General features: G+C 58.4%; 50 protein-coding genes and 3 pseudogenes (2 of these 53 only partly in view). 23 read left to right on the top strand and 30 right to left on the bottom strand.

The features are described 5' to 3' along the window. The 3 genes from CES87_RS10260 to CES87_RS10250 form a co-directional block, all read right to left on the bottom strand. Window positions 1-1776: the 5' portion of a type I restriction endonuclease subunit R gene (locus CES87_RS10260; RefSeq protein WP_128606107.1), read on the bottom strand. 1356 nt of this gene lie to the left of the window's left edge; the window shows 1776 of its 3132 coding nt (coding positions 1-1776); the start codon lies at window positions 1774-1776; its stop codon lies beyond the left edge, outside the window. A 131-nt stretch (window positions 1777-1907) separates the two neighbouring features. Next, on the bottom strand, window positions 1908-3257 hold the full coding sequence (locus CES87_RS10255) for a restriction endonuclease subunit S (protein WP_128606045.1): 1350 nt from the start codon (window positions 3255-3257) through the stop codon (window positions 1908-1910). Next, window positions 3247-4980 (bottom strand): class I SAM-dependent DNA methyltransferase, encoded by a 1734-nt coding sequence (locus CES87_RS10250; RefSeq protein WP_128606044.1) that lies wholly within the window; start codon window positions 4978-4980, stop codon window positions 3247-3249. Before CES87_RS10250 ends, CES87_RS10255 begins: the two co-directional genes overlap by 11 nt. A 203-nt stretch (window positions 4981-5183) precedes the next feature. Between CES87_RS10250 and CES87_RS10245 the strand changes: the two genes are divergently transcribed. Then, window positions 5184-6755, top strand: a complete 1572-nt coding sequence (locus tag CES87_RS10245) for an anti-phage dCTP deaminase (protein WP_128606043.1) — start codon at window positions 5184-5186, stop codon at window positions 6753-6755. Window positions 6756-7283: 528 nt separating this feature from the next. Here the strand turns inward: CES87_RS10245 and CES87_RS10240 are convergent. The 12 genes and pseudogenes from CES87_RS10240 to CES87_RS10185 all read right to left on the bottom strand — a co-directional run bounded on the left by CES87_RS10240 (window position 7284) and on the right by CES87_RS10185 (window position 19916). Next, window positions 7284-8078 carry an SIR2 family protein gene (locus CES87_RS10240; protein WP_128606042.1) on the bottom strand — a complete coding sequence of 265 codons (795 nt, stop codon included), beginning with the start codon at window positions 8076-8078 and terminating at the stop codon, window positions 7284-7286. Continuing rightward, window positions 8075-8635 carry a non-canonical purine NTP pyrophosphatase gene (locus tag CES87_RS10235; RefSeq protein ID WP_128606041.1) on the bottom strand — a complete coding sequence of 187 codons (561 nt, stop codon included), beginning with the start codon at window positions 8633-8635 and terminating at the stop codon, window positions 8075-8077. The genes CES87_RS10240 and CES87_RS10235 overlap by 4 nt, the downstream gene beginning before the upstream one ends. Next, window positions 8632-9603 (bottom strand): adenosine deaminase, encoded by a 972-nt coding sequence (locus CES87_RS10230; protein WP_256590856.1) that lies wholly within the window; start codon window positions 9601-9603, stop codon window positions 8632-8634. Before CES87_RS10230 ends, CES87_RS10235 begins: the two co-directional genes overlap by 4 nt. 779 nt (window positions 9604-10382) lie before the next feature. Continuing rightward, window positions 10383-11129: a S24 family peptidase gene (locus CES87_RS10225; protein ID WP_128606039.1), complete on the bottom strand. Its 747-nt coding sequence runs from the start codon at window positions 11127-11129 to the stop codon at window positions 10383-10385. Window positions 11130-11359: 230 nt separating this feature from the next. Then, window positions 11360-11887, bottom strand: a complete 528-nt coding sequence (gene ppa / locus CES87_RS10220; RefSeq protein ID WP_007990564.1) for an inorganic diphosphatase — start codon at window positions 11885-11887, stop codon at window positions 11360-11362. Window positions 11888-12000: 113 nt separating this feature from the next. After that, a complete protein-coding gene (locus tag CES87_RS10215; protein WP_128606038.1) occupies window positions 12001-12813 on the bottom strand; it encodes a zinc-dependent peptidase in 813 nt (270 codons plus the stop codon). 6 nt (window positions 12814-12819) lie between these two features. Further along, window positions 12820-13476: a DedA family protein gene (locus tag CES87_RS10210; protein WP_128606037.1), complete on the bottom strand. Its 657-nt coding sequence runs from the start codon at window positions 13474-13476 to the stop codon at window positions 12820-12822. A 312-nt stretch (window positions 13477-13788) separates the two neighbouring features. Continuing rightward, window positions 13789-14250, bottom strand: a complete 462-nt coding sequence (locus CES87_RS10205; protein ID WP_128606036.1) for an N-acetyltransferase — start codon at window positions 14248-14250, stop codon at window positions 13789-13791. 113 nt (window positions 14251-14363) lie between these two features. Continuing rightward, window positions 14364-15188, bottom strand: coding sequence for an ethanolamine ammonia-lyase subunit EutC (gene eutC, locus CES87_RS10200; protein ID WP_128606035.1), 825 nt, complete (start codon window positions 15186-15188; stop codon window positions 14364-14366). A gap of 8 nt (window positions 15189-15196) precedes the next feature. Next, window positions 15197-16591, bottom strand: a complete 1395-nt coding sequence (locus CES87_RS10195; protein WP_128606034.1) for an ethanolamine ammonia-lyase subunit EutB — start codon at window positions 16589-16591, stop codon at window positions 15197-15199. A gap of 202 nt (window positions 16592-16793) precedes the next feature. Next, complete coding sequence (gene eat / locus CES87_RS10190; RefSeq protein ID WP_128606033.1) at window positions 16794-18164, bottom strand: ethanolamine permease; 1371 nt, start codon at window positions 18162-18164, stop codon at window positions 16794-16796. 232 nt (window positions 18165-18396) lie between these two features. Beyond that, window positions 18397-19916, bottom strand: a pseudogene (locus CES87_RS10185) (aldehyde dehydrogenase family protein). Between the two features lie 423 nt (window positions 19917-20339). Between CES87_RS10185 and CES87_RS10180 the strand changes: the two are divergent. The 4 genes from CES87_RS10180 to CES87_RS10165 all read left to right on the top strand — a co-directional run bounded on the left by CES87_RS10180 (window position 20340) and on the right by CES87_RS10165 (window position 24683). Continuing rightward, a complete protein-coding gene (locus CES87_RS10180) occupies window positions 20340-22259 on the top strand; it encodes a sigma-54-dependent Fis family transcriptional regulator (protein ID WP_128606032.1) in 1920 nt (639 codons plus the stop codon). 168 nt (window positions 22260-22427) lie between these two features. Next, the gene (gene mpl, locus CES87_RS10175) at window positions 22428-23777 is read left to right on the top strand and encodes a UDP-N-acetylmuramate:L-alanyl-gamma-D-glutamyl-meso-diaminopimelate ligase (protein WP_128606031.1); all 1350 of its coding nucleotides are present in this window, start codon (window positions 22428-22430) and stop codon (window positions 23775-23777) included. Continuing rightward, window positions 23774-24406: a flavin prenyltransferase UbiX gene (gene ubiX / locus CES87_RS10170; protein ID WP_128606030.1), complete on the top strand. Its 633-nt coding sequence runs from the start codon at window positions 23774-23776 to the stop codon at window positions 24404-24406. Before mpl ends, ubiX begins: the two co-directional genes overlap by 4 nt. Next, window positions 24399-24683: a YceK/YidQ family lipoprotein gene (locus CES87_RS10165; RefSeq protein ID WP_128606029.1), complete on the top strand. Its 285-nt coding sequence runs from the start codon at window positions 24399-24401 to the stop codon at window positions 24681-24683. Before ubiX ends, CES87_RS10165 begins: the two co-directional genes overlap by 8 nt. A gap of 81 nt (window positions 24684-24764) precedes the next feature. Here CES87_RS10165 and CES87_RS10160 read toward each other — a convergent pair whose 3' ends face one another. From CES87_RS10160 to CES87_RS10150, 3 genes are all read right to left on the bottom strand, one after another. Then, window positions 24765-25406 (bottom strand): oxidoreductase, encoded by a 642-nt coding sequence (locus CES87_RS10160; RefSeq protein ID WP_128606028.1) that lies wholly within the window; start codon window positions 25404-25406, stop codon window positions 24765-24767. Window positions 25407-25433: 27 nt separating this feature from the next. After that, window positions 25434-27152: a C13 family peptidase gene (locus CES87_RS10155; protein ID WP_128606027.1), complete on the bottom strand. Its 1719-nt coding sequence runs from the start codon at window positions 27150-27152 to the stop codon at window positions 25434-25436. A gap of 113 nt (window positions 27153-27265) precedes the next feature. Next, on the bottom strand, window positions 27266-27721 hold the full coding sequence (locus CES87_RS10150; protein WP_128606026.1) for a MaoC family dehydratase: 456 nt from the start codon (window positions 27719-27721) through the stop codon (window positions 27266-27268). 197 nt (window positions 27722-27918) lie between these two features. Here CES87_RS10150 and CES87_RS10145 point away from each other — a divergent pair, with 197 nt between their 5' ends. From CES87_RS10145 to CES87_RS10135, 3 genes are read left to right on the top strand one after another with little or no spacing between them, the layout of a single operon-like run. Then, complete coding sequence (locus CES87_RS10145) at window positions 27919-28284, top strand: CidA/LrgA family protein (protein ID WP_128606025.1); 366 nt, start codon at window positions 27919-27921, stop codon at window positions 28282-28284. Next, window positions 28281-28997, top strand: a complete 717-nt coding sequence (locus CES87_RS10140; protein ID WP_128606024.1) for an LrgB family protein — start codon at window positions 28281-28283, stop codon at window positions 28995-28997. Before CES87_RS10145 ends, CES87_RS10140 begins: the two co-directional genes overlap by 4 nt. A 10-nt stretch (window positions 28998-29007) precedes the next feature. After that, window positions 29008-29598, top strand: a complete 591-nt coding sequence (locus tag CES87_RS10135; RefSeq protein ID WP_128606023.1) for an LON peptidase substrate-binding domain-containing protein — start codon at window positions 29008-29010, stop codon at window positions 29596-29598. Between the two features lie 90 nt (window positions 29599-29688). On the opposite strand, the gene CES87_RS10130 is transcribed toward CES87_RS10135, so the two are convergent. Further along, on the bottom strand, window positions 29689-31005 hold the full coding sequence (locus tag CES87_RS10130; protein ID WP_128606022.1) for a bifunctional DedA family/phosphatase PAP2 family protein: 1317 nt from the start codon (window positions 31003-31005) through the stop codon (window positions 29689-29691). 193 nt (window positions 31006-31198) lie between these two features. Next, a complete protein-coding gene (locus tag CES87_RS10125) occupies window positions 31199-31897 on the bottom strand; it encodes a DNA-3-methyladenine glycosylase (RefSeq protein ID WP_128606021.1) in 699 nt (232 codons plus the stop codon). A 189-nt stretch (window positions 31898-32086) separates the two neighbouring features. Between CES87_RS10125 and CES87_RS10120 the strand changes: the two are divergent. The 13 genes and pseudogenes from CES87_RS10120 (at window position 32087) to CES87_RS10060 (ending at window position 44663) form a co-directional block, all read left to right on the top strand. Next, window positions 32087-33356: pseudogene (locus tag CES87_RS10120) on the top strand (glutamate-5-semialdehyde dehydrogenase). Window positions 33357-33374: 18 nt separating this feature from the next. After that, the gene (gene nadD, locus CES87_RS10115; protein ID WP_128606020.1) at window positions 33375-34046 is read left to right on the top strand and encodes a nicotinate-nucleotide adenylyltransferase; all 672 of its coding nucleotides are present in this window, start codon (window positions 33375-33377) and stop codon (window positions 34044-34046) included. Between the two features lie 73 nt (window positions 34047-34119). Beyond that, window positions 34120-34614, top strand: a complete 495-nt coding sequence (gene rsfS / locus CES87_RS10110; protein WP_128606019.1) for a ribosome silencing factor — start codon at window positions 34120-34122, stop codon at window positions 34612-34614. Between the two features lie 9 nt (window positions 34615-34623). Beyond that, window positions 34624-35091 (top strand): 23S rRNA (pseudouridine(1915)-N(3))-methyltransferase RlmH, encoded by a 468-nt coding sequence (rlmH, locus tag CES87_RS10105; RefSeq protein ID WP_007937439.1) that lies wholly within the window; start codon window positions 34624-34626, stop codon window positions 35089-35091. A gap of 10 nt (window positions 35092-35101) precedes the next feature. Beyond that, window positions 35102-36997 carry a penicillin-binding protein 2 gene (gene mrdA, locus CES87_RS10100; protein ID WP_128606018.1) on the top strand — a complete coding sequence of 632 codons (1896 nt, stop codon included), beginning with the start codon at window positions 35102-35104 and terminating at the stop codon, window positions 36995-36997. Next, window positions 36933-38130, top strand: a pseudogene (gene rodA / locus CES87_RS10095) (rod shape-determining protein RodA). The gene mrdA and the pseudogene rodA overlap by 65 nt, the downstream one beginning before the upstream one ends. Before the next feature lie 17 nt (window positions 38131-38147). Continuing rightward, window positions 38148-39158 (top strand): lytic murein transglycosylase B, encoded by a 1011-nt coding sequence (mltB, locus tag CES87_RS10090; RefSeq protein ID WP_128606017.1) that lies wholly within the window; start codon window positions 38148-38150, stop codon window positions 39156-39158. After that, window positions 39158-40165, top strand: coding sequence for a septal ring lytic transglycosylase RlpA family protein (locus CES87_RS10085; RefSeq protein ID WP_128606016.1), 1008 nt, complete (start codon window positions 39158-39160; stop codon window positions 40163-40165). Before mltB ends, CES87_RS10085 begins: the two co-directional genes overlap by 1 nt. 184 nt (window positions 40166-40349) lie before the next feature. Beyond that, window positions 40350-41507 carry a D-alanyl-D-alanine carboxypeptidase family protein gene (locus CES87_RS10080; RefSeq protein WP_128606015.1) on the top strand — a complete coding sequence of 386 codons (1158 nt, stop codon included), beginning with the start codon at window positions 40350-40352 and terminating at the stop codon, window positions 41505-41507. Window positions 41508-41591: 84 nt separating this feature from the next. Continuing rightward, window positions 41592-41867 carry a DUF493 domain-containing protein gene (locus tag CES87_RS10075; RefSeq protein ID WP_003215438.1) on the top strand — a complete coding sequence of 92 codons (276 nt, stop codon included), beginning with the start codon at window positions 41592-41594 and terminating at the stop codon, window positions 41865-41867. Further along, window positions 41867-42514, top strand: coding sequence for a lipoyl(octanoyl) transferase LipB (gene lipB, locus CES87_RS10070; protein ID WP_128606014.1), 648 nt, complete (start codon window positions 41867-41869; stop codon window positions 42512-42514). Before CES87_RS10075 ends, lipB begins: the two co-directional genes overlap by 1 nt. 1 nt (window position 42515) lies before the next feature. Further along, entirely contained in the window at window positions 42516-43538 is a 1023-nt protein-coding gene (lipA, locus tag CES87_RS10065; RefSeq protein WP_090325473.1) for a lipoyl synthase, read from the top strand. Window positions 43539-43712: 174 nt separating this feature from the next. Continuing rightward, complete coding sequence (locus CES87_RS10060) at window positions 43713-44663, top strand: LD-carboxypeptidase (protein WP_128606013.1); 951 nt, start codon at window positions 43713-43715, stop codon at window positions 44661-44663. A gap of 91 nt (window positions 44664-44754) precedes the next feature. Here CES87_RS10060 and CES87_RS10055 read toward each other — a convergent pair whose 3' ends face one another. From CES87_RS10055 to leuS, 5 genes are all read right to left on the bottom strand, one after another. Next, window positions 44755-46077 carry a lytic murein transglycosylase gene (locus CES87_RS10055; protein WP_128606012.1) on the bottom strand — a complete coding sequence of 441 codons (1323 nt, stop codon included), beginning with the start codon at window positions 46075-46077 and terminating at the stop codon, window positions 44755-44757. 62 nt (window positions 46078-46139) lie between these two features. After that, window positions 46140-46304 carry an alternative ribosome rescue factor ArfA gene (gene arfA, locus CES87_RS10050; RefSeq protein WP_003176285.1) on the bottom strand — a complete coding sequence of 55 codons (165 nt, stop codon included), beginning with the start codon at window positions 46302-46304 and terminating at the stop codon, window positions 46140-46142. 151 nt (window positions 46305-46455) lie between these two features. Beyond that, complete coding sequence (holA, locus tag CES87_RS10045; protein ID WP_128606011.1) at window positions 46456-47493, bottom strand: DNA polymerase III subunit delta; 1038 nt, start codon at window positions 47491-47493, stop codon at window positions 46456-46458. 39 nt (window positions 47494-47532) lie between these two features. Next, complete coding sequence (lptE, locus tag CES87_RS10040) at window positions 47533-48138, bottom strand: LPS assembly lipoprotein LptE (protein WP_128606010.1); 606 nt, start codon at window positions 48136-48138, stop codon at window positions 47533-47535. An 88-nt stretch (window positions 48139-48226) separates the two neighbouring features. Then, window positions 48227-50833: a leucine--tRNA ligase gene (gene leuS, locus CES87_RS10035; RefSeq protein ID WP_128606009.1), complete on the bottom strand. Its 2607-nt coding sequence runs from the start codon at window positions 50831-50833 to the stop codon at window positions 48227-48229. A 280-nt stretch (window positions 50834-51113) separates the two neighbouring features. On the opposite strand from leuS, the gene CES87_RS10030 reads away from it, so the two are divergent. Then, a complete protein-coding gene (locus CES87_RS10030; protein WP_128606008.1) occupies window positions 51114-51434 on the top strand; it encodes a hypothetical protein in 321 nt (106 codons plus the stop codon). Window positions 51435-51540: 106 nt separating this feature from the next. Next, on the top strand, window positions 51541-52302 hold the full coding sequence (locus tag CES87_RS10025; RefSeq protein WP_128606007.1) for a YdcF family protein: 762 nt from the start codon (window positions 51541-51543) through the stop codon (window positions 52300-52302). A gap of 127 nt (window positions 52303-52429) precedes the next feature. Here the strand turns inward: CES87_RS10025 and lnt are convergent, their stop codons facing one another. From lnt to miaB, 5 genes are all read right to left on the bottom strand, one after another. Then, complete coding sequence (lnt, locus tag CES87_RS10020; protein WP_128606006.1) at window positions 52430-53953, bottom strand: apolipoprotein N-acyltransferase; 1524 nt, start codon at window positions 53951-53953, stop codon at window positions 52430-52432. 16 nt (window positions 53954-53969) lie between these two features. Further along, window positions 53970-54809, bottom strand: a complete 840-nt coding sequence (locus tag CES87_RS10015; protein ID WP_128606005.1) for an HlyC/CorC family transporter — start codon at window positions 54807-54809, stop codon at window positions 53970-53972. Window positions 54810-54814: 5 nt separating this feature from the next. Continuing rightward, window positions 54815-55309 carry an rRNA maturation RNase YbeY gene (gene ybeY, locus CES87_RS10010; RefSeq protein ID WP_128606004.1) on the bottom strand — a complete coding sequence of 165 codons (495 nt, stop codon included), beginning with the start codon at window positions 55307-55309 and terminating at the stop codon, window positions 54815-54817. Then, the gene (locus tag CES87_RS10005) at window positions 55302-56306 is read right to left on the bottom strand and encodes a PhoH family protein (protein WP_128606003.1); all 1005 of its coding nucleotides are present in this window, start codon (window positions 56304-56306) and stop codon (window positions 55302-55304) included. The genes ybeY and CES87_RS10005 overlap by 8 nt, the downstream gene beginning before the upstream one ends. A gap of 187 nt (window positions 56307-56493) precedes the next feature. Continuing rightward, on the bottom strand, window positions 56494-57671 hold the 3' portion of the coding sequence (gene miaB, locus CES87_RS09995; RefSeq protein WP_128606002.1) for a tRNA (N6-isopentenyl adenosine(37)-C2)-methylthiotransferase MiaB. It continues 148 nt past the right edge of the window; 1178 of the gene's 1326 nt are visible here — the last part of the coding sequence; its start codon lies off the right edge, out of view; it ends in the stop codon at window positions 56494-56496.

Here is a 57671-nt window from a genome sequence, read left to right as displayed (position 1 = left end):
GCGTAAGGCGATGATTTCGTTGTACAGGTGCACACAAATCTCACGACTCATGGCCACCACCATAGCTTTGCCGGGCATCTGCCCCATGCTCACAAGACCCTGATTACGCTCCTCAAAGTGTTTGACCAGGTCGGCCGCCACGTTTTGAATCCGCGGCTCTGCCCCGACCACCTTTTCCAGTGCGGCCCAACGGCTCTTCAGTCGTGACTGCTGGTCGTCCTCTTCATCTTCGGCTAGTTCATCAACCTGATCATCGATCGCGGGGAGCTCGCTGTCTTTCAAGTACAACTTGGCTAGCCGCGATTCGTAATAAATAGCGACGGTCGCACCGTCTTCGGTGGCCTGTTGCATGTCGTAGATGTGAATGTATTCACCGAACACTGAACGGGTGTCACGGTCTTCGCTAGACACCGGGGTGCCAGTGAAGGCAACGAAAGTGGCGTTTGGCAGGGCATCACGCAAGTGTTGAGCATAGCCAACCTGGTAACGGGTTTGGCTCTTGCTGGGCTGTGTCTTGTCAGAGGTTTTCAGCTCGGCACCAAAGCCATACTGGGTTCTATGTGCTTCGTCTGCGATGACCACAATGTTCGCGCGCTCGGACAGCACTGGGAAGGTGTCTTCGTCCACACCCGGCATGAACTTCTGGATCGTGGCGAAGACGATGCCACCACTCGGCCGGTTGGCCAGTTTGCTGCGCAAGTCACCCCGTGACTCTACTTGGACGGGTTGTTCACGTAACAAATCCTGGGACAGCGAGAACACCCCGAACAACTGTCCATCCAGGTCGTTGCGATCGGTGATGACCACAATAGTCGGGTTTTCCATCGCTGCGTCCTGCATTACCCGGGCAGCAAAGCAGGTCATGGTGATGCTCTTGCCCGAGCCTTGTGTGTGCCAGACCACTCCGCCCTTATGGCTGCCGCCGGGGCGTGAAGCGCTGATCACCTGCTCAATGGCGGCTCGCACGGCGTGAAATTGGTGATAGCCGGCTATCTTCTTTAGCAGCCGGCCGTCATCCTCAAACAATACGAAGTATCGCAAGTAATCGAGAAGCATTTTCGGCGTCAAGGCACCGCGCACCAGGGTCTCCAATTCGTTGAATTGACCGAGTGGGTCGAGATCCCGGCCGTCGATAGTGCGCCAACTCATGAAGCGTTCGTTATTGGCCGACAGCGAACCCATGCGGGCTTCGCTGCCATCGGAAATCACCAGAACTTCGTTGTACTGGAATAGGTCCGGGATCTGTTCTTTGTAGGTCTGAATCTGATCGAACGCTTTGCCCAGGTCGGCCTTCACATCCGCCGGGTTCTTCAGTTCCAACAACACCAACGGCAGGCCATTAACGAACAGGATGATGTCCGGACGCCGGGTGTGTTTCGGCCCCTTGATGCTGAACTGATTGATTGCCAACCAATCGTTGGCTTTCACCTCAACCCAGTCGATCAGGCGGACGAAGTCGCCGCGGGTTTCGCCATCTTTTTGGTACTGCACTGGTACGCCGCTGACCAACAGGCGATGGAACAGGCGGTTGGCCGACAGCTGTACGGGTAGGCCCAGCTCGAGCACCTGCTTGAGCGCATCTTCGCGTGCGGCTAGTGGCACCTTAGGATTGAGCTTGGCCATGGTACTGCGCAGTCGCTCGACCAAGACCACCTGACGGTAATTATCACGCTCAGGGCTTTCGCCGTCATAGGCTAGAGTCGGGCCGTACAGGTGCGTGTAACCCACCTCTACCAGCCAACCGAGAGCTTCCTGTTCCAATTGGTCTTCGGTCATTACGGCATCAATCCCTTTTAAAGCCTCGAATTTGGACAGCGGTTTGCTGCTCAATTAGGTACTCCACCCGCCTCACAGGTCGGGACGCCTACTTGTTTACTTGCTTGCTCGGACTACGGACGACAGTCATCTCAGGCAGGCTCCGACAACATATTTTCGACGGAAGCATCCGCTTCTGGGAGTAGCATTTGACCAGAGATCAGGCGCGGCAGGAGGGTATCGCGGAGTTGGATGAGGGTCTTGAATATTTTGCGATTTTCAATCCACCCTGAAAAAATTGTAGAAACTATTTCGTCAAATGCTTTAAGAACTACGCTGTTTCCCGGAAGAACTAACTTTACGCCTTCAATCCCTGTGGTACTTATATTTGCTTGAGCACTACCACTCGCCGCATTTATTATTTGATCCGCCATAAATGAATTTTGAAAAGCAGTATAAATTAACCAGTTATTGTTTTGACCAAATGGCGTGGGTTCAAATTTGGCTACGCGCTGATTTAAAAGCGGGGCTTCGCCCTTGCTGGTAACAACAATTCCGCTTTTTCCAATTGTGGCTCCCGTCATAGCCATCAACACATCACCATCTTGCAAAGCAAATCTTTGAGATTTGAGCGCTTGCCCATGATTAACGTACTGCAAGTTGGTTAGATCAATGGTTCCATCGCCGACAATATTTTTGATTTTTACTACGGGGACACCAGATTCACAAAAATCCTCACTTTTGAACGCAAATCCACCTCTAACGCTCGCAAGATCACCAACAGAACCAATCTTCCATCCCTTTGGTACCAAACCCAGCTCCGACTCTTCAAAGCTATCAGGAAACAATGCAGCGGTGGCTGCATCCAAACCCGTTGGCCGGAGCCCTTCGACCTTGGCACGCACCGGTTCGAAATCAACGAACCAAGATTTGAAGAGTGCTTGGGCGATGGCCTCCAGAGTGGAGTTCGTTTCGTTTAACAACTCGATTCTACTTTCGAGTGCCTCAAGTAAGATCACCAACGAGGCTTCAGCCTCAGTTGGTTGCGGAACGGGAAAGCTCAAAAAATCCTCACGAGCTAGCCCCAACGTGGTGGTGCCAGTCCCGTGGGCTCGGCAATACTCTCGATACTGTGGAGTTCGCAACAACCAATAAATGTAGGTCGTAGAAATTGGCTCCCCATCAAAAACCAGCTTTACCGTATCTTGGGTTAGTCGACCTCTTTGAATATCTTTAGGTACTCGCGCAGCGGAACCTAACAAATCACCCGACTGCGTCACATCTTTTAGTGAGACATAAATTTCACCAGGGGTCAGTGTTATTTTTTCTGGGGAGTCACCGCCATACGTCTTGAACGATCCCCTGCGAAAACCTCCATTGGGTTGAATCGAAGCTAAACCAAGAAGCACCGCCCCAGGCAAACCGAGTAGATCACCTTTATAGGTTGTACCGCGTTGCAAGCTGACAAAGTCCCCCAGCGTCCATCTGCAATCAGAACTCATAGCCAAGCCCTCCCAGCCTCACCCGGATTAACTGATCGAGCTCCGCCCCCTTGGCCAATTGCTCCCCTAACAGAGCGGTGAGGTTCTGCATCTTGTCGGCGAGAGCTTCGCCGTCGTCCTCGACGGCCTCGGTGCCGACATAGCGGCCCGGGGTTAGCACATGAGCATGGTCGCCGATTTCGGCGAGGGTCACGCTGCGGCAGAAGCCGGGAATATCGGTGTACTCCGCGATCTCACCTCCGAGATCCAACGGTTCGCCGCGCCAATTGGCCACAGTTTTTGCAATGCGTTCGATGTCGCTGTCGAGCAGTTCGATCTGCACCCGGCTGACGTTGCTACCGAGCTTGCGAGCATCGATAAAAAGCACCTCACCAGGGCGAGCGGTCTTCTGTTTGGCGAGGAACCACAGACAGGCCGGGATCTGAGTGTTGAAAAACAGCTGACCGGGTAGGGCGACCATCACCTCCACCACGTCAGCCGCGATCATGGCGGCACGAATATCACCTTCGCCATTTTGGCTGGAGCTCATCGAACCGTTGGCCAAGACGATGCCGGCGCGCCCGCTGGCCTTGAGGTGAAACAGCATATGTTGCAACCAGGCATAGTTGGCATTGCCTTGCGGTGGCGTGCCATACACCCAGCGCGGGTCTCCCTCTAGGCTACCGTGCCACCAGTCACTAATATTGAATGGCGGGTTGGCCAGGACGAAGTCGGCGCGCAGGTCTGAGTGCTGGTTTCGGATAAAAGTATCGGCCGGCTCACGGCCGAGGTTGAAATCGATACCGCGAATTGCCAGGTTCATCGCGGCCAGCCGCCAGGTGGTCGGATTGGACTCCTGGCCGTAGATCGACACGTCACCGAGTTTTCCGCCATGGGCTTCGATGAATTTTTCCGACTGGACGAACATACCGCCGGAGCCGCAGCAGGGGTCGTAGACCTTACCGTGGTGTGGGTTAAGCACCGCGACCAGGGTTTTAACGATGCTGCCCGGAGTGTAGAACTGCCCTCCTTTCTTGCCCTCGGCGCTGGCGAATTGACCTAGGAAGTATTCATAAACTTGGCCGAGCAGATCTCGGGCCTGGTTGGCGTCGCCCCCGAAACCGATGGTCGAGACCAGATCGACCAGCTCGCCAAGCTTGCCATCGGGCAACTGGGCACGGGCATAGCGCTTGTCGAGGATGTTTTTCAGTGGTGGGTTTTCTGCTTCGATCGCCGCGAGGGCATCGTCAATGCGTTTGCCAATGTCCACCTGCTTGGCGGCGGCGCGCAGCGACTCCCAGCGGGCCACTCCCGGTACCCAGAACACATTCACTTCTTTGTAGTAGTCGCGCTCTTCCAGCTCGCTGGCTAGGAGTTCGGCAACCTCACCGCCCAGGTAGTAGTCGTCGCTGGCATCGGCAAAACGACGTTCCAGCTCGGCGCGGCGGCCGGCGAAGCTGTCGGAGATGTACTTGAGGAAGATCAGGCCGAGGACGATATGCTTGTACTCGGCGGCGTCCATGTTGGCGCGCATTTTGTCAGCGGTAGCCCACAGGGTTTTCTGCAGGTCCTGCAAGGTGTTACTGGTGGAGCTGATAGCGGCTTTACGCCCCGGCTTTTTCTTCAGGGGCTCCGGATCTGAGCTGGCGGTGGTCTCGCTTAGCGTATAACGAGCGCGGGCCTGGTTGAGCGCCTGTTCAGCGAGACTACTGGCGATCTGTTCGGCGCCTTTTTGATCCGTCATGGACTATTACCTAACTTCGACGCAGAAAAATCGCGTGAGACAAAAATGAAAACCTAGCCACCGAGGGCCGGGCGAAGATGAGCGGCATGATAACGGCTTGATGCCTTTTCGTCTGACTTCCTCGGAAAGATCGACTTCTCAAAACATATCTAGTCTGAACGACTAGACTGCCATCATTCCCACCAAGCCACTTGGACGTTTACATGGCAGTTCCGAATGTAGCTCTGATCGCCAGCTCCGAAGGCCCCGTGAGCGGTGACCTCTTCGATGATAAAAAAGCTTTTTCAAAGTCACTGACTTCTGAAATCGTCATTGCCCTCTGCGGCCCGATGGGTACTCCACTCCACGAAGTTGCACAAACCTTTCAAAAGCTTTTGTTGAGTAATGATTTTGGCTATGAGGAAGTCGCAATCCTGAGGCTGAGCGATGAAATTCGACGCATCAAGGGGCTACAGAATGAGAAATCTATTGAGAAGTTAATCGAAGCTGGGAATGAGCTGCGTCAAGAGCACGGGAATGCGGTGTTAGCCAGGCTGGCCATTCAAGACATCCTGCTCTCACGAACAAAGCATCAAGACGAAGCAGATAACAAGCTAAGGGCAGAGAATCCTGAAGCCGATCCTACGCTCACCATGCCCCGGGCTCCACGTCGATGCTGTCACATTATCGACTCCGTAAAACATATTGATGAGCTCCAGCTTCTACGGTCGGTGTACGGCGATATGTTGCATGTTGTAGGCGTTTATTCACCAATCGACATGCGTATCGAGCGCTTGGAGAAGCGTAAGGGCCCTGACGACCAAATACATAGGCTAATTGATCGGGACTCGGGTGAAGAGGTCGATTACGGTCAAAGTGTGGAAGAGACGTTTCCGCTCTCTGACTTCTTTCTTAGGGTCGACTCCGCGACAGATTCGCAGCGTAACACTCGAGTTCGAAGATTCTTGGAGCTGATGCTGGGTACCAACATCATCACGCCGACGATCAATGAGCGTGCAATGTATGCCGCATTTTCTGCCGCTCGAAATTCTGCGTGTCTCTCTCGCCAGGTGGGGGCTGCGATCACTAATGAAGAAGGGGAGATCCTCGCAACCGGGTGGAACGACGTTCCCAGGGCGTTTGGCGGTCTCTACCAAACCGTTGATCAGAACTCATCTAGGGACGACGATCGCCGCTGCTGGAACATGGACGGGGGCCACTGCTACAACGATGAAGAAAAAACTCTTATCGCCAATGCAATGGTGGATCGGTTAATTGAAAACGGGTTGGTGGCTGAAGACAGCAGATCTAAGGCCTTTACCATGATCAGAAAGGACTCGCAGCTAAAGAGCCTCATCGAATTTTCGAGAGCCGTTCACGCGGAAATGCATGCGCTGCTGACGGCCGGGGAGACAAAAGGATCGCAGATTCGTCGGGGCAAGCTGTTCGTAACTACCTACCCGTGTCATTCTTGCGCCCGCCATTTGGTAGCGGCAGGTATAAAAGAAGTTTTTTTCCTTGAACCGTACAGGAAAAGCCTAGCCACCAAGCTACACTCCGACTCAATCACTGAACGGGAAAGCGATGAAGCGAAGGTGCGTTTGATGCCATTTGATGGGGTCGCACCATCCAGATTCTTAAAATTTTTCTCGTCCCACCCGAGTGGAAGGAAGGACGGTAATGGGAAGATGCATGTCCGCGAGGCATCTCCTGTAACGTCCATAACGCTTGAGGCAATTCACACGCTTGAAGCGTTCGCGCTTCGGGCACTACAATCTCGCGGCTTGAACAAGTAGTGGCTCGAAATGTCTGACGATACTCATAAATTGATGGTGAAACAGATGGATGGCAACCAGCTCTCCTTCGTTTTTGACTTGGAAACCCTGAGTCCTGCACCAGAAGGGTCCAATCTGGTGAGTGTCGCTCCCATTGAGCCTTGCTTGATGCGACCGGAGCTTCGCGTAAAAATGATGACCAGCGCGAAAGTGCTGCGATTCTCGCCTCCTGGTACCTCCACTGCATCATCGCGAACCTCAGTTTTAGTCGACCGTATCGTCAATAGCATACGGCTATATAACTAACCGAGACTTGGCGTTTGTGAGCCTTGCCTTATGCCTTGCCTCCCAAGTTACGCGAATGGTATGCCCTCGGCAGCTGGGTAATCTCACAGGGTTGCATGTTTTTTGACCAGTCATTTGTACTGGATTTGACCAGCATGTCACGTCCGATTGCCCTGCAAAGAATGACTCAAAGCCGCCATTCGCGAGCCCGGCACCGCCATTGGGATGAGTGTTAACCCCTAAAATCAGTACCGAGCGAGTTTCTTAGCTCACTAATTCCTGAAGAAAATCCGTGAGCGCCTTCTTTGGGTCGTCCTCTTCCGAAACGATCATCTCGATTCCCCACTGACCAAGCACCTCCTGTGCGACTGGGTTCGGTCGATTTGTGAAAACGTAGGACTTTGGTCTGGCAGATGGCAGCACCGATCGCCCCCACATCTCCGTCAGTCGATAAAACAAGAGTCGAATGTTGATGTCCGAAATGCTGTATCCGATGAAGAGAACAGAGTTTCCCAGGACATCGTTGCTGAGCTTGATGTCCAGCGGAGAGTCATAATTCAATCGCTGAAAGTAACTGGTTTCGTCGAGAACGATTGATGTCTCGTCATCGAAGTCCCCATGAAATTTCACGATCTGACGCCGGCCCTCAGTGGCAGATACTAGGTCGGCAACGCTTGCGATCTTGTCGTATGGCACCTCGAACTTGTCGTGGGCCATTTCCAGCCATCGATCGTAGTTGGTGGTGTAGATACGTGAAAATCGTCCAAGGGTAATCAGTCGATGGATTTCGGAAGCGGAGATATTTGTATTGGGTTTGTGCCATTCGCGATCCATCCAGCTCCGAAGCGGCCCAAGAGTACCTTTCTTCCTCTTGTAATACTCCGCAAGTGCAAGAGGGGTTCCGTAAGTGGAGAAGATCTTCGGGTCGTAGCCCAGGTCCTGAGCGATGCGTGCGATAAGCTCACCCCAAGTAGGCAGGCTTAGATTGGCAGACACCCCAGCGCCTACAAAGAGCATCAGCTTGCCGGTGCGGTGCGCACGTAGCAACTCAGCGTTCATCTTACGCCCTCACAAGTTTTGAGATATTCGGCGAACTGGTCGAGAGCTTTGCGGCGCATGGAAATAGCGTCCTTGGCCGGTCCCATCTCAGCGAAAGTTTGGGTGTGCCCGTTCGGGACGAAAACGCAGTCCCATTGAAAGTCAGTTGGACCGGCCGGTACAAGAGGCACAGTTCCCTCGATGGAACCTTCAAACAAGTGAATCTGGCGCCCATCACAATAGCCGAGCACCGTTTTTGCGGTCACTGCAGCATCTTCGAGACCCGCTACAAGCTTAACGAATCGATCTGCCTCCAGCTTGTCCCAGAATATCTGGGTCAAACCTGCAGGAAGCCCATTGAGACCGCTCAGGTAGAGCCCTGTATGCTCGACGAAGAGCGGGCGACCTATTGACTCAAATGCCTTAGTTAACTTGTCCCGCACCAAGCGGTGGACATCCTCGGTCTGCAGTTCTTCAATTTTCCGCGACACCGACACGACTTCCACTCCGACCGGGGCAAGAATTCGCTGCACCTCGTTGACCTTGTGCTGATTTCCGGACATGAATCGGATTTTCAATTTAGACCCTCTATGAATGAGTACCGCTTGGCGACGGCAAACTGTTCGGAAATATCACTGGCGGAGAGTCCCTCGGTCATCGCCGTCGAATGATCATCTGCTAGGCCTCGCTGATGAATCGCTGGGTTGTCCGAGCAAATTACGAAAGGGACCTGGTGACGCCGAAATTCCAACAGAGGATGGGCCTCGTCGACAGGAACAGCCCCGGTGAGCCTGTTGCTGATTGGGCATACTTCGATGCAGATATCCTGCTTTGCCAAGAGATCCAGCAGGTGAGGGTCCTTGCTAGCAGCCGTTCCATGGCCAATACGATCTGCGCCAAACAATTCCACGGCTGCCCGAACGTTTTCCACTCGACCAGTTTCGCCCGCATGGATGGTGATTCCGAGTCCGAATCGATCCTTCGCCTTCCGAAATAGCGACGGTAATTCGGATGGATAGGCAATTTCCTCATCGCCCGCCAGATCAAGCCCCACCACATCACCCGGTTCACCAAGATCTTTGTAGGCCTGTAGAAGTGTGGACAAGCCAACCGAGCTGTAATCGCCGCGTGTCACCGTGAGGACCAGTCCGAGACGCATACCGAAGCGATCAGATGCAGCTCTAGTCGATTCTAAAAGGCGCTCCAGGGCTTGAGCGGGGGAGCAATTTTGCAGAGTAGCAAGGTACAAAACGCTGCTTCGGAGTTCTACGAAGCGCACGTTGTTCTGTGCGAGGCTCGTAACGACTGCCAAGGATAGACGATCCAGGTTCTCGCGTTTTTTGGGGAAGAGCCGCAACACCTGCCAAGGGGTCAGATATGACGCCAACGACTGACACGGTGTGTGTCGTAATATGTCCCGCTCAACCAGGAAACCAGACGGCAGCTCCGTTAATTCATCCGCAAAGATGTCTTGAATAGTCGTAACCGGGATGGCTCCGTTTATGTGTACATGAAGTTCTGCGCGATCCCGCTCGCTGAGTTCCACCGCCAAGCTCTTGTGCACAATCTCATGCCCGTTGGCCCCATTCGGTGTCTTTCCTAGGTCAGTCTGGCATTGATTCAATCGCTATCCTTAGTCGCTAGTCGTGAGTCTCGTCTTCAAGCCTCATGACTGCCTACCTGTTTACGATAATCTCAAAAAGCCATCCTATGTATCAGTTGGTCAGGTAGTTCGTCTAGGGTTGCTGACTCAGCATTGCTTCACAGCCTTCTTGACAGTGGTCAGCACAGCGGCGCTCAGGCTCACCGGAAGGTAGCTATTGGTCGAGCGCGGCCGCCCGTTGCCAAAGAAATCGAGGCGATAGAATGGAGGCTAACCAGCGTCTGGGTGTGGGTCAAAGTGTGGGTCGAAAACGGTGTTTTGTGCCAAGCCCTTATTCTGCGTGGCTTTCAGGCATTAAAAAGCCGGCTTGTGGCCGGCTTCTCGGGGACTGGCTTGGTTCATTTTTGGTAAACCGCGCCAGCCTTCAAAACGTACACCCGGATCTTGCGTCCGGCTGTGGGACTCGGCGAGAAAATCATCTGCTTTGTCGGTGCGATCAGGGCCGCGTGGCGGGGCGATGCGCAAATGTGGGGCGCAGCATACTGATTTTTTTTGGGAATTCCCAGTCTGGTGTGGGGGTTAGAGCATTCGGGCGCTCAGGCTGAGGAAAGGGTTGGAGTTTTCGGGGAATGTTCTATCGCATTCGCGGGCAAGCCACGTTCCTACAGGATTGTGCAATACCTGTGGGAGCGTGGCTTGCCCGCGATGAAAACGCCCCAGTCTCACAAAAACGGCACCGGCGGTCTGCGTTTGTTCAGGGTCGACCACCAGAACACCCATCCCAATACTCTGATGTTCTGCTCTTCGATTTGCGCGGGCCTGAAGATTTCGTCCGGATAGTCTTCGCGGTTATGGCTACGCAATCGCAGCGCGTTCCCCGGCATTCGGTGCAGGTATTTTATTCGCAGCATGCCGTCATGTTCGATTGCATAAATCTCGCCGTCGACAATCTGGGTCAGTCCACGGTCGATGGCCAGGGTCGAGCCGTCTTCTATGCGTTCGGCCATGCTGTTACCGATCATGTGGGTGCAGATGGCGTCGGCGTGGTTGATTTCCAGGGCGTCCAGGTGGCTGCGGGGCAGTCGGATGGATTGGCCGGGATCTTCGATGACATGGGTTTTGCTGGAGCCGGGGACCGTTGAGGTTTCTTTATAGAGGGGCAGTTCGATGTCGGTGGGTTCAACGACCGTGTAGACGCCGCGTATGGCCTGGGCGTCGAAGGTATTGCCGGATTCGTCGTGCAGGCGAAGGTGCCTGGCGTCTTTTGGTCCCTCGCCGATTTTGAGCCATTCACTGTTGACGGACAGTTTCCTGGCGACTTCTTCCATGTAGTGAGCGGGCACACCGCGGGTGTACCAGTTATGGACATTTTGCGGGGCCGTGTTCAGGAACTCGGCAAACCCGGTTGTCGTGATGTTAGCGATTCCAAGGAGCGCTTTGAATCGGGGGCCGCTAGTGTTCTTTTTCATAAACACGAGTCTACTGACGCGGCATAAGGCTTTGAATAAACGAACCGTTCAAATTTCGAGGGAAATTTACGACCGGATGTAAGACGTGTTTGAGGAATTTTAAACAAAAATACACCGAGTCAAGCTGTGTTAAACAAGACGTTTAATCGGGACTTTCCAAGCGCCCACAAAAAACCCCGGATCACCGGGGTTTTTCTTGAAGCTTGCAGCTAGAAGCTTGTAGCTGCTTCTTAACCTTTATAGGCAGCAACCGACTTTGTGATCGCTTCGCGAGCGGCGTCTGCGCCAGCCCAGCCTTCGATCTTCACCCATTTGCCTTTTTCGAGATCTTTGTAGTTCGCGAAGAAGTGCTCGATCTGCTGAATCAGCAGGGCTGGCAGATCGGTGTATTCCTTCACGTCCACGTACAGCTGGGAAAGCTTGTCGTGTGGAACGGCGATGACTTTGGCATCGCCGCCGCCGTCGTCGGTCATGTTCAGGATGCCGACTGGACGGGCGCGGATCACGGAGCCTGGAGCAACCGGGTAAGGAGTCACGACCAGCACGTCGAGGGGATCACCGTCGTCAGCCAGGGTGTTCGGGATGTAACCGTAGTTGGCCGGGTAGAACATTGGGGTGGCCATGAAACGGTCAACGAACAGGCAATCGCTGTCTTTGTCGATTTCGTATTTGATCGGCGCGTGGTTGGCCGGAATCTCGATCGCGACGTAGATGTCGTTCGGCAGGTCTTTGCCAGCCGGAATCTTGCTATAGCTCATTGGGCGTTGCCCCCGTTAGTTGACCAAAAACACTTGGCCGGATTGACCAAAAAGTGGCGGCGATTATAGGCATATTCCTGTGTCGACGCCACGTACCAGAAGTCGTGTAGACCTTAGTCGTGGGCCCGGTAGACCGGATCTTCAGCCAGAAGTTGCTGAAGGCGGGCCAGCGGGTCCTGCCGATAGAAAAGCTTCAGCTGCACATACACCTGTGGATAAGCCTCGTGCAGCAAATCCGGGGCGCTGAAGAAGTATTCGCTGGTGACGGCGAAGAACTCGGCAGGATTTTCTGCGGCATACGGATCGATGGCGGTTTCGGCGTGCGGATTACGCTCCAGTTGTCGGTCGAGGTCGTCGTAGGCTTCTTGCATGACCTTGGCCCAGTCACTGACCCGCATGTCCGCGTGCAGTGGCGGCAAGCCGTTGGCATTGCCGTTGAGCATGTCGAGCTTGTGCGCCAGTTCGTGGATCACCAGGTTGTAGCCTTCCCAGCCGCCACTGGCCAGGACGCCGGGCCAGGCGAGAATGATTGGCCCCTGCTGCCAGGCTTCGCCGCTGTGCTCAGCGTTCCATTCGTGCTCGACACCACTGGCGTCACGATGGCGCTGGGGGCTGAGGAAATCGTCGGGGTAGAGAACGATTTCGTGAAAACCCTGATACCAGTTCAGATCGCCCAGGTGCAGCAACGGCAATTGCGCCTGAGCGGCGAGCAGCAGGCGCTGCTCCTGATGGAGTTCGACACCGGGCAGGGCGGTCAGGTGTTTGTCTTGTAGGAAAAGTACGCAGGCTTCGCGCAGCCACTGGTCTTCGGCGGTGCTGATGCCGTCGAGAAAACTCAGGTGATGGCGCACCCGTTGCCACATGTCATCGGCAATCGGGTGCTTGTTCAGGGTGCGCCGGCGTCGCCACGCACTGAGTGACCACATGCCGAATCAGCGCGTTTCGGCTTTGGAGTTCGAACTGCGAAAGCGGCTGCGGATCACGCTGATGATCATCGGCAGCAGTGACAGCACTATGATGCCGATCACCATCAGTGACAGGTTTTTCTTGATGAACGGTACGTTACCGAAGAAATAGCCGAGCGTCACAAGGCCTCCGACCCAAAGGATGGTGCCGAATACGCTGAAGGCGAAGAATCGTGGGTAAGGCATTTTTCCTACACCGGCGACGAACGGCGCAAAGGTGCGGATGATGGGCAGGAAGCGTGCCAGGGTCACGGTTTTGCCACCGTGCTTGTCATAGAAATCGTGGGTTTGTTGCAGGTAGTCGCGACGGAAAATTTTCGAATTCGGGTTGCGGAACAATCGCTCGCCGGCCGTTCGTCCGATGATGTAGTTGGTGCTGTCACCCAGAATCGCCGCGAGCATCAGCAAACCGCCTAGCAACACCGGGTCCATGCCGCCACCGGCAGCAACGGCGCCGGCGATAAACAGCAGCGAGTCGCCCGGCAGGAAGGGCATAACCACCAGGCCGGTTTCACAGAAAATCACCATAAACAGAATGGCGTAGATCCATGGCCCGTAGTTGGTAACCAGCAAATCAAGGTAGACATCGAGATGCAAGATTAGATCGAGCGGGTTGAAATCCATGTAGAGCACCTGTGATGACGGCCCGACTCGGCAGGCCTGTGCGGATGACTTCGCGTAAGACTACAGACGGGTGTAGTTTTTCTTACAAGCCGGAAAGATCGGCATTATACGATTTGGGAAGTGAAAAACGCGTCGAGATTGTAGCGAGGGATGTCGAGGGCGCGACTGTAGGAGCAGCCGGTCGACGCTCGATTGCTCGCGAAAAAAACCAAAGGGCGTCGCTGGGCATCTGGTTTTACGGGCTTATGTTCACAACCTTCGCGAGCAATCGAGCGTCGACCGGCTGCTCCTACAGGGTTATCAATTGTCGGCTTACAACTCGTCGCTGATCGGTAACACGTAGTTCTTGAACTGGGTGTCTTCCTTGAATCCAATGGATTCGTAGGTTCTTTGCGCGACTTCGTTGTTGCTGCTGGTGGACACACGCATGCGCACGGCATTGGTTTCCTTGGCCATTTTCTTTGCTGTGCGGATCAGGTGGTCTGCCACTAACTGGCGACGGGCGTCTTCGGCGACATAGATGTCATTGAGAATCCAGACGCGTTTGAGCGAAAGCGAAGAAAAGCTGGGGTACAACTGACAAAACCCCATCAGTTTATTGTCGTCCTCATCGGACAGGGCCAGATAGATCACCGATTCCTTACGGCGCAGGCGTTTTTCGAGGAACGCCCGGGACGAGTCCGGATACGGCAGGGAACCATAAAACTCGCGATATTTGACGAACAACGGGGTCAGCAGATCCAGGTGTTCGAGGGTCGCTTGAATAATCCGCATGGTAGGTCTCGTCTTCAAGTGGCTGTCTTGCATGCTTGGACGGCGACGGGAAACCCTGGAGCCGTGCGTCGATCCTGCCTGAAGTTGGAACGAATGTGCAATGCGCGAGCGGTTCAGGCATCCGGCGGGCTAAGCAGGAAGTTTCCTTTCAGGTCCGCTCCTGCGTCCGACTCCAGCGTCTGAACTTGCGCTTCATCCTTCAGATTGACCCCCGACAGCTGCCGTCGACACGCCTCGCGCATCAAATACAGCAATCGGTGAGCCGCCATGCCGTAACTCAATCCTTCAAGGCGCACGTTGGAGATGCAGTTGCGGTAGGCGTCCGTGAGGCCAACTTTTGGATTGTAGGTGAAATATAAGCCCAGGCTGTCTGGCGAGCTGAGGCCAGGGCGTTCGCCAATAAGGATTACCGTCATTTTTGCACCCAGCAGTTCGCCGATTTCGTCGGCTACTGCGACGCGACCCTGTTCCACCAGGACCACCGGGGCTACGGACCAGTTTTCGGCGCGGATCTGTTCTTCCAGCCGCGCCAGAAATGGCAGGGTATGGCGGTGCACCGCCAATGCTGACAAACCATCGGCTACCACGATGACCAAATCGACCCCGCCAGGATAGTCCGTAGCGTGGTCGCGCAAAGCCTGTGCCGACTCGGTGCTTAGCTTTCGCCCCAGATCGGGGCGTTGCAGGTAACTGTTCCGGTCTATTGCCGCACTATGCAACAAAACGCTTTTATGTCCGCGTTCAGCTAGTTGCGAGCGCAAGGCCGTGTGATCGAATGGCAAATGCACCGCATCCCGCGCCTGGGCATGGGCGTATTGAAAGTCCAGCTGTGCGCGGGTGGGCATGCTGGTGCCGGTGCGGCCCAAGGCAATGCGTGCCGGCGTCAGACGTCGCAGCTCCAGCCATGGGTTGTGTGGATCGAAGGGTATTTTTTCCATATCAACACTCATCCCAATTGCGCCAAGGCCTGGCGAAAGGCCGGCGGCAGGCTGTTGCCGAAGAGAACCTTGCCGTCCGCCTGGGTGAAGATGCCCATTTTCGCCAGCCACTGTTCGAATTCCGGCGCAGGCTTGAGCCCCAGCGTTTGGCGGGCATACAGCGCATCGTGGAACGACGTGGTCTGGTAATTGAGCATGATGTCGTCCGAGCCGGGAATCCCCATGATGAAGTTGATCCCGGCCACGCCCAGCAGGGTCAGCAAGGTGTCCATGTCATCCTGGTCGGCTTCGGCATGATTGGTGTAACAGATATCGCAGCCCATCGGCACGCCCAACAGCTTGCCGCAGAAGTGGTCTTCGAGGCCGGCGCGGATGATTTGTTTGCCGTTGTAGAGGTATTCCGGGCCGATAAATCCTACGACGGTGTTAACCAGAAACGGGTTGAAATGTCGCGCTACAGCGTAGGCCCGGGTTTCGCAGGTCTGCTGATCGACGCCATGGTGGGCGTTGGCCGACAGGGCGCTGCCCTGGCCGGTTTCGAAATACATCATGTTTTGGCCGAGCGTGCCGCGATTGAGGCTTAATCCGGCGTCGTAACCTTCCTTCAGCACATTCAAATTGATGCCGAAGCTGGCGTTGGCCGCCTCGGTGCCGGCGATTGACTGGAATACCAGATCCAGTGGGACACCGCGATTGACCGCTTCGATTGACGTGGTGACATGGGTCAGCACACAGGCCTGTGTCGGAATCTCGTAGCGCTGGATGATCGCGTCGAGCATTTCCAGCATTGCGCAGATCGAGGCAATGCTGTCGGTGGCCGGATTGATCCCGATCATGGCATCGCCATTACCGTGCAGCAGACCGTCGAGAATGCTCGCGGCGATACCGGCCGGTTCGTCTGTAGGATGATTCGGCTGCAGGCGTGTGGATAACCGCCCGCGCAGACCGAGGGTGCCGCGAAATTGCGTGACCACACGAATTTTCTGCGCCACCAGTACAAGATCCTGCACGCGCATGATCTTCGATACGGCGGCCACCATTTCCGGGGTCAGGCCGGGAGCGAGGGTGCGCAGGACATGTTCGTCGGCGGCATCGCTGAGCAGCCAGTCGCGAAATCCGCCGACGGTGAGGTGGCTGACGACCGCGAAAGCCTGCCTGTCGTGGGTGTCAATGATCAGGCGGGTGACTTCATCTTCCTCGTAGGGAATCAGTACTTCCTGCAGGAAGTAGCTCAGCGGAATGTCGGCCAAGGCCATCTGCGCGGCAACGCGCTCACCATCGTTGAGGGCGGCGACACCGGCCAGAAAGTCCCCGGAACGCGCCGGGCTGGCTTTGGCCATCACTTCCTTGAGGCTGTCGAAGCGATAGGTCTGGGCGCCGACGGAATGGGCAAATACGGCCATGGGGCGGTGTCCTCTGCTCTGTACAAATCTTGATAACACTAAACAACCCCTTGTGGGAGCGGGCTTGCTCGCGAATGCGGAGTGTCATTCAACACAAATGTCGCCTGATACAACGCCTTCGCGAGCAAGCCCGCTCCCACAAGGAAACTGCGTGCACTTCAGTAATGCAGGCGCCGGGCTTGCAGCCCGGCGCCGGTGCAACTCATACACCTTCGAGCATAGCGTCCGCCGGCGCTTCGGAGCGTTGTCGCGCGGTCAATTGGAAATACAGGTAACCGGCGGCCATGAAGCCGAGGAAAACCAGGCCGATCAAGGTGTTGAACCAGGCCATCGCCAGCAGGCATACCACGGCCAGAAACAGCGCGATCCCCGGCACAATCGGGTAGCCCGGCGCGCGGAATGTACGCTCCAGGTTCGGCTCGGTCTTACGGAGTTTGAACAGGCTCAGCATGCTGATGATGTACATCACGATGGCGCCGAACACCGACATAGTGATCATCGCTGCGGTCAGGCTCATGCCTTGGAGGTTGACCAAGCCATCGCTGTAAATCGCCGCAATGCCGATCACACCGCCGGCCAGGATGGCGCGGTGTGGAGTCTGGAAGCGCGAGAGTTTCGCCAGGCTGGGGGGCAGGTATCCGGCGCGGGCCAAGGCGAAGAACTGCCGTGAATAGCCAAGGATGATCCCATGGAAACTGGCCACCAGGCCGAACAGGCCGATCCAGACCAGCATGTGCATCCATGTCGAATTGTTGCCTACCACCGCTTTCATGGCCTGGGGCAGTGGATCGTTGATGTTGGATAGCTGACGCCAGTCGCCAACGCCACCGGCCATCACCATCACGCCGATGGCCAGGAACACCAGGGTCAGAATGCCGCTGACATAAGCCTTGGGAATCGTACGTTTCGGGTCCTTGGCTTCTTCTGCTGCCATGGCCGCACCTTCAATGGCGAGAAAGAACCAGATCGCGAAGGGAATGGCCGCAAAAATGCCGGGAATCGAGTCAATCGTGAATTCGTTGGAACCTGACCAGCCATTGAGTACGAAATTACTGAAGCTGAAGCCGGGCGCAACTACGCCCATGAACACCAGGAGTTCGGCGACGGCCAGCACGGTGACCACCAGTTCGAAGGTGGCGGCGATGCTGACGCCGAGAATATTGAGGGTCATGAACACGAAATAAGCGCCGACCGCCGCGATTTTCGGGTCCAGTTCCGGGTATTGCACGTTGAGATAGGCGCCGATGGCCATGGCGATCGCCGGAGGTGCAAAGACAAATTCGATTAGGGTGGCAATGCCCGCAATCAATCCGCCTTTCTCGCCAAAGGCCCGTCGGCTGTAGGCAAACGGCCCGCCAGCGTGAGGAATCGCAGTCGTCAATTCGGTGAAACTGAAGATGAAGCAGGTGTACATCGTCGCCACCATCAACGCGGTGACGAGGAAACCCAGAGTTCCTGCGGTGCCCCAGCCGTAGCTCCAGCCGAAGTATTCGCCGGAAATCACCAGGCCGACGGCAATGCCCCATAGATGCAGGGTGCCGAGTGTGGGTTTGAGCTGTGTGGAAGAAGTCATAAGTCCTCGCTGTCTTTTTATTGTTCGATCTTTTGGACTTTCGGGAACTGCTTTGCGTGTAATGCAGGCACGCAAAGCCCGTGCCAGAGCGGCAGGGCGATGTTTGTTGTGTCATGGAGGGCGCCTTCGCGGGCAAGCCTCGCTCCTACAGGTGTCGGGTGATCTGTAGGAGCGAGCGGGCGGCGATCCGACTTGCCCGCGAAGGCCGTTATGCGGTTTGCCGCCTAACTAATTAGAAGAAACCCAACGGATTGATGTCGTAGCTCACCAGCAGGTTTTTGGTCTGCTGATAGTGATCGAGCATCATCTTGTGGGTTTCACGGCCGACGCCGGACTTTTTGTAACCGCCGAACGCGGCATGCGCCGGGTACAGGTGGTAGCAGTTGGTCCAAACACGACCGGCCTTGATGGCGCGGCCCATGCGGTAGGCGCGGTTGATGTCGCGGGTCCAGAGGCCGGCGCCCAGGCCGAACTCGGTGTCGTTGGCGATGGCCAGGGCTTCAGCTTCGTCCTTGAAGGTGGTGATGCTCACCACCGGGCCAAAGATTTCTTCCTGGAACACTCGCATTTTGTTGGTGCCCTTGAGCAGGGTCGGCTGGATGTAATACCCGCTCGCCAGGTTGCCCTCGAGTTTTTCTATCTTGCCGCCGGTCAGCAGTTCGGCGCCTTCGCCCTTGGCGATTTCCAGGTACGAGAGGATTTTGTCGAATTGCTGCTCGGACGCCTGGGCGCCGACCATGGTGTCGGTGTCCAGCGGATCGCCACGTTTGATTTGCAGGACTTTGTTCATGACCACTTTCATGAACTCGTCGTAGATCGATTCCTGTACCAGGGCCCGGGAAGGGCAGGTGCAGACTTCGCCTTGGTTGAAGAACGCCAGCACCAGACCTTCGGCCGCTTTCTCGATGAAGCTCGGTTCGGCTTTCATGATGTCTTCGAAGAAGATGTTCGGCGACTTGCCACCCAGCTCCACAGTGGACGGAATGATATTTTCGGCCGCGCATTTCATGATGTGCGAGCCGACCGGGGTCGAGCCGGTGAAGGCGATTTTGGCGATGCGTTTGCTGGTGGCCAGGGCTTCACCGGCTTCTTTGCCGAAGCCTTGCACGATGTTCAGCACGCCTGGCGGCAGCAGATCACCGATTAGTTCCATCAACACAGTGATGCCCAGCGGAGTCTGTTCGGCAGGCTTGAGCACCACGCAGTTACCGGCGGCCAGGGCCGGGGCGAGTTTCCAGGCGGCCATCAGGATCGGGAAGTTCCACGGGATGATCTGCCCGACCACGCCCAGTGGTTCATGGATGTGATAGGCGACGGTGTTGCCATCGATCTCGGCAGCGCTGCCTTCCTGGGCACGGATGCAACCAGCGAAGTAGCGGAAGTGGTCGGCGGCCAGCGGGATGTCGGCGTTGAGAGTTTCCCGCACGGCCTTGCCGTTGTCCCAGGATTCGGTGATCGCCAGCAGTTCGAGGTTCTGTTCGATGCGGTCGGCGATTTTCAGTAGCACCAGCGAACGGGCCTGGGCGGACGTGGCGCCCCAGGCATCGGCAGCTGCGTGGGCAGCGTCCAGGGCCTTGTCGATGTCTTCAGCCGTGGAACGGGGAATTCGGCAATCGGTTGGCCATTTACTGGCGAGGTATTGGTGAAGTACTGACCTTTAACAGGCGCGACGAACTCGCCGCCGATGTAGTTACCGTATTTGCTCTTGAACGAAACGATAGCGCCTTCAGTACCGGGGTGAGCGTAACGCATGGTGTTTTCTCCTTGGCTTTTGTACTTATTAGAGAGGCGCATGTGCGCATGCTATAAGCGTAGAGCAAAGGTCGGGCCACTGCCTTGCAGGTCAGGCAAATCAAGGCTTTGCGCGATTTTTGTCGGACGGGCGGGCGAAGCCTGTGACGCTTTCGGTACAGCCTCGGTGACACTTTGTACCGTTTATGGCACAGGCTGTGACTGCTCAGTCTTGCCAGCATTGCAATGCAGGCTAGGCTGGAGGATGCTCGGCGCATTGCTCTGGTAGCAGCTGCCGAAGGCTGCGTTCGAGGGCGAAGCACTCGCATCGGTTCGGCATTGAAAATACGGGATTCAAGTTTACGACCGCTCCGCGGCCGGACGCAGCCTTCGACAGCTGCTACATGGACGCGAGCCCGACATCGCGCGGGAGAACAATAAGAAATGCACGACAGTCATTTGAGTCGCCATGCCCAACAAGTATTGACCGTGACCCAGGGCAAAGCCCACCTTCACGGCCCTGGCAGCGATCCGTCCATCGCCCGTTCCTGGTTGCGTTGTCTTGAGGACTATCACCTCGACCCGGCACTGACCATGGCGCCGACGGTGCTGGAACATGGCCGCGTCCTCGAAAGCCGTGAACGCCTGCAGCAAGTGCTGCACATTGCCGGCAACGAAATGACCAGCCTGCATCAGCAGCTTTCAGGTGCCGGGCATGCAGTGCTGTTGACCGATGCAAGGGGCGTAATCCTCAACTGCGTGACGGCGCCCGCCGAACGGAAGATTTTCGAACGTGCCGGGCTCTGGCTCGGTGCCGACTGGAGCGAGGCCTGCGAAGGCACCAATGGCATCGGCACATGCCTTGTGGAGCGCCAGGCGTTGACTATCCACCAGGACGAACATTTTCGTGGTCGCCATACTGGCCTGACCTGCTCGGCGAGTCCGGTGTTCGACCCTCATGGCGAGTTGCTGGCGGTGCTCGACGTGTCCTCGGCGCGCCATGACGTTTCGCGTCAGAGTCAGTTCCACACCATGGCTCTGGTCAATCTTTCGGCGAAGATGATTGAGAGCTGCTATTTCCTGCGTTATTTCGACAACCAATGGCTGCTGCGTTTTCATTTACAAGCCGAGTCCGTCGGGCTCTTCAGTGAAGGGCTGCTGGCTTTCGACGGAGAAGGGCGGATCTGTGCGGTCAATCAGAGCGCACTGAACCTGCTGGGGCATGTACGCGGCGGCTTGCTGGGCAAACCGGTGGAGGCGTTTTTCGACTGTTCACTAGATGAATTGCTCGGTCGCGCAAGTGTTAGTGCCAGCGCCAGTTGGCCGCTACGTACCCGCGACGGCCGGCGGTTGTTTGCCGTGTTGCGCGGGCAACCGCGGCGCGTGCCGGTGCCGCTGGTACCGAGCCCGGTCAATGAAAAGCGTACGCAACTGTCGGGCATCTGCCTGGGCGATACCGCGTTGCAGGCGGATTTTCGCAAGGCCCTGCGCGTGTACGAGCGGGACGTGCCGTTGCTGATCAACGGAGAAACCGGGTCCGGCAAAGAGGCCTTTGCCAAGGCCGTCCATCAAGCCAGTCAACGGGCCGAAAAAGCTTTCGTCGCCCTCAACTGTGCAGCCATCCCCGAAAGCCTGATCGAAAGCGAATTGTTCGGCTATCGCGGCGGCAGTTTCACCGGGGCGCGCAAGGAAGGCATGCGCGGCAAGTTGCAGCAGGCCGATGGCGGAACCTTGTTCCTTGACGAAATCGGTGACATGCCCCTGGCCTTGCAGACGCGGCTGTTAAGGGTGCTGGAAGATCGTCAGGTGGTGCCGATCGGTGGCGAGCCCCAGGCGATCAACGTGCGAATCATCAGCGCCACGCACCGCAATCTGCTGGATCGGGTGCAAGACGGCAGCTTCCGCGAGGACTTGTATTACCGGCTCAACGGACTGGAGGTGGCCCTGCCGGCATTGCGCGATCGCAGTGACAAATCGCAGTTGCTCGACTTTTTACTGGCCGAAGAGGCGGGCGGGGGGACGGTGTTGATCGACGGGCCGGCACGGGAGGCTCTGCTGGGGTTTGCCTGGCCGGGCAACGTTCGTCAGTTGCGTAATGTGCTGCGTACGTTGGCGGCGTTGTGTGAGGGCGGGCGGATTGGTCTCGGGGATTTGCCCGCGATCATTCGTCAGACACGGCCGGTGATAACGCTGGCAATTGATGAGCCGTCCGAGCATCCGCTGGAGGATGCCGAGCGCCTGGCGTTGTTGAACGCGCTGGAGCATACGCGGTGGCATATGACGCATACGGCGCAACAGCTTGGCGTGAGCCGAAATACCCTCTACCGAAAACTGCGTAAACACGGTATCGCCAAGACCCTGTAGGAGCGAGGCTTGCCCGAGAAGGCGTAGTGTCAGTCACTATCATCATCGACTGACATCACGCCTTCGCGGGCAAGCCTCGCTCCTACAGGTTCGGCGGTGATTCTCAAACTCTGGGTGCGATTTTCCCCTCCCTAAGCTAACCTGCGGCCATGTTTTACGAGGTCGACTATGCACATTCATATTCTTGGTATCTGCGGCACTTTCATGGGTTCGATGGCGGTTCTGGCCAAAGAGCTGGGCCATCACGTGACTGGCTCCGATGCCAACGTCTACCCGCCGATGAGCACTCAGCTTGAGGCTCAGGGCATCGAGTTGACCCAAGGCTACGACCCGGCGCAACTCGATCCGGCACCCGACCTGGTGGTCATCGGCAACGCCATGTCGCGCGGCAATCCGGCGGTGGAATATGTGCTGAACAAAGGCCTGCCTTACGTCTCCGGCCCGCAATGGCTGGCCGATCACGTCCTGCAAGGTCGCTGGGTGCTGGCGGTTGCCGGCACTCACGGCAAGACCACCACCAGCAGCATGCTCGCCTGGGTGCTGGAGCACGCGGGCATGAGCCCGGGCTTCCTGATTGGCGGCGTGCCACAGAACTTCTCGGTGTCGGCGCGTCTGGGTGGCACACCGTTTTTTGTGATCGAAGCCGATGAATACGACAGCGCATTTTTCGACAAGCGCTCCAAATTCGTTCACTACCGCCCGCGCACGGCGATCCTGAATAACCTGGAATTCGACCACGCCGATATCTTCCCGGACCTGCCCGCCATCGAGCGGCAATTCCATCACCTGGTGCGGACAATTCCGAGCGAAGGCCTGGTGATTCATCCGACCACCGAACCGGCTTTGCAGCGCGTTATCGAAATGGGCTGCTGGACCCCGGTGCAAACCACGGGCGCCGGAGGGCAGTGGCAGGTCAAGTTACTCAGTGAAGACGGTTCGGCCTTCGAAGTGATGTTCGAAGGGGTTTCCCAAGGCGTGGTCGAGTGGGACATGACCGGTCAGCACAACGTCGCCAACGCACTGGCTACCCTTGCTGCAGCGCGACATGTCGGTGTGGTGCCGCCCATGGGCATCGCTGCATTGAGCGCTTTCAAAAGCGTGAAGCGGCGCATGGAGATAGTTGCGGACGTGCGTGGCATCACCATTTATGACGACTTCGCTCACCACCCGACTGCCATTGCGACCACGCTCGACGGTCTGCGCAAGCGCATCGGCGATGCGCCGTTGATCGCGATCATCGAACCGCGCTCCAATTCCATGAAACTTGGCGCGCACCGCGACGGTTTGCCGGAGAGCGTGGTCGATGCCGATCAGGTGATCTGGTATGCACCGGCCAATCTCGGCTGGGACCTGGCGGCCACTGCGGCGCTGTGCACCGTGCCGTCGATTGTCAGTGATTCGCTGGAAGGCATCATCGAGCACGTGAAAGGCCAGGCGCAACCGGGCACCCACGTGGTGATCATGAGCAACGGCGGCTTTGGCGGCCTGCACGGCAAACTCGCCGAGGCACTCAAATGAACAACGGTCCGGACCGCATTACGCTGGCGATGACCGGCGCTTCCGGCGCCCAGTACGGCTTGCGCCTGCTCGACTGCCTGGTGCGTGATGACCGCGAAGTGCACTTCCTGATTTCCAAGGCTGCGCAACTGGTGATGGCTACAGAGACCGATGTCACACTACCCGCCAAACCACAAATGATGCAGGCCTTCCTCACCGAATACACCGGCGCGGCCGCCGGGCAGATCCGCGTGTATGGCAAGGAAGACTGGATGTCGCCGGTAGCCTCGGGCTCCGGAGCGCCGGCGGCGATGGTGGTGGTGCCGTGTTCCACCGGAACCTTGTCGGCCATCGCGACCGGCGCCTGCAACAACCTGATCGAGCGTGCCGCCGACGTGACGTTGAAGGAGCGCCGTCAGCTGATTCTGGTGCCGCGTGAAGCGCCGTATTCGAGCATTCACCTGGAGCACATGCTCAAGTTGTCGAACATGGGTGTGACGATTCTGCCGGCATCGCCAGGCTTCTATCATCAGCCGCAAACCATCGATGACCTGATCGATTTCGTGGTGGCGCGGATTCTCAACCTGCTGAACGTCCCCCAGGACATGCTGCCGCGTTGGGGCGAACACCATCTGACCAGCGATGAATAAGCTGCTTATCATTCTGCTGGCATTGCAGCTGGCGGGGTGCGCCACGGCGCGTACGCTGGATGCTGCCAAACCGGGTGCGCCGGTGGTGTACTCCGGGACGCGGCTGGATTTGTATGCGATGAATGGAGGGTGCTGCGCCAAGGACCGATTTGGTGCCGAGGCGCCGGGCTATCCGGGGGTTGATCTGCCGGCCAGTGCCTTGCTTGACACGTTGTTGTTACCGTTGTCGTTGCTGACGGTTTTAGGTGTGAGTTTTCAGGCGACGGGTGGGTTATAGCGCTCGGCGTGGAGTCGGTGGCGAGCCTTTCGCGGGCAAGCCTCGCTCCTACAGCGAAGGCGTCCGCTACGATGCCGTAGATTATTTGCCTAACTTCCTCAGCTCATCCGATTCGACAATCCGCACCCCATCCTGCTCTTCCAGTGCCAGGCGCCACATGGCGCGGGCCATTTGGCAGGCTTCGATGCCGTGGTATTTGCCGGGGATCAGCCGTGACAGGGGGCCGGCGACTTTTTCCGCCAGGCGCGGCTCCATCCTTTCGCCCAGAAGCAGCGAGGGACGGCAAATGGTCAGTTGCGGCCAATCCTGCGCGCGCAGTGCGTGTTCCATCTCGCCTTTAACCCGGTTGTAGAAAACCGAGGATCTCCGATCGGCCCCCAAAGCACTGATCACGATCAAGTGCCGGGCACCCATTTCACGAGCGCGCTTGGCGAACGCCACCACCATGTCCAGATCCACAGCGCGAAAGGCCTGTTCCGAACCCGCCTGCTTGATGGTGGTGCCCAGGCAGCAATAGGCAATGTCGACGCGACCGCTCAATTGCGGCAGAAACATCGCCGGGTCGCCGACCGGGTTTTCAAGGTGGGGATGCCTGACCAGTGGCCGGCGTGAGGGTGCTAGTACCCGCGTAATCGTTGGCTCGTTGAGCAAGCGATCGAGCAAATGTTCACCGGTCAAACCGGTGGCTCCGGCAAGCAATACGTGCTGAGGCGTCAAGTACATAGTGTTTCTCCCTTGATACTCATCAGCTTAGTTGGTCTTTGCATCCTTGCTTTCAATCGACACACTTTGCAGTGCTTTGCGTGCTTGCTGTTTGCGCAGTAACTGCCAGTGCGACAGCACGGTTTTCGGCGCCCATATCTGCGGCTCGGAGGCTTCGTAACCGTCGGCCAGTTCACGCTCGGCGACGGTAGCCTTGGCCAGCTTGAAGGCTTGTTCCAGATCATCGGTCTGGTTCAATGCCTGGGCGAACAGGGCGTCGCCAAAGTAGGTGAAGTTGGCTTCTTCCGAACAGCCGAAGGACACGCGGTCGGCCCGCGAAGCGGTCATGATCAGGGTGCGTTCATCCTTGAGGGCGGGGATGAAGCCGCCGGAGTAGCAGGAGGAAATCACGATGATCTTGTCGCGGTTTTTCAGTGGGGCGAGCACCGCGGCCAGTTCGTCGGCCGGCAGGTCGGCCAGCTCCATGCGTGGCTGGTCGAGCACCAGTTCGTGCTCACTGGTGCCGTGGCTGGTCATGTAAATGAAAATCAAATCTTCCGGGCCGCTGCGTTCGGCCAGGGTCTGGGCCGCGCGACGCAGGTTTTCCCGGGTGGCCATTGGCCGGTCGCTTAAGTGATCGCGGTGGTTCACCAGGCGGATCTGGCCAAAGGCGCCAAAGCGACTGGCGAGCATGTTGGCGACGTAGTCGGATTCGCGCAGGAACACGCTCTGCTTGCCGTCGCCGCCCAGGGTCAGGGTGTACAGCTCTACCGCCGGGGTCGAGGCTGGCACGCTACTTAGCGCATCTTCGAGCAGGCGCCCCTGGGCCAGCAGGCCGAGTTCGAGGGTGTCAGGCAGCAACTTGCCATCGGCGTCACGTACGCGCTGGCCATTGATCCAGGTGCCGCTGCGCACCGAACCATCCGTCAGCACCAGGGTGCCACGACCGGAATAGGCGTCGTTATCGAACTGGCCGACGTAGAAGCTTCCATCGGCCAGGTTCAAGCGACCTTGACCACTGAAGCGCCAGTCATTGAAATTGCCGATGTAATGACTGCCGTCGGCGCCGATCAACTCGCCCTTGCCATTGAGCGAGCCTTCCTTGAATTGACCCAGCCAGACATCGCCGTCAGCGTTTTCGTAGCGACCCTTGCCGTGCAGTTGATTGTTCTTGAAGCCGCCGACATAGATGTCGCCATCAGCGCTGTTGAATGTTCCGTTGCCTTCCAGCTGACCATCGACGAAGTGCCCGGTGAACTGATTGCCGTTGCCGTCGCTGCGCTGGCCTTCGCCGTTGGGTTTGCCGTGAGCGAACTGACCCTGGTAGGCGCTGCCATCTTCGAGTTCCAGATGACCAAGCCCTGAATACTGATCAGCCTTGAATTCGCCACGGTAGGTCATGCCGTTTTCTTTGAGGGTGCCTTCACCGTCGCGCCGGCCGAGCTTGAAACCGCCGTTGTAGCTGCTGCCATTGGTGGTCAGGCTGCCTTGGGCGTCGAAGAGGCCTTGATTGAACTGCCCGCGGTAGACCTCGCCGTTGCTGCCATGCCATTCGCCCTGGCCATGCCATTGGCCCTTGTCGAATTCGCCGGCATACCAGCTGCCGTTCGGGTAATCGATGCGGCCCTGGCCTTGCAGCAATCCATTGACCAGATCGCCGCGATAGCGTCCGCCGTCCGGCAGACGGGCGTCGGGAGGTAACGGTGATTCGCCGTTGCCGCACGCGGTGAGCATCAGGGTCAAGGCAAGGAGTGCAAGTGAGCGCATAGCGGGTTCCGGGCAATTAGGCGACCGAGTATGCCGCAGCTATGTGTCGTTATACAGCCGGTAGAAAAGCGGTGGGTGCGAAACAGCATGAGCTGCTTCGCATCCAGCAAGGTTTACACGAAGCAGAGCGACAAAGGTTCAGCGATATACGCCGGTTTGTCCGAGCCTTCGATTTCCAGCGTGGCGGTGGCCTTGAGCAGCCATTGGCCGGGTTTTTTCTCGGTGACTTCGGTCAATTCGACCTTGAGGCGTACTTTCGAGTTGACCTTGACCGGTTGAATGAAACGCACGCTGTCCAGGCCATAATTGACCACCATCTTCAAACCTTCAGGAAGGATGAGGATGTCTAGCATCAGTTTCGGGATCAGCGATAGCGACAGGAATCCGTGAGCAATGGTGCTGCCAAATGGCGTTTGCGCGGCTTTGACCGGGTCGACGTGGATGAACTGATAGTCCCCTGTGGCTTCGGCGAACAGGTTGATGCGCTCCTGATCGATCGTGAGCCATTCGGAACGTCCAAGTTCCTTGCCGACATAATCATTGAGCTCTGCAACTGGAACATAGGGCATTGAGACTCTCCTTGGGTTCATCGATTTTATAGTTTTGAAGTGGGGGGATTTGACCTCCCGGATTACCACTTTAGATCAACATGGCAAATTGCTGCGGTCAACCGTCCATGCTTTTGGCGAATGCCGATGTATAGGGCAGGCGTGCTTATAATGCTCGGCCCGTCAGTGCGGGTGAAGGGTTTTGCGGGAGATGAAAGATGTTGTTACGTGGCCTGACCTGGCTGGTGCTGTTCCAATTGCTCGGCACCGCGATCAACCATTTGTTTATACCGGTCCTGCCGGGGCCGATTGTCGGCCTGCTGCTGTTGCTGGTTTTTTTGATCTGCCGTGGTCAGGTTGGTGAACCGCTGAATCTGGCGGCCAGCAGCCTGCTGCGCTACCTGCCATTGCTGCTGGTGCCGCCGGCCGTGGGTGTGATGGTGTACGCCGCCGACATCGCGGCGGACTTCTGGGCCATTGTCGGCGCGCTGGTCTTGTCCCTGTTGCTGTCGATGGCTTTTGCCGGTGTGCTGATGCAGCGCATGGTCAAGCGGCACGCTCATCCCTCTGAGGATGGCCAATGAATTTCGACTGGCACGGCGCCTGGGCGTCGGTGATTCATCATCCGTTGTTCGGCATCGGCATTACCCTGGGGGCCTATCAGCTTGTACTGGGAGTGTTCGAGAAAACCCGCTGGATCTTTTTGCAGCCCGTGCTGGTCTCCATGCTGCTGGTGATCGGTGTGCTGGTGGGCTGCGGGCTGACTTATGCCGAGTACCGCAAGAGCACCGAGATCCTTAGCATCCTGCTCGGCCCCGCCACGGTCGCGCTGGCCGTACCGCTTTACCTCAACCTGCGGCGGATTCGGCAGTTGTTCTGGCCGATATTTACTACGCTGGTGATAGGCGGTGTAGTTGCCACGGGCATGGGCGTGTTGCTGGGCTGGTGGTTCGGGGCTGAGCACATGATCCTGATGACCATGGCACCGAAGTCGGTGACCTCGCCAATTGCCATGTTGGTGGCCGAGCAGATCGGTGGCGTCGCGGCGCTGGCGGCGGTGTTCGTGTTAATCACCGGCGTGATCGGCGCGATTTTCGGCCCGAGCCTGTTGACCCGCCTCGGTGTCCACAGTCCCGAGGCTCGCGGCATGGCGTTGGGCATGACTGCCCACGCAGTCGGCACGGCAGTGGCGATGCAGGAAAATGAAGAGTGCGGCGCCTTCGCAGCGCTGGCGATGAGTTTGATGGGCGTGGCCACGGCAGTGTTGCTGCCGATGGCGGTGTCGATGGTGGTTTAAGGAAATGTCTATGAGTCTGCCGCTTTTTCCGCTGAATACGGTGCTGTTTCCAGGTTGCATACTCGACCTGCAGATTTTCGAGGCGCGTTACCTGGACATGATCGGTCGCTGCATGAAACAGGGTGGCGGCTTTGGTGTGGTGTGCATCCTTGACGGCGAGGAGGTCGGCATCGCCCCGGCAGGGTACGCGCTGGTCGGTTGTGAGGCGCTGATCACCGATTTCAAACAGCAGGAAAATGGCCTGTTGGGGATTCGGGTGCAGGGCGGTCGGCGCTTTCACGTGCTGCGCACCGAAGTGCAGCGCGATCAATTGACCGTCGCCGAGGTCGAGTGGCTGGAAGACGAACCGGAACAACCGCTGCAGGATGAGGACGCCGATCTGGTGGCCTTGCTCAAGGCTCTGGCCGAGCACCCGATGGTCGAAGCGCTGAACATGGGCACCGAAGCGACCGGGCAACAGTCGCTGGCCAATCAGCTTGCCTACTTGTTGCCGTTCGCCGAACTGGACAAGATCGACCTGCTGCAACTCGATGATCCGCAGCAACGACTGGATGCAATACAGGCGCTGCTGGATGAGTTGCAGGGTGAGTTGTTTGCCTGACGCTGCTGAAGAGATCGCAGCCTTCGGCAGCTCCTACATAGGTAAGGCGTACATCTGTAGGAGCTGCCGAAGGCTGCGATCTTTTGATCTTTAGTACGCGTATCTCAACATCGTCTGCGGCAAATGCCGCAATACGAAGAACCCGAACAGCGCCACCAGCGATGGCAGTACCAGCCACCAGACCTTGGGCGGCATTGCGTTGAGCGAAGTCCGGCGCTGACACAACCCCAGGCTCGCCGCACAGACACACGCGGCCAGCATCGCACCCGCCAACACATCCGTTGGCCAATGCGCACCGAGATACACACGCGACAGAGCGATCGCCAGCGCCGGCAGGCAGCCCACCAGCAGCCAGGTCAGGCGCATCCGCGGCGGTTGTCCGCGACCGGCCAGTACGGCAAGCGTCAGGAACAGCGCAAAGGAGCCGGAGGCATGACCACTGGGCATGCTGTAGCTGGTCAACGGGTCGCTCAACACTTCCGGACGCATGCGTGCGAAAAAATGTTTGGTCAGGGTGTTGCCCAGCGCGGTAAATAGCAACGTGCTGCAAGCAAAGATTGCCTGGCGCCATTGCCGGGTAATCAGCAGCAGCACTACCAGCAAGGCACTGAACACCAGCATGTTGCGAAATTCGCCGATGAGCGTGAAGACCACGGCCACTTCATCGAGGATAGGGCTGCGATGTTCCTGCACCAGGGTCATCAGCCCTTGATCGAGAGCGCTCAGGTGCGAATAACCGATAAACAGCGCCGCCAGAATCAGAAAACTCATCCCTGTGATAAAAATCGTGGCCTTGCGATGCTTGCGCAGACTGCTGGTTGCGCTCAGCCCCACCATCAGCGCAATGCTGCCGACAACGATCCCGGCCTGCGGCCAGAAGCCCTCGGGCAATGGCAAGCGAATTGCCGCACCGGTGGCCCAGCCCGGCAACAGGTACGCCACCGACCACCCCGCAGCGGCCAGCAGGCTAACGGCGAAGAAACGCGGGAACGGCATGTCGAACATCCCTGCCACCATCGGTAGCATGGGGCGCAAGGGGCCGATAAAGCGCCCGACCAGCAGGCTGGCGATGCCGTAGCGCTGGAAATACGTCTCAGCCCCGGCTATCCACTCCGGATGATGGCGCAGTCCAGGCAGGCGTCGGATGTTCTGATGGAAATGGCGCCCCAGGAAGTACGAAACCACATCGCCGAGCACCCCGGCGATGAACCCCAGCAGCAACGTTTCACTCAACGACAGCGCTCCGCTGCCGGCCAGTACCGCCACGGCGAACAGCAAAACCGTGCCGGGCACGATCAGTCCGGCAATTGCCAGGCATTCGACGAAGGCCACGATGAATACCGCTGCCGCCAGCCATTGCGGGTTGACCGTCAACCAACCGGTCACGCTATCGAGCCATGGGCCCATAAAAACAACTCCATTGAATGTTTAATTGATTCCAGGGGACCAGCACAACTCTAAAATCACTACAGAACCCTGTGGGAGCGGGCTTGCTCGCGAAAGCGGAGTGTCAGGCAACATCAAAGTTGACTGGAAGGTCGCTTTCGCGAGCAAGCCCGCTCCCACATTGCGTCCCGTTTGCTTCAAGTCCCGGCAAGTGTCAGGACAGCACAAAATAATCGCGACCTTCGACCTGCCCTCGTCGCAGCGGGTTGCGCGTGCAATAGGCTGCGTAGGTCGCGTCGACGAAGCGGTACATCAGGTATTCGTCGCGCCCGTGAGGAATGCCCAGACGCGTGGCCTGGATAACATGGATGGGCGTCTGGCCGACGTCTTCTACCAGCAGTACCTCGTGATCGAAGCGCTTGGCATCCCAGACCGGCACCCTCAAGCCCAAAGACTTGCACAGTAGCGTCTGCCCGGCGCAAAGCTTTTGCGACGGGCGAGGGCGGCCCTGGGCGTCCGGGTTATTCAATAGCATCTGCGCAAGGCTTGCCGGACCGCCAATCTCATCAACCCACGGGTAGGCGGATTTGATCAGTACGGCGTTGCCCGGGCCTTGAGCGCTGAAATTGAGGGAGTCGCCGCCACGGGCGTAATACATATAGATGTGCCCACCATCCAGAAACAAAGCCTTACGCTTTTCTGTATAGCCGAGGGAGGCGTGACTGCCTTTTTCGGCACAGTAATAGGCTTCTGTTTCGATGATTCGGGCGCTGAGCCACAGGTCGCCGACCCGATGGCGGATGACTTTGCCCAGTAAATCCCGGGCCAGAATTTGCGCGTCTCGGTCGAAAAACGCGTCCGGGAGGCCCTTGGGCAGGCTTTCGGTGGATGCTCGAACAGTCAGATTGGACATGATGAACGGCGTTTATCAGGGCTGATGGGGTCGTGATGATAACAATTTGCAGCTTAATCCCGGCTGAACGTCGGCAAATTGCCCTCCATTTCGACCATCCGCCCGTCACCGCTGTTAGTCGGGAGACACGACAGCTATAATCTGCCGCTTTACTCTTTACCAAGACCTTATCAAAGACCACGCCAGACCATGACTGAGTCCGTTCTTGACTACATGACCCGCTTGGGTCGCGCTGCCCGCGAGGCTTCCCGCGTCATTGGCCGTGCCAGCACTGCGCAGAAGAACCGTGCGCTGCAGGCCGCCGCAAACGCGCTGGACGCTGCCCGCGCCGAGCTGACCGCTGCCAATGAGCTGGATCTGGCGGCAGGTCGCGCCAATGGCCTGGAGCCGGCGTTGCTTGAACGCCTGGCGCTGACCCGGCCCGTATCGACGGCATGATCGTGGGGCTGCGCCAGGTGGCGGCACTGCCGGACCCTGTCGGCGCGATCCGCGACATGAGCTATCGGCCGTCGGGAATTCAGGTCGGCAAGATGCGTGTGCCGCTGGCGTGATCGGAATCATCTACGAGTCGCGGCCGAACGTGACTATCGATGCCGCCAGCCTGTGCTTGAAATCCGGCAACGCGACCATCCTGCGGGGCGGCTCCGAAGCCATTCACTCCAATCGCGCCATCGCCGCCTGCATCCAGCGCGGCCTGGCCGAAGCCGATCTGCCCGCCGCCGTGGTGCAAGTAGTCGAAACAACTGACCGCGCCGCCGTTGGTGCGTTGATCACCATGCCCGAGTACGTAGATGTCATCGTGCCCCGTGGCGGCCGTGGCCTGATCGAGCGAGTCAGCCGCGATGCCCGTGTGCCGGTAATCAAGCATCTGGACGGCATCTGCCACGTTTATGTCAGTGCCCACGCCGACCTGCCGAAAGCCCAGCGCATTGCGTTCAATGCCAAGACTTATCGCTATGGCATCTGTGGTGCAATGGAGACACTGCTGGTCGATCAAATCGTTGCTAAAAATTTCCTGCCGGCGATGGCTGCCCAGTTCCGCGAAAAAGGCGTCGAACTGCGCGGCTGCGAACGCACCCGGGCGATCATCGATGCGCTGCCGGCCACCGAGGAAGACTGGAGCACCGAATATCTCGCGCCGATCCTGTCGATCCGCGTGGTCGACGGGCTGGAGCAGGCCATCGAGCACATCAATCATTACGGCTCTCACCACACCGATTCGATTGTCAGCGAACACCAGGGCGACACCCGGCGTTTCGTGGCTGAAGTCGACTCCTCGTCGGTGATGATCAACACCCCGACGTGCTTCGCCGATGGCTTCGAATACGGATTGGGTGCCGAGATCGGCATTTCTACTGATAAGCTGCACGCCCGCGGCCCGGTCGGCCTCGAAGGTCTGACCTGCGAGAAGTACGTCGTGGTCGGTGATGGCCAACTGCGCGGACAGGAGTCGGTCTGACTTGGGCGACCTCGATCCATCAGTTCCGGTAACCGCCAGCGCGCCTCTACCCAGACGCATTGGCGTACTGGGGGGACTTTTGACCCGGTGCACGTCGGCCATTTGCGTGGTGCGCTGGAAGTCGCCGAATCGCTGGCGCTCGATGAGCTGCGTCTGACACCCAGTGCCAGGCCGCCCCATCGGGATACGCCGCAAGTGTCGGCGAAAGACCGTCTGGCGATGGTCGAGTGCGCGGTGGCCGGTGTGGCCCCGTTGGTGGTGGACGCCCGCGAATTGCAGCGGGACAAACCGTCCTACACCATCGATACCCTGGAACTGATGCGTGCCGAGCTGGCCGCGAATGACCAGGTTTTTCTGCTTTTGGGCTGGGACGCATTTTGCGGCCTGCCCACTTGGCACCGCTGGGAAGAGTTGCTCCAGCATTGCCACATCCTGGTGCTGCAACGCCCGGATGCCGACAGCGAACCGCCGGATGCCTTGCGCAACCTGCTGGCAGCGCGCTCGGTGAGCGACCCGCTGGCCCTCAAAGGGCCGAGCGGACAGATTGCATTCGTCTGGCAGACGCCGCTCGCGGTATCCGCCACCCAGATCCGTCAACTGCTGGCCAGCGGTAAGTCGGTACGTTTCCTGGTGCCCGACGCGGTCCTGGCCTACATCGATGCGCACGGACTTTACCGTGTGCCGAACTGAATAGGAGTGCCTCAAGGCACGTGGCAACAACGTGTATTGAAGCGCCCGAACATACGAGCAAAACGAGTTTTATATGACGAACAACGAAGTAAACAAAGTAAAGCGTAAAGGCACGTTCAAGAGTGCTCCGCTGCCTGAAAAGGTTCTCAGTGTTGAGCCTCCGAAAGGCGATGACCTGGTCAAGATCGCCGTAGCGGCCCTGGAAGACGTCAAAGCCCAGGACGTGTTGGTAATCGATGTTCGTGAAAAGCAGAGCATCACTGACTACATGATCATCGCCACCGGTACGTCCAACCGCCAGATCGGCGCAATGCTCGATAAGGTTCGCGAGGCTGTAAAGGCCCTGGGCATTAAGCCGTTGGGTGAAGAAGGCAAGGGCGATAGCGACTGGGTATTGCTGGACATGGACGACGTGATCGTCCACATGATGACCTCCAACGCCCGTCAGTTCTACGACCTGGAGCGCCTGTGGAAAGGTGCCGAGCAGAGCCGTGCTGCCGATGGTAAACACCACAGCCCTGAAGTTGGTCACGAGCATTTCACCAAGCTCAACAAAGACCAGGAATAAGGAACGGCTGTGCGACTGCGACTGATCGCCGTCGGTTCCCGCATGCCCAAGTGGGTGGAAGAAGGCTGGCATGAATATGCCAAGCGTCTTCCGTCCGAGCTGGCGCTGGAACTGGTGGAAATACCGCTCAATACTCGTGGCAAGAACGCCGACGTGGCGCGCTTCATCCGACAGGAAGGCGAAGCCATGCTGGCCAAGGTCGGGCCGAACGAGCGCGTTGTCACCCTCGAAGTCCACGGCAAGCCCTGGAGTACCGAGCAACTGGCGGTCGAGCTCGATCGCTGGCGGCTGGACTCGCGCACGGTGAATTTCATGGTCGGCGGCCCCGAAGGGCTGGCGCCGGAAGTCTGCGCCCGCGCCGATCAACGCTGGTCTCTCTCGCCGTTGACGTTGCCGCACCCGCTGGTGCGAATTCTGATCGGCGAACAGCTGTATCGTGCCTGGACCGTGCTGTCCGGCCACCCTTACCACAAGTAGTTCTGCCCTCATGTCCCAACCGATCCGCATCAAGGACCACGAAAAAGACGCCCGTCTGGTGCGTGGCCGCGTCGTGTTCGGGGCAATTGCGGTAGTGACGCTGATTGGCGTGCTGATCGCGCGTTTGTATTTCCTGCAGGTGATCCAGTACGAGTACCACTCGACCTTGTCGGAAAACAACCGCGTCCATGTGCAACCGATTCCGCCACCCCGTGGGTTGATTTACGACCGCAATGGTGTGGTCATTGCGGACAACCGGCCCAGCTTCAGCCTGAGCATGACCCGCGAGCGCTCTGGCGATTGGCAGCAAGTGCTCGATGTGATCGTCCAGGTGCTGGAGCTGACGCCTGAGGATCGGGTGATCTTCGAGAAGCGCATGCGCCAGGGGCGCCGGCCGTTCGAGCCGGTGCCGATCATGTTCGAATTGACCGAAGAGCAGATCGCGCGGATCGCCGTGAATCAGTTCCGGCTGCCGGGCGTGGAAGTGGTCGCGCAACTGGTTCGCCACTACCCGCAGGGCGCGCATTTCGCGCACTCGGTGGGATACATGGGGCGGATCAACGAGAAAGAGCTCAAATCTCTGGATCCGGTGAGTTACAGCGGCACCCATCAAATTGGCAAAACCGGCATCGAGCGTTTTTACGAGCCGGAGTTGCACGGTCAGGTGGGTTACGAGGAAGTCGAGACCAACGCTCGGGGCCGCGTTCTGCGTGTGCTCAAGCGTACCGATCCGATTCCCGGCAAGGACATCGTCCTGAGCCTGGACATCAAATTGCAGGAAGCCGCCGAAGCTGCGCTTGGTGGTCGTCGCGGCGCGGTAGTAGCGCTGGACCCGAAAACCGGCGAAGTGTTGGCGATGGTCAGTCAGCCAAGTTTCGACCCGAACCTGTTCGTCACCGGTATCAGCTTCAAGGCGTATTCCGAGCTGCGCGATTCCATCGATCGGCCGCTGTTCAACCGCGTGTTGCGTGGGTTGTATCCGCCCGGCTCGACCATCAAGCCAGCAGTGGCGATTGCCGGTCTGGATTCGGGCGTGGTCACCGCTTCGACCCGGGTGTTTGACCCCGGCTACTACATGCTGCCCAACTACGATCACAAATACCGCAACTGGAACCGCACTGGCGACGGCTTCGTCGACCTCGATACGGCGATCATGCGGTCCAACGACACCTACTTCTATGACCTGGCCCACAAGCTGGGGATCGATCGGTTGTCGGCGTACATGACCAAGTTCGGTATCGGTCAGAAAGTTTCCCTGGACATGTTCGAGGAATCGCCGGGCCTGATGCCGTCCCGAGAGTGGAAGCGCGCGACCCGCCGTCAGGCGTGGTTCCCGGGCGAAACGCTGATTCTCGGGATCGGCCAGGGCTACATGCAATCGACCCCGTTGCAACTGGCCCAGGCCACGGCACTAGTGGCCAACAAAGGCATCTGGAACCGTCCGCACCTGGCCAAGACCGTCGAAGGCGCGAAACCGGTAGATCAGAACCCGATGCCAGACATCATCCTGCGCGACCCGTCTGACTGGACCAAGGTCAACCACGGCATGCAACAGGTTATGCACGGTGCCCGGGGTACGGCGCGCAAAGCCTCGATCGGTGCGCAATACCGGATCGCCGGCAAGAGTGGTACGGCCCAGGTGGTCGCGATCAAGCAGGGCGAGAAGTACGACCGCTCCAAGGTTCAGGAACGCCATCGCGACCACGCCTTGTTCGTAGGCTTCGCGCCGGCCGACGACCCGAAAATCGTAGTGTCGGTGATGGTCGAGAACGGGGAGTCCGGCTCCGGCGTCGCCGCGCCAGTGGTGCGTCAAGTCATGGACGCCTGGCTGCTGGGTCAGGATGGCCGCCTCAAATCCGAATACGCCAGCCCTACTAGCGCGGAGGCTACTGCCCGTGATGAATAATTTTGATCGCATGCTCTCCAGCGAGGATGTGATGCGGCGTCGCGCGACGCTGTTGCAACGCCTGCACATCGACGGCCCGCTGCTGATCCTGTTGCTGACCCTCGCCGCCGGCAGCCTGTTCGTGCTGTATTCGGCCAGTGGCAAAAGCTGGGATCTGTTGGCCAAACAGGCCACTTCGTTCGGCATCGGCCTGGTGTCGATGATTGTCATCGCCCAGTTCGAACCGCGCTTCATGGCCCGCTGGGTGCCGGTCGGTTATGTGATCGGAGTGCTGTTGCTGGTGGTGGTGGACGTCATGGGTCACAACGCCATGGGGCCACGCGCTGGATCAACATCCCCGGGGTGATCCGCTTCCAGCCTTCGGAATTCATGAAGATCCTGATGCCAGCGACCATTGCCTGGTACCTGTCCAAGCGCACCTTGCCGCCGCAGCTCAAGCATGTTGGCGTCAGCCTGTTTCTGATTGGTTTGCCGTTCATTCTGATTGTGCGTCAGCCGGACCTTGGCACTTCGCTGCTGATCCTGGCCGGTGGTGCGTTCGTGCTGTTCATGGGGGGCTGCGCTGGCGCTGGATTCTCAGCGTGCTTGCTGCCGCTGTACCCGTGGCAATCGCCATGTGGTTTTTCATCATGCACGACTACCAGAAGCAGCGGATCCTGACGTTCCTCGATCCGGAAAGCGATCCCCTGGGCACTGGCTGGAACATCATCCAGTCCAAGGCCGCCATCGGTTCCGGCGGCGTCTTCGGCAAGGGTTGGCTATTGGGCACCCAATCGCACCTGGATTTCCTTCCGGAAAGCCATACCGACTTCATTATTGCGGTCATGGGTGAAGAGTTCGGTCTGGTCGGTATCTGCGCACTGTTGCTGATCTACCTGTTGTTGATCGGTCGCGGACTGGTGATTACCGCCCAGGCCCAGACCTTGTTCGGAAAGTTGCTCGCGGGCAGCCTGACCATGACGTTTTTTGTATATGTTTTCGTCAATATCGGTATGGTCAGCGGCCTGTTGCCAGTGGTGGGGGTGCCGTTGCCGTTCATTAGCTACGGAGGAACTTCTCTGGTGACGCTGCTGTCAGCGTTTGGGGTTTTGATGTCGATCCATACCCATCGCAAGTGGATCGCTCAGGTTTGAATAAGGTGAAGAGTTCAATGCAAGTAATGCGTGGCTGGGCGACTCGAAACGCGCCGTGGGTCGGCCTGGTAAGCATCCTTGGCACCGCGCAGGAAGCGTTGGCCGGCGATTACGAAGGCTCACCCCAGGTGGCCGAGTTCGTTGGTGAAATGACCCGCGACTACGGTTTTGCCGGCGAGCAACTGATGGGTGTGTTCCGCGAAGCCGAGCGCAAACAGTCGATTCTGGACGCGATTTCGAAACCCGCCGAACGGGTCAAGCAGTGGAATGAATATCGGCCGATGTTCATCACCGATGCACGCATCGCCCGTGGTGTGGACTTCTGGCGTCAGCACGAGGCCGTACTGGCCCGCGCCGAGCAGGAATACGGCGTGCCGGCGCAGGTGATTGTTTCGATCATTGGTGTCGAGACCTTTTTCGGCCGCAATACCGGCAATTTCCGGGTAATTGATGCCTTGTCTACCTTGGGTTTCGACTATCCTCCCCGTGCCGAATTTTTCCGCAAGGAACTGCGTGAGTTCCTGTTGCTGGCCCGGGAAGAGCAGGTCGATCCATTGACCCTCAAAGGTTCTTACGCCGGTGCCATGGGCTTGCCGCAGTTCATGCCCAGCAGCTTCCGCGCCTATGCAGTGGATTTCGACGGTGACGGCCACATCAATATCTGGAACAACCCGGACGATGCAATCGGTAGCGTCGCCAGTTATTTCAAGCGTCACGGCTGGGTCGCGGGCGAACCGGTGGTCAGCCGTGCCGATGTGCGGGGCGATCAGGTGGATGAAGGTTTGACCACCGGGATCGAGCCGACTAAAACCGTTGGAGAGTTGCGGGCCCTGGGCTGGTCAAGTCATGATGCGCTGCGCGATGATATGCCGGTTACCGCTTTTCGCCTGGAAGGCGACAATGGCCCCGAATACTGGATGGGTCTGAAGAATTTTTACGCAATCACGCGTTATAACCGCAGCGTGATGTACGCCATGGCCGTACATCAACTGTCTGAACAGCTGGTCCAAGCACGGGGCGTCAAGTAATGCGGGCATTGCCTATGAATAAACCCCTGAAGCTGATGGCATTTGCCGTGTTGGCAGTGCTGGTCGCCAGTTGTTCGACCAGTCGCTCGCCGACACAGAAATCTTCCACCGCCGTGCGTTCGGCGCCGGGGCTGGACATCAACCGCGCTCATAAAGATGGCGCGCCATGGTGGGACATCGACGTTTCGCGCATTCCGGATGCCACGCCGACCCTGCACTCTGGCCCCTACAAGGCCAACCCGTACACCGTGCTGGGCAAAACCTATTTCCCGTTGCAGGAGTCCAAGACTTACGTGGCTTCGGGCACTGCGTCCTGGTACGGCACCAAGTTCCATGGCCAGAATACCGCCAACGGCGAAGTCTATGACTTGTATGGCATGAGTGCCGCACACAAGACCTTGCCGTTACCGAGTTATGTTCGGGTGACCAACCTGGACAACAACAAGACTGTGATCCTGCGAGTCAACGACCGCGGACCATTCTATTCGGACCGGATCATCGACTTGTCCTACGCGGCTGCCAAGAAACTCGGTTATGCCGAAACAGGCACCGCCCGGGTCAAGGTCGAAGGTATCGACCCGCAGCAATGGTGGGCGGCCAAGGGCCGTCCGGCGCCTTTAATGCTCAACGAGCCGCAAGTCGCGCAGAATAGCGCCCCGGTGATTACGGCCTCGGCCGGCGCCGTCGAGCAATGGACGCCACCGCCGCAGCAACATGCCGCCGCAGTTGTCCCCGTACAACTCGATGCAAAAAAAAACGCTTCTGCACAAGCCTCTGGCCAGTATCTGCAGGTGGGCGCGTTCGCCAACCCGGACGCTGCAGAACTCCTGAGGTCGAAGCTCAGCGGGATGGTGAGCGCTCCGGTGTTCATCAGCTCGATCGTGCGCAATCAACAGACGCTGCATCGCGTGCGCCTGGGGCCAATCGGTTCGCCGGGTGAAATCCAGCAAGTGCAGAACAGCGTGCGCATGGCCAATCTCGGTTCGCCGAGTGTCGTAACAGAGTAATACGTAGAACTTGATTGACGGTTCGCTTGCGGTTTTGGGGGGCGGACCAGGTTGTTGGCTCTTTGAAGAACAAAAGCCCGGCAAGGGTTGCAGAGTGAACGACTGAACACGCGATGGCCCGTTAGAAGGTCATCAGAATAGTTTTGCCTGTGGGCAAGTTTCCATTAGCGATTTCGAGAGACGGATGAACATCACCACCTTTGCCAAACGCCTGTGCCTTCTAGTCCCGCTGCTCCTCTCACCTGCCGCGTTCGCGGTCGAGATGATGCCGTCGCCACCGCAACTGGCCGCCAAGGCCTACGTGCTCATGGACGCCAGCAGCGGCAACGTGCTGGTCGAAAACAATGGTGACCAGCGTCTGCCGCCAGCCAGCCTGACCAAGCTGATGACAGCGTACATTGCGACCCTGGAAATCCGCCGTGGCCAGATCGGTGAAAGCGATCCGGTGACCGTCAGCGAAAACGCCTGGCGTACCGGCGGTTCGCGGATGTTCATCAAGGTCGGCACGCAGGTAACGGTCAGCGACCTGCTGCACGGCATCATCATCCAGTCGGGCAACGACGCCAGTGTGGCGGTTGCCGAGCACATCGCCGGTAGCGAAGACGCGTTCGCCGACCTGATGAACAAAACCGTTGCCGACCTGGGTATGACCAATACCCACTTCATGAACCCGACCGGTCTGCCGAACCCTGAGCACTACTCGTCGGCTCATGACATGGCCGTGCTGGCTCGCGCGATCATTCACGAAGACCCGGCTCACTATGCGATCTACTCGCAGAAAGAGTTCTTCTGGAACGGCATCAAACAACCGAACCGTAACCTGCTGCTGTGGCGCGACAAGACTGTCGACGGTCTGAAAACCGGCCACACCGACGAAGCGGGCTACTGCATGGTGTCTTCGGCCGTGCGTGATGGCATGCGTCTGATCGCCGTGGTGTTCGGCACCAACAGCGAAGTGGCTCGCGCCGCCGAGACCCAGAAACTGCTGACTTACGGGTTCCGTTTCTTCGAAACCCAGACGTTCTATCAGAAAGGCGCCGAGCTGGCTCAGGCTCCTGTCTGGAAGGGCTCCACCAATCAAGTCAAGGCCGGTCTGGCTGAAGACCTGACCATGACCCTGCCAAAAGGCCAGCTGAAAAAGCTCGCTGCCAGCATGACCATGAACCCGCAACTGGTTGCGCCAATCGCCAAGGGCGACGTGATCGGTAAAGTCGAAGTCAAACTGGACGACAAGGTGGTGCACAGCGCCGATCTGATCGCTCTGGATGGCGTCGAAGAGGGTGGTATCTTCCGTCGCATGTGGGATAGCATCCGTCTATTCTTCTACGGCTTGTTCAACTGATAGTGTGCACCTGCATGGCCCCGCGCTGATCCTGCGTGGGGTTATGCCCGTCGCCACGGCTTACGCTTACGAGGCCGTTACGCCATGACCGATACCGAAGTAAAGGCGCCTAAGATCGAATTCCCCAACGTTGATTACCCGGTTAAGGTGATCAGCGATACCGGTGTGGGCAACAAAGACAAGATCATCGAGATCGTCAAGAAACACGCGACGATCAACCATGACCGTGTGGATGAGCGCCAGAGCACCAACGGCAAATACACCACGATTCAATTGCACATCGTCGCCACCGACCAGGACCAGCTGTACAACATCAACAGCGAACTGCGGGCTACCGGCTTCGTGCACATGGTGCTGTGATGTCTGGCACGCTTGGCTTTCGCGAGCTCGGTCAGATGGCTTACGAGCCGGTCTGGCATGCCATGCAGCGCTTCACCAACGAACGCGGCAGCGATGCCGCCGACGAGATCTGGCTGGTCGAGCACCCTCCGGTGTTCACCCAGGGCCAGGCCGGCAAGGCAGAGCATTTGCTGCTGCCGGGAGATATCCCGGTGGTGCAGGTCGATCGCGGTGGCCAGGTGACGTATCACGGCCCCGGCCAACTGGTGGTCTACCTGTTGCTGGACGTGCGCAAGCTGGGTTTCGGCGTGCGTGATCTGGTGACCCGAATGGAGTCGTGCCTGATCGAGCTGCTCGCCAGCTATGGCGTAACTGCCACGGCCAAGCCCGATGCGCCGGGTGTCTACGTCGACGGAGCGAAAATCGCATCCCTGGGGCTGCGGATCCGCCACGGTTGTTCCTTTCATGGCTTGGCCCTGAACGTGGACATGAACCTGGAACCGTTTCGACGGATTAATCCCTGCGGCTATGCCGGGCTGGCGATGACCCAGCTGAGCGATCACGCAGGATCGATTGAATTTGCCGAGGTAAGTGCCCGGCTGCGCGCGCAGCTCGTCAAACACCTCGAATATGCTGAGCAGACGACCCTAATGGGCGGAATCGACTGATATGACTACTGATGCAGTGCAAACCATGATCCCGACGCAGGATGTCACCGAGCGTCCGGCCCCGCGTGCCAAGGTTGAAGCCGGCGTAAAGCTGCGCGGCGCCGAGAAGGTTGCACGCATCCCGGTAAAGATCATTCCGACCACTGAGCTGCCGAAGAAGCCTGACTGGATCCGCGTACGTATTCCGGTATCTCCGGAAGTCGACCGCATCAAAGCCCTGTTGCGCAAACACAAGCTTCATAGCGTGTGCGAAGAGGCGTCCTGCCCGAACCTGGGCGAGTGCTTCTCCGGCGGCACCGCGACCTTCATGATCATGGGCGACATCTGCACCCGTCGCTGCCCGTTCTGCGACGTTGGCCATGGCCGTCCGAAGCCACTGGACGTCAACGAGCCGGAAAGTCTGGCCATCGCCATTGCCGATCTGCGCCTGAAGTACGTGGTCATCACCTCGGTAGACCGCGACGACCTGCGCGATGGTGGTGCCCAGCACTTTGCAGACTGCATCCGTGAAATTCGCAAGCTGTCGCCAAACGTGCAGCTTGAAACGCTAGTTCCCGACTACCGTGGCCGCATGGACATCGCGCTGGAAATCACCGCCGCCGAGCCGCCGGATGTGTTCAACCACAACCTGGAAACCGTGCCGCGCCTGTACAAGGCTGCGCGTCCGGGTTCGGATTACCAGTGGTCGCTGACCCTGCTGCAACGCTTCAAGCAGATGATGCCGCACATTCCGACCAAATCCGGGCTGATGCTCGGCCTGGGCGAGACCGACGACGAAGTCATCGAAGTCATGAAGCGCATGCGCGAACACGACATCGACATGCTGACCCTGGGCCAGTATCTGCAACCGTCCCGCAGCCACTTGCCAGTGCAGCGCTTCGTACATCCGGACACCTTCGCCTGGTTCGCCGAGGAAGGGTACAAAATGGGCTTCAAGAACGTCGCTTCCGGTCCGCTGGTACGTTCCTCGTACCATGCCGACGAGCAAGCGAAGCTGGTCAAGGCCGAGCTGATGTCGTCCTGATCGGCTGTCAGCAATGAAAATCGCCCGCATGGCTCTCAGTCTTGCGGGCGTTTTTTTGCCTTGCCTACGACTACGACATTTGTTTCCTGCAACCTGCGGGATAACGAACCCACTTCTGTTTGTCCCCGTTCCTGACTACTGTGTGTTGAAGATTTCACCCAGGGAGATTCATGGATGACCGTTCGACCGACTCACACCCTTTGTCCTCACACGCAGGTTCCGGCTTTGCCGTCGCAAGGGCTGATCGGCGTTATTGCGCCGGCAGGTCCCGCTCCGCTGGACACCGATAAAGCCGTGCAATGGATGCGCGCCCGAGGCTATGCGCTGAAGATTTTTCCCGGCGTTTACGAGAAGGATGGTTACCTTGCCGGCGGTGACGAGGTGCGGCTCAATGACCTGCACACCGCGTTCGCTGACAACGAGGTCGATGCCATTATTTGCCTGCGCGGTGGTTACGGCACACCGAGGTTGCTTGATCGCATCGATTTCGAACTGCTGCGCAACAATGCCAAACCATTCGTCGGCTACAGCGACATCACCGCACTGCATCTGGCAATCAGCCGTTACGCAGGCTTCGTGACGTTCCATGGCCCGATGCTCAATGCTGATCTGCTGGGTAACAAACAAAAGCCTACCGAGCCTTCGTTTTTCAACGTGCTGCGTGGGCAGGTGAAGGCGGGCAGCGTGTTGGCGCATCCGGTGGCCTATCCGTTGACGACGATCGAGCCAGGCATCGCCCACGGACGCTTGCTGGGGGGTAATCTGTCGATGATCGCCGCGACCATGGGCACGCCTTACGAGATCGATGCCGAAGGTGTCATCCTGTTTATCGAGGACATCAACGAGTCGCTGTATCGCATCGACCGATTGCTGACCCAGCTGCGGCTGGCAGGCACACTGGGCAAGCTGCGTGGGGTGCTGGTGGGGGATGTTGCGGGGGTTGAGGTGCCTGCGTTGGAGCGGTTGCTCAAGCAGACGTTCCAGCCGTTGCGGATTCCGGTGTTGTCCGGGTGGCGTAGCGGGCATTGCGACCCGAACCTGACATTGCCAATGGGTGCGCTGGTCAGGCTGGATGCGGGGAGCAAGGAGCTGGTGCTGGAGCAGGATGTCGTCGTCAAGCGCTAGATCGTTGGCGCCTCACAGTCAGTCTTCGCGGGCAAGCCTCGCTCCTACAGATCACGCAATCGTGTAGGAGCGAGGCTTGCCCGCGAAGTTTTTAGCGGTTACGCAGGCCTTCCAGCAACTGGTGTGTCGGATACCCATCCGCTGGCCAGCCAAATGACTGCTGGGCGCTACGGATTGCTTTACGGGTATTGGCACCAATAATCCCGTCCGCGTTGCCAGCGTCGTAATTCTGGGCACTCAGCAGATTTTGCAGTTCGATCCGCTCGGTGCGGCTCAGGGGCAAATCATCTTTGGGCCACGCGCCGCTGATAAGGCCCGCACCATTGAAACGCTCTGACAGCAGGCTCACCGCCAAAGCGTAGGACGACGAGTTGTTGTACTTGAGGATCGCACGGAAGTTATCGAGCACCAGAAACGCCGGGCCACGATAACCGGCTGGCAGCAGCAATGCCGCAGACAATTGCTCGGAGCCCGGCGGGACTTGATGGCCATTGGGCAGGATTACGCCCAGTTGCCGCCACTCTGCGACGCTCTTGCGCATCGTGCCGTCGGCCAGCACATAGTTGAAGTTGCCCGGCAGTTGCACCTCGAAGCCCCATGGCTGGCCCTTCTGCCAACCAGAGCTTTGCAAGTAGTGCGCGGTCGAGGCTAGGGCATCGGCTGCGCTGCCCCAGATATCGCGACGGCCATCGCCATCGAAGTCCACGGCGTGGGAGTTGTATGTGGTCGGGATGAATTGGGTCTGGCCCATGGCGCCAGCCCAGGAACCGAGCATTTTCTCGGGTTCGATATCACCCTGTTGCAGAATTTGCAGCGCGGCGATCAATTGGGCGTGGGCGAAACCAGGGCGCCGGCCTTCGTAGGCCAGGGTTGCCAGAGAGTTGATCACCGATTTGTTGCCCTGGAACTGGCCGAAATTACTTTCCATGCCCCACACGGCGACCAGTGCCTCACGGTCGACACCGTAGCGCTGTTCGATGCTTTGCAGAATACCGTCGTATTGGCTGACCAGTGCCTGACCTTTGCGAACCCGCAACGGTGACAGGGCGCCGTCGAGGTATTCCCATACCGGACGGGCGAATTCCGGTTGGCTACGATCGGCACGAATCACACTGGGGTCGAAGCTGACATTGGCGAAGGCGCGGTCGAACAAGTCGGCGCGTATGCCGGCAGCCAGAGCATCCTTGCGGAATCCCGCCTGCCACTCGGCGAAGGTCTGGGTCGGCTGGATGTCGAGGTTTTCGTCGCCCGGAACCACGGGCGCAATGACTGCGGGGGCGGTTGCGACGGGGAGCGTCTGAAGCGGCTGTGCGTCGGCGGCGGTAGGTTTTTCCGCGCAGGCGACTAGCAAAATGAGGCTGGAGGCAGCAATCAATTGGCGCAGGTGCCAACGACGGGAAAGACAAAGGGGCATGCACAGGTCCAGGGAAAACGTATCAGGTGCAGACCTTAACATGTTGAGCGGATGCTTGCCTTTCAGGCGGCCAGAAAGTAAGAAGCCTCCCAGCTATTAGACTGGAAGGCTTCGCGGCGGTAGCTGCCTTTGCCCTTGCCGGCTCGTTCCTGACGGCTGCGGAACAGTGGCTGGGCGATGATGGATTTGGCCTTGTTGGGGCCATGCTTTGATGGCTTTTTGCTCATGATCGGATCTCTCGATTGAGGGGCTTTGCGGGGGCGATAATCTGCCGAAGTTGAGACTCTGTCTAGACCCCACATTGCGTAGGACCTTTCGGACGCCTTCGCTTGTAGGAGCGAGGCTTGCCCGCGAATGGCCGTTATGCGGTCGAAAGATTTACTCTGCGGGCAGCGACAATCTTTGGCCAGCCATCAATAACGTCAAGCGACTCAAACTCATCCATGGCGAACCGGCCGCCTGGCCTTTGATCTGCGCGTCAATGCGCTGCGCTTCGAGCAACAACTGCGCCCAGCGTTGCGCTGAATAGCGTTGCAGGGCTTTGCTCATCAGCGGTTTGCGCTTGTCCCAAACGGGTGGCCTGGCCTGACTGAATGCTTTGTCCAGCGGTGTGCCCTGACTGTATTGCAGGGAAATATTGGCCAGCAGACGCAGCTCCCGCGCCAGGGCCCAAAGAATCACCGGTGGTTCGACGCCTTCACCGCGCAACCCTTCAAGCATGCGCAAGGCGTGGGCAGCTTCGCCATTGAGAATCGCATCGGTCAGCCCGAAGACATCGAAGCGCGCACTGTCGGCCACTGCAGCCTGCACGGTTTCGACGGTGATCTGGCCACCTTCGGCCATCAGCTTGAGCTTTTCAATTTCCTGTGCGGCTGCCAGCAGGTTGCCCTCGACCCGCGCGGCGATCAGCTCGACTGCGTCCTGGCTGGCTGAGAGCCCCGCCTGGGATAGCCGTTGACGGATCCAGCCAGGTAGCTGGTTGGCATCCACCGGCCAGATTTGTACGAACTGAGTCTGTGGGCCTTCGACCAGTGCCTTGCCCCACTTGGTTTTTTGCGCACTGCCATCGAGTTTCGGCAGGCTGATCAGCAGCACCGTGTCTTCAGCCGGTCGCGAGCAGTATTCGATAAGCGCGGCGGCACCCTTGTCACCGGGTTTGCCGGAGGGCAGACGCAGTTCCAGCAGGCGCTTTTCAGCGAACAGCGACATGCTGGCACCGGCCAGCAGCAACGTACCCCAGTCGAAACTGGCGTCGGCGGCAAAAACCTGGCGTTCGTCGAACCCCTGCAAGCGGGCAGCGGCGCGGATGGCGTCGGCAGCTTCCTGACACAGTAACGGATCATCGCCACTGATGACGTAGACCGGCGCGAGGGCGCCTTGCAAGTGTTTGCCGAGTTGAGCGGGAGCGAGTTTCATAGGCGAGGGCGAACGGGGCGCCTGAGCGCCCCGTAAGACTTACTGTCGCGGCAGTTCGATAGGCGACTGGCGCGGCGTTTGCGCCTCAGCCTTCTGCGCCGCTTCCAGTGCCGCGGCTTCTGCCTTGGCTCTGGCCTCGGCAGTCTGCTGCAGCTGCGCCAGCTGGGTCGGCGTGATCTGTTGCAGGCGCAGCATCATGCGCTGTACCAGCTCGCGACGCATATCCTTGCGGGCATCTGCGGCCTCCTGGTCGGAACCCACCAGGTTGTTACCGTCGTGGATGAAGACCTTTTGTACTTCGAGCTTGTCAGCAATCAAAGAGAGTTTGCCCTGGCTGAGAATTTCGTAGTTGAGCACAGTATTCAGTTGATACTCGCCAGTACGACCAGCACCTGCGTAGCTGAGGATACGCTGGGTTTCCTGCTCATCCGTTAACACAAGTTTGTACGGTGCGCCGGTATAGACCTTGACGCCGCTGCTATCGAGTACCTGACGCAGTTGCGTCACGGTTTCGCCGTAGGAGTTACGGGCGCTGAGGTCAAGTTCTTTGATCGCCAGTTCGGTGGTGCCGGTGCCGCGCAGCTGAAAACCACAGGCGCTCAACAAGACCGCAAGGCCCATCACCAGCAAATTGCGTTTGATCATTGTGTTGTTCCCCTTGAAACCATGTGGGCCGGTCAAGCGGCCCGAAAGGTTTTATTCGGCGCAAGGCTTGGCCTGGCGCCTGATCCAATTAGCTGGCGACGATGTTGACCAGTTTCCCGGGCACCACGATCACTTTACGAATAGTCAGGCCGTCGACAAAGCGCAGCACGTTTTCGTTGGCCCGTGCGGCGGCTTCGACTTCTTCGCGGCTGGCGCTGGCCGGCATTTCGATGTGGCCGCGCAGCTTGCCGTTGACCTGAATCACCAGCTGCAGGCTGTCTTGCACCAACGCGCTTTCGTCCAGCACTGGCCAACCGGCATCGATCACCGGCTCGGCGTGACCCAGTCGGCTCCACAGTTCGTGGCTGATGTGCGGGGTGATCGGAGCCAGCAGCAGCGTCACGGTTTCCAGACCTTCTTGAACCAGTGCGCGATCCTGCTCGCTGCCTTGCGGGGCTTTTTCCAGCACATTCATCAGCGTCATCACCTGGGCGATGGCGGTGTTGAATTTGTGGTTCTGGCCGACGTCGTGGCTGGCTTGCTTGATGGCCTGGTGGATCGAACGGCGAACCACTTTCTGCTCGTCATTCAGACCAACGACGTCCAGTTTGCCCGGCAGGCCCTGAGTGACGTGCGTTTGAGCCAGGCGCCAGACGCGCTTGAGGAAGCGGTGCGAACCTTCGACGCCAGAGTCGGACCATTCCGCGCTCATGTCCGGTGGCGAGGCGAACATCATGAACAGGCGGCAGGTGTCTGCACCGAACTGGTCAATCATCGACTGCGGGTCGACGCCGTTGTTCTTTGACTTGGCCATTTTCTCAGTGCCGCCGATTTCCACCGGCAGGCCGTCTGCGATCAGCTTGGCGCTGATTACCTTGGCCTTGCTGTCACGCTCCAGCTCCACGTCTGCAGGGTTGAACCAGGTGTAAGCACCATTGGCTTCGCGACGGTAGTAGGTCTCGGCGATCACCATGCCCTGGGTCAGCAGGTTCTTGAACGGCTCGTTGGAACTCACCAGGCCTTCGTCGCGCATCAGCTTGTGGAAGAAGCGTGCGTAGAGCAGGTGAAGAATGGCGTGTTCAATACCGCCGATGTACTGATCCACCGGCAACCAGTGGTCGGCTGCCGATTTTTCAACCAGGCCGCCTTCATAGTGCGGCGAGGCGTAGCGTGCGTAGTACCAAGAGGACTCGACGAAGGTGTCCATGGTATCGGTTTCACGCTTGGCAGGCTGACCGCATTTCGGGCAGTTGCACTCGTAGAACTCGGGCATGCGCGCCAGTGGTGAGCCGGCGCCGTCGGGTACGACGTCTTCTGGCAATACGACAGGCAGTTGATCTTCCGGCACCGGCACGTCACCGCAGGTATCGCAGTGGATGATCGGGATCGGGCAGCCCCAGTAGCGCTGACGGCTGATGCCCCAGTCGCGCAGGCGGAACTGGGTGCGCGAAGCGCCGAGGTTTTTCTTGATCAGCGCCACTTCGATCGCATCGAAGGCGCCGGCGAAGTCGAGGCCGTCGAACTCGCCCGAGTTGATCAGCATGCCGTGTTCGCCATAGGCGTCCTGCCACGGGGCCGGGTTGGTGTCACCGGAGCTGGTGCGGATCACGGACTTGATCGGCAGGTTGTATTTGGTGGCGAACTCGAAATCACGTTCGTCGTGGGCCGGAACAGCCATGACCGCGCCATCGCCGTAGTGCATCAGCACGTAGTTGGCGACCCATACCGGCAGTTTCTCACCGGTCAGCGGGTGCTCGACGAACAGCGAAGTCTGCAGGCCTTTTTTCTCTTGAGTGGCGACGTCGGCTTCGGCGACGCTGCCGCCCTTGCATTCGGCGATGAACGCCTGCAGCTCGGGGTTGTTCTGCGCGGCCAGGGTGGCCAGATGGTGTTCGGCGGCCACGGCAACGTAAGTGGCGCCCATCAGGGTGTCCGGACGTGTAGTGAAGACTTTCAGGGCACCGGCTTCGCCTATGGAATCGACGTTGTACGGGAACTGTACTTCCATGCCGCGGGATTTGCCGATCCAGTTGCGCTGCATGGTCTTGACCTGTTCAGGCCAGCCAGTCAGTTCGTCGAGGCTCTCCAGCAGCTCATCCGCGTAGGCGGTGATCTTGAAGTAGTACATCGGAATTTCGCGCTTTTCGATCAGCGCGCCGGAACGCCAGCCGCGACCGTCGATCACCTGTTCGTTGGCCAGAACGGTCTGGTCGACCGGGTCCCAGTTAACGGTGCCGTTCTTGCGGTAGATCACGCCTTTTTCGAACAGGCGGGTGAACAGCCATTGTTCCCAGCGGTAGTAGTCCGGTTTGCAGGTGGTCACTTCGCGCGACCAGTCCACCGCCAGGCCCAGGCTACGCAGCTGAGTTTTCATGTAGGCGATGTTTTCGTAGGTCCACTTGGCGGGCGCTACGTTGTTCTTCATCGCGGCGTTTTCCGCCGGCATGCCGAAGGCGTCCCAACCCATGGGTTGCAGGACGTTCTTGCCTTGCATGCGCTGATACCGGGAAATCACGTCGCCGATGGTGTAGTTGCGCACGTGCCCCATGTGTAGCTTGCCGCTGGGGTAAGGGAACATCGACAGGCAGTAGAAAGTCTCCTTGCCTGGCTGTTCACTGACTTCAAAGGACTTTTGCTCGTCCCAGAACGACTGGGCGGCGGCTTCGATTTCACGGGGCTGATATTGTTCGTGCATGGCTACTTTTGAACTGAATAGGGGTGGCCTAATCCTCTTCAATGCAACGCTGGACGATGAAGGCGCCAATTCGGCGTTTCGCTGCCCAGGCGAGCTGGAAGTGGAGTTACAGGAAGCGCCGTAGCATACATGACCGCACTCTACCGAGGGAAACCCTGATTACTGCCGCGCGTCTCGCCAAAACCGCTGGGAGGGCCGTTTGTCGCGGCGTTCAGCCGGTTTGTGCATGGAAGCTAAGCTCTAACTGGGGAGTAGGTCTTATCTTCCAATGAGGTGAGGGATGGTTGAGTTACGGCAAAAAGCTACAAAACCGGAGCTGTACGAAAGACTGATCGATCGTCTTGGCTTGGCCTTGGAAGCGGCAAAAACCGCTGGTCGGTTGCGCGATGAACGCCCTGTGGAACTGGAACTGCGCGGTCTGAGCGCCGCAGAGTTTGCACTGATCAAGGCGTATCTGGATCGCAGCGAACGTGAGACACACGGATGCTTGTCCGAAGCAGTGAAGCAACTCGACGCACCGCGTTCTGCCAAGATTATCTGGCTCAAGGACAAAGTACCCGGTAGAGACGCGGTAAAGGTCCGGTCTCTGCAGTTCAAATAAGGTCGTAGAACCATGCTCCATGCTTTTTTGAAGCATAGTCCTTCCGTATTTATTGTCGCATTGCGTCAACCCACTTAGGCTTCGGGCATCTTCATGGAGATGCTCGATGCCTTTTCGTTATTTTGTGAAACAACTTCTCTTGCCGCCGGGCATTCTTTTGCTGCTGCTTTTGCTTGGCTGGTGCTTGCGCCGCTCAAGACCGAGGCTTGCCGGCTTGTGCTTTGCACTTGGATTGGGTGGCTTCTGGCTGATGAGCCTGCCGATTGTGGTGCAATGGAGCGCCGAGCTCCTGGAGCGTGAGCCACCACTGGCGTTTGAAGAGTGGGCGACGTTGGGGCAGCACGCGGATGCCATCGTGATATTGGGTTCGGGGCGCGAACGGGGTGATCCGGCATGGGGAACCGATCAGCCGACTGGAGTTGGACTGGAGCGTCAGCGCTATGCGGCGCGGCTGGCCAAGGCGTCGGGTTTGCCGATTCTGACCAGTGGTGGGCTGCATTATGGCACTCCGCCCACGGAGGCCAAGTTGATGGCTGACTCACTGCACGATGATTTCGGCGTGACCGTGCGTTGGCAGGAAGGTCGCAGCCGTACGACCTGGGAGAACGCGCAGATGAGTGCCGAGGTGTTGTTGCCCGAAGGTATCAAGCGTGTGGTACTCGTGACTCAGGCCTGGCATATGCCGCGAGCGGTATGGAGTTTCCGCAAGGCCGGGTTTGAAGTCGTGCCGGCGCCGGTTGGATTTCTGGGAGGCGACAACGGCGAGCCGCTAGGCGGCTGGATGCCGGAGTTCAAGGCGATTTGGCGAAGTGGGCAATTGATGAACGAGGCGGTGGGGCAGGTGGGGTATTCCCTTTTCTACCGATAACCTTATGGTTGCGCTCTTTCTGTAGGAGCCGGCTTGCTGGCGAAGGCGGTGGATCAGTCAACGTATTTATTGACTGAAAGATCGTCTTCGCTGGCAAGCCAGCTCCTACAAATTTCATGCGCCGCGATTAAACGGTCTTGGCCATCCGGCTGGCCACCAGCGCCCAGCCAAACAACAACACGCAAACTATGATCAGCGGCCACGAACGCCATTGCAGATAAGGCGTCAGGTTGTGCATCGGCACGACTTCGCCGTACAGGATGCCGCGTTCAAACTGCGGGATCTGTGCAGTGATCTGGCCGAACGGGTTAATCAGGCCGGTCACGCCATTGTTGGTGGCGCGGATCATCCAGCGGCCCGCCTCCAGTGCGCGCATCTGGGCCATCTGCAAATGTTGCAACGGACCGATGGAGGTGCCGAACCAGGTGTCATTGCTGATAGTCAGCAGCAGATCACTTTGGGCAGCGAGGCCGGCGGCAAACTCCGGGTACACCACTTCGTAGCAGATAAAAGGTGCGATCTGGTAACCCTTGGCTTGCAGCATCGGCTGATCGGCAGGGCCGCGGGCAAAGTCCGACATCGGCAGGTCGAAGAATGCGATCAGCCCGCGCAGTACATCTTGCAGTGGAACGTATTCGCCGAACGGCACCAGTTTCTGCTTGAGGTAAGTGCCATCACCTTCGCCTACCACTGTGATGCCGTTGTAGTAGCGTTTTTGCTGATGGACGACTTCACGGATCGGAACGCCGGTAATCATCGCCGAGTCCCGTTCTGCAGCGAATTTCCCCATCATGTCCAGGTAACCTTCGGCGGATTCCTTGAGTATCGGGATCGCGGTTTCCGGCCAGATCAGCAGGTCAACGCGCTTGGAGGCGAAGCTCATGTCACGGTACAGCGCCAGCTGCGCATTGAGCTGCGCCGGGTCCCACTTCATGCTTTGTTCGATGTTCCCCTGAATCGCTGCGACGCTCAGCGGCGCGCCCGCCGGGCTTGTCCAGGCGTGATGCTTGAGTGCGATGCCGGCCACCCATGGGCCTACCAGCAGCAGGGCGCCAACCACGATGAAACCTTTACGGGCGCCACGGACCAGGCGTAAGCCGTTGTAGATCAGCGCTGCAGTCAAGGCCAAAGTAAAGGAGATCAGCCACATGCCGCCGACGGGAGCGAGACCGGCCAATGGACCGTCGAGTTGGCTGTAGCCGGAATAGAGCCAAGGGAAACCGGTGAGAAACCAGCCGCGGAACGCCTCCTGGCCGACCCACAAAGCGGCAAAGGCCAGGGCGTCGGCCAGTGGTGCTTCGTTGCGTCGCAGCCAGCGCGCCCAGACCCAGGCGGGCAGAGCGAAGAACCAGGCAATCGCCGCGGTAAAGATCAGCATCAGGAAACCGGCCAGCAGTACCGAGGCACCGCCGAAGTGATGAATGCTGTAGTAGATCCAGCTGGTACCGGCACCGAACAGACCGAAGCCGAAGCACCAGCCACGGCCGAGGGCCTGACGGGGGCTCAGTTCACGCAAGCCGGCATAGAGCAACCCGACCGCCAGCAATGCCAGCGGCCAGATATCGAAAGGCGCCAGGGCCAGGGTAGTGATTGCACCGGCCGCCACGGCCAGCAGGTTACCGGGCCAGCCGGGGCGGGTTGTCCAGCGCATTTCAATCCTTAGTTTTTTACCGGGCGATAGGCGTCAGGCGCAGCAAATGAATCCGACGACTGTCGGCGTTCAGTATGCGGAAGCGATAGGTGCCGATTTCAGTGATTTCGTTGCGTTTTGGCAAGTGCCCGAATGCGCTCATCACCAGGCCGCCGACGGTATCGAATTCGTCGTCGGAGAACTCGCTGTCGAAGAATTCGTTGAAATTCTCGATCGGCGTCAGGGCCTTAATCAGGAAGTCACCGCTGGGCAGTGGCTTGATGTAGCTGTCCTCTTCGACGTCGTGCTCGTCTTCGATGTCGCCGACGATCTGCTCCAGTACATCTTCAATGGTCACCAGGCCAGCCACGCCGCCGTATTCGTCGATGACGATCGCCATGTGGTTGTGGTTCGCGCGGAACTCGCGCAGCAGCACGTTCAGTCGCTTGGACTCCGGCACGAAAGTGGCCGGGCGTAGCAGATCCTTGATGTTGAAACTGTCGCCGTTCTCTTTGAGAATCAACGGCAGCAAGTCCTTGGCCAGCAACACACCCATCACGTCATCGTGGCTTTCGCCGATCACCGGGTAGCGGGAGTGGGCCGAGTCGACCACGGCAGGCAGGAACTCGCGGGGTGTCTGGGTCGCCTTGATGCTGATCATCTGCGAGCGCGGGACCATGATGTCCCGTACTTGCAGGTCAGCTACCTGGATGGCGCCTTCGACGATGGCCAGCGCTTCGCTGTCCAGCAGTTTGTTTTGGTGTGCGTCGCGCAGCAGCTCCAGCAGCTCCTGACGGTTCTTCGGCTCGTGGGCAAAAGCCTGGGTGAGCTTACCCAGCCAGGACTTCTGCCCGTTGCTCGATCGATCTTCGCTCATAGCGATTACTCTGAATCCTTTGTTGTGACGGTTGGGGGTGTTTCGGTTTCGTCGTCCGCGTACGGATCGGGATAGCCCAGTTCTGCAAGCAAAGTACGTTCCAGCGCTTCCATCTCTTCGGCTTCCTCATCATCTATGTGGTCATAACCGAGCAGATGCAAGCAGCCGTGAATCACCAGATGTGCCCAATGGGCTTTGAGTTCCTTGCCTTGTTCGGCGGCTTCACGCACGACCACGGCGACACAGATCACCAGATCGCCCAGCAATGGAATGTCGAGAAACTCGTCAGGCACATCGGCCGGGAACGACAAGACGTTAGTTGCGTAATCCTTTTGCCGCCAGGTGTGGTTCAGCTCGCGGCCTTCGGCTTCGTCGACCAGGCGAATGGTCATCTCGGAGTCGGCGGTGCGCTGGCGCAGGGCCAGTTCGCACCATTGGCGGAATTCGGCTTCGCCGGGGGCAGGAGCTTGGGTCGCAATTTGCAGGTCAAGCTCAAGCATCGCGGCGGTTGTCCTTTGGTGTTTCATCGGCTACGCGGTTCTCGAAGCGCTCGTAGGCTTCGACGATGCGCTGCACCAGCGGATGACGCACAACGTCCTTGGCCAGGAAATGAGTGAAGCTGATACCTGGCACGTCTTTCAAGACTTCGATCACATGGTGCAACCCGGATTTGGTGCCTTTGGGCAGGTCGACCTGGGTGATGTCACCCGTGATGACGGCTGTGGAGCCGAAGCCGATTCGGGTCAGGAACATTTTCATTTGCTCGACCGTGGTGTTCTGGCTTTCGTCGAGGATGATGAAGCTGTTGTTCAGCGTCCGGCCACGCATGTACGCCAGCGGCGCGACTTCGATGACCTGGCGTTCGATCAGCTTGGCGACGTATTCGAAGCCGAGCATTTCGTAGAGCGCGTCGTAGAGCGGGCGCAGGTACGGGTCGATCTTCTGGCTGAGGTCGCCGGGCAGGAAGCCGAGTTTTTCCCCCGCTTCGACCGCTGGACGCACCAGCAGGATGCGGCGGATCTGTTCGCGTTCCAGTGCATCCACTGCACAGGCAACGGCCAGATAGGTCTTGCCGGTACCAGCCGGGCCAATGCCGAAGTTGATGTCGTTGCCGAGGATTTCCTTCACATAGCGCTGCTGATTCAAGCCGCGAGGGCGAATCATGCCTTTTTTGGTGCGCAGGGCGACGGAGGCATCGGCGGGCGAGTGGTTGTCCAGCTCTTCGACGGCGGATTCCTGCAGGAACAGGTGAACCACGTCCGGCGACAGTTCGGTGCCCTTGGTTTCCCGATACAGGCGGCGCAGGAGGTTTTCTGCGGAGGTAGTGTGTTTACGCTCGCCGATCAGTTCGAACTGGTTTCCGCGGTTGCGAATCTCGATGGTCAGGCGCTGTTCGATCAAGCGCAGATGCTCGTCGAATTGCCCGCACAGATTGGCGAAGCGGTGAGCTTCAAAAGGCTCGAGAATGAAACGATGTGGTTCTATGGGTGCGTTCAAGGTCGTATTTAGCCGCCCTGGGGCAATGGTGATGAAATCAAGGATAGCGCCAGTGGCGCGGGTGCGAAAGCTCTTAAATAATCCAGCGCAAAACACCGTCTCTGTAGGAGCGAGGCTTGCCCGCGAAGAACGATAACGCAGTCCGTCGGAGGAATTGCGGTATGGCCTTCGCGGGCTAGCCTCGCTCTTACAATAGCGAGCCCCGTAGCGAATGCGGTTGAGCGGCATCGATGTGCACATCGGCGAATTGGCCGATCAAGGTCGGATTGTCGCAGCGGAAATTGACGATACGGTTATTCTCGGTCCGCCCTTGCAGCTCGCCGGGGTCTTTTTTCGAATAATCGGTGACCAGGATGCGCTGGATTGAACCGACCATTTGTCGGCTGATCTCGAAACCTTGCTGGTTCAGGCGATGTTGCAGCGCATTCAGGCGTTCTTTTTTCAGCACTTCGGGCGTGTCATCGGCAAGGTCCGCGGCCGGTGTGCCGGGGCGCTGGCTGTAGACGAACGAATAAGAGAAGTCGAAACCGACGTCCTGGATCAGCTTCATCGTCTGTTCGAAATCTTTTTCGGTCTCGCCGGGGAAGCCGACGATGAAGTCCGAACTGATGCAAATGCCCGGCACCGCGGCCCGCAGCTTGCGCAATTTGGATTTGTATTCCAGTGCAGTGTGGTTGCGCTTCATTGCGGCCAGGATGCGGTCGGAACCTGATTGCACCGGCAAGTGCAGGTGTTTCACCAGTTCAGGTACCTCGGCATGGGCCTGGATCAGACTGTCGGAGAACTCCAGCGGGTGCGAGGTGGTATAGCGGATGCGGTCGATGCCATCGACAGCGGCGACCACACGGATCAATTCGGCCAGGTCGGCCAGGCGACCGTCATGGGTCGTGCCGCGATAACCGTTGACGTTCTGCCCCAGCAGCGTCACTTCGCGCACACCGTTTTCGGCCAGGTGAATGATCTCGGCAATCACGTCGTCGAACGGGCGGCTGACTTCTTCACCGCGGGTGTATGGCACCACGCAGAACGTGCAGTACTTGCTGCAACCTTCCATCACCGACACATACGCGCTCGGGCCGTCGACGCGCGGCTCGGGCAAGTGGTCGAATTTTTCGATTTCCGGGAACGAGACGTCGACTTGCGGCAGCTTGCTGATGCGCGCGGCGTCGATCATTTCCGGCAGGCGGTGCAGAGTTTGCGGGCCGAACACCACGTCGACATAGGGTGCACGATCACGAATGGCGGCGCCTTCCTGACTGGCCACGCAACCGCCGACGGCGATCACCATGTCCGGGTTGGCCAGTTTCAGTTCGCGCCAGCGGCCGAGCTGCGAGTAGACGCGATCCTGGGCTCGTTCACGGATCG

The organism is Pseudomonas sp. ERMR1:02, from assembly GCF_002277815.1.
Classification (GTDB): Bacteria; Pseudomonadota; Gammaproteobacteria; order Pseudomonadales; family Pseudomonadaceae; genus Aquipseudomonas.
The sequence above is the reverse complement of the archived record's forward strand: the minus strand, read 5'-3'. Positions and strand labels throughout refer to the sequence as shown.

What these genes read in the sequence shown, in the direction of transcription:
- CES87_RS10245 (WP_128606043.1), top strand. Translation starts at nt 5,184, where the DNA reads ATGGCAGTTCCGAATGTAGCTCTGATCGCCAGCTCCGAAGGCCCCGTG.
- mrdA (WP_128606018.1), top strand. Translation starts at nt 35,102, where the DNA reads ATGTCCCAACCGATCCGCATCAAGGACCACGAAAAAGACGCCCGTCTG.
- CES87_RS10210 (WP_128606037.1), bottom strand. Translation starts at nt 13,476, where the DNA reads ATGGATTTCAACCCGCTCGATCTAATCTTGCATCTCGATGTCTACCTT.
- CES87_RS10225 (WP_128606039.1), bottom strand. Translation starts at nt 11,129, where the DNA reads ATGAAAAAGAACACTAGCGGCCCCCGATTCAAAGCGCTCCTTGGAATC.
- CES87_RS10085 (WP_128606016.1), top strand. Translation starts at nt 39,158, where the DNA reads ATGCGGGCATTGCCTATGAATAAACCCCTGAAGCTGATGGCATTTGCC.
- ybeY (WP_128606004.1), bottom strand. Translation starts at nt 55,309, where the DNA reads ATGCTTGAGCTTGACCTGCAAATTGCGACCCAAGCTCCTGCCCCCGGC.
- CES87_RS10160 (WP_128606028.1), bottom strand. Translation starts at nt 25,406, where the DNA reads ATGTACTTGACGCCTCAGCACGTATTGCTTGCCGGAGCCACCGGTTTG.
- CES87_RS10140 (WP_128606024.1), top strand. Translation starts at nt 28,281, where the DNA reads ATGAATTTCGACTGGCACGGCGCCTGGGCGTCGGTGATTCATCATCCG.
- arfA (WP_003176285.1), bottom strand. Translation starts at nt 46,304, where the DNA reads ATGAGCAAAAAGCCATCAAAGCATGGCCCCAACAAGGCCAAATCCATC.
- CES87_RS10240 (WP_128606042.1), bottom strand. Translation starts at nt 8,078, where the DNA reads ATGAACGCTGAGTTGCTACGTGCGCACCGCACCGGCAAGCTGATGCTC.
- CES87_RS10055 (WP_128606012.1), bottom strand. Translation starts at nt 46,077, where the DNA reads ATGCCCCTTTGTCTTTCCCGTCGTTGGCACCTGCGCCAATTGATTGCT.
- CES87_RS10030 (WP_128606008.1), top strand. Translation starts at nt 51,114, where the DNA reads ATGGTTGAGTTACGGCAAAAAGCTACAAAACCGGAGCTGTACGAAAGA.
- ppa (WP_007990564.1), bottom strand. Translation starts at nt 11,887, where the DNA reads ATGAGCTATAGCAAGATTCCGGCTGGCAAAGACCTGCCGAACGACATC.
- lipA (WP_090325473.1), top strand. Translation starts at nt 42,516, where the DNA reads ATGACTACTGATGCAGTGCAAACCATGATCCCGACGCAGGATGTCACC.
- eutC (WP_128606035.1), bottom strand. Translation starts at nt 15,188, where the DNA reads ATGGAAAAAATACCCTTCGATCCACACAACCCATGGCTGGAGCTGCGA.
- mltB (WP_128606017.1), top strand. Translation starts at nt 38,148, where the DNA reads ATGCAAGTAATGCGTGGCTGGGCGACTCGAAACGCGCCGTGGGTCGGC.
- CES87_RS10075 (WP_003215438.1), top strand. Translation starts at nt 41,592, where the DNA reads ATGACCGATACCGAAGTAAAGGCGCCTAAGATCGAATTCCCCAACGTT.
- lnt (WP_128606006.1), bottom strand. Translation starts at nt 53,953, where the DNA reads ATGCGCTGGACAACCCGCCCCGGCTGGCCCGGTAACCTGCTGGCCGTG.
- CES87_RS10205 (WP_128606036.1), bottom strand. Translation starts at nt 14,250, where the DNA reads ATGCGGATTATTCAAGCGACCCTCGAACACCTGGATCTGCTGACCCCG.
- CES87_RS10195 (WP_128606034.1), bottom strand. Translation starts at nt 16,591, where the DNA reads ATGGCCGTATTTGCCCATTCCGTCGGCGCCCAGACCTATCGCTTCGAC.
- CES87_RS10165 (WP_128606029.1), top strand. Translation starts at nt 24,399, where the DNA reads ATGAATAAGCTGCTTATCATTCTGCTGGCATTGCAGCTGGCGGGGTGC.
- CES87_RS10135 (WP_128606023.1), top strand. Translation starts at nt 29,008, where the DNA reads ATGAGTCTGCCGCTTTTTCCGCTGAATACGGTGCTGTTTCCAGGTTGC.
- CES87_RS10060 (WP_128606013.1), top strand. Translation starts at nt 43,713, where the DNA reads ATGACCGTTCGACCGACTCACACCCTTTGTCCTCACACGCAGGTTCCG.
- lipB (WP_128606014.1), top strand. Translation starts at nt 41,867, where the DNA reads ATGTCTGGCACGCTTGGCTTTCGCGAGCTCGGTCAGATGGCTTACGAG.
- CES87_RS10255 (WP_128606045.1), bottom strand. Translation starts at nt 3,257, where the DNA reads ATGAGTTCTGATTGCAGATGGACGCTGGGGGACTTTGTCAGCTTGCAA.
- CES87_RS10150 (WP_128606026.1), bottom strand. Translation starts at nt 27,721, where the DNA reads ATGCCCTATGTTCCAGTTGCAGAGCTCAATGATTATGTCGGCAAGGAA.
- holA (WP_128606011.1), bottom strand. Translation starts at nt 47,493, where the DNA reads ATGAAACTCGCTCCCGCTCAACTCGGCAAACACTTGCAAGGCGCCCTC.
- CES87_RS10015 (WP_128606005.1), bottom strand. Translation starts at nt 54,809, where the DNA reads ATGAGCGAAGATCGATCGAGCAACGGGCAGAAGTCCTGGCTGGGTAAG.
- rsfS (WP_128606019.1), top strand. Translation starts at nt 34,120, where the DNA reads ATGACGAACAACGAAGTAAACAAAGTAAAGCGTAAAGGCACGTTCAAG.
- CES87_RS10125 (WP_128606021.1), bottom strand. Translation starts at nt 31,897, where the DNA reads ATGTCCAATCTGACTGTTCGAGCATCCACCGAAAGCCTGCCCAAGGGC.
- CES87_RS10250 (WP_128606044.1), bottom strand. Translation starts at nt 4,980, where the DNA reads ATGACGGATCAAAAAGGCGCCGAACAGATCGCCAGTAGTCTCGCTGAA.
- CES87_RS10155 (WP_128606027.1), bottom strand. Translation starts at nt 27,152, where the DNA reads ATGCGCTCACTTGCACTCCTTGCCTTGACCCTGATGCTCACCGCGTGC.
- CES87_RS10215 (WP_128606038.1), bottom strand. Translation starts at nt 12,813, where the DNA reads ATGTGGTCACTCAGTGCGTGGCGACGCCGGCGCACCCTGAACAAGCAC.
- CES87_RS10025 (WP_128606007.1), top strand. Translation starts at nt 51,541, where the DNA reads ATGCCTTTTCGTTATTTTGTGAAACAACTTCTCTTGCCGCCGGGCATT.
- eat (WP_128606033.1), bottom strand. Translation starts at nt 18,164, where the DNA reads ATGACTTCTTCCACACAGCTCAAACCCACACTCGGCACCCTGCATCTA.
- CES87_RS10145 (WP_128606025.1), top strand. Translation starts at nt 27,919, where the DNA reads ATGTTGTTACGTGGCCTGACCTGGCTGGTGCTGTTCCAATTGCTCGGC.
- leuS (WP_128606009.1), bottom strand. Translation starts at nt 50,833, where the DNA reads ATGCACGAACAATATCAGCCCCGTGAAATCGAAGCCGCCGCCCAGTCG.
- CES87_RS10180 (WP_128606032.1), top strand. Translation starts at nt 20,340, where the DNA reads ATGCACGACAGTCATTTGAGTCGCCATGCCCAACAAGTATTGACCGTG.
- CES87_RS10080 (WP_128606015.1), top strand. Translation starts at nt 40,350, where the DNA reads ATGAACATCACCACCTTTGCCAAACGCCTGTGCCTTCTAGTCCCGCTG.
- lptE (WP_128606010.1), bottom strand. Translation starts at nt 48,138, where the DNA reads ATGATCAAACGCAATTTGCTGGTGATGGGCCTTGCGGTCTTGTTGAGC.
- CES87_RS10130 (WP_128606022.1), bottom strand. Translation starts at nt 31,005, where the DNA reads ATGGGCCCATGGCTCGATAGCGTGACCGGTTGGTTGACGGTCAACCCG.
- ubiX (WP_128606030.1), top strand. Translation starts at nt 23,774, where the DNA reads ATGAACAACGGTCCGGACCGCATTACGCTGGCGATGACCGGCGCTTCC.
- mpl (WP_128606031.1), top strand. Translation starts at nt 22,428, where the DNA reads ATGCACATTCATATTCTTGGTATCTGCGGCACTTTCATGGGTTCGATG.